This window comes from Mycobacterium sp. NS-7484, assembly GCF_001953975.1.
In the GTDB taxonomy this organism is placed as follows: domain Bacteria; phylum Actinomycetota; class Actinomycetes; order Mycobacteriales; family Mycobacteriaceae; genus Mycobacterium.
The window spans coordinates 1-54,095 of record NZ_MBEJ01000062.1 but is presented as its reverse complement, the minus strand read 5'-3'; the positions used below and the strand labels follow the sequence as shown (position 1 = coordinate 54,095).

Annotated in this window: 67 protein-coding genes (1 of these 67 running past the window's edge); 47 read left to right on the top strand and 20 right to left on the bottom strand. The window is 67.3% G+C overall.

Annotated features, from left to right (window positions below):
* The 3 genes in view from A5733_RS10960 to A5733_RS10950 are tightly spaced (at most 23 nt apart) and all read right to left on the bottom strand, a layout consistent with a single transcriptional unit that may run on beyond the window.
* Window positions 1–75, bottom strand: the 5' portion of a protein-coding gene (locus tag A5733_RS10960; protein WP_076240124.1) for a class I SAM-dependent methyltransferase. Its footprint begins 735 nt before the window's first position; the window shows 75 of its 810 coding nt (coding positions 1–75); the start codon lies at window positions 73–75; its stop codon lies beyond the left edge, outside the window.
* On the bottom strand, window positions 50–562 hold the full coding sequence (locus tag A5733_RS10955; protein WP_142253926.1) for a DUF2505 domain-containing protein: 513 nt from the start codon (window positions 560–562) through the stop codon (window positions 50–52). Before A5733_RS10955 ends, A5733_RS10960 begins: the two co-directional genes overlap by 26 nt.
* Before the next feature lie 23 nt (window positions 563–585).
* A complete protein-coding gene (locus A5733_RS10950) occupies window positions 586–1,092 on the bottom strand; it encodes a DUF2505 domain-containing protein (RefSeq protein ID WP_076240123.1) in 507 nt (168 codons plus the stop codon).
* A gap of 26 nt (window positions 1,093–1,118) precedes the next feature.
* On the opposite strand from A5733_RS10950, the gene A5733_RS10945 reads away from it, so the two are divergent.
* Window positions 1,119–2,213, top strand: coding sequence for a UDP-N-acetylmuramate dehydrogenase (locus A5733_RS10945; protein ID WP_076240122.1), 1,095 nt, complete (start codon window positions 1,119–1,121; stop codon window positions 2,211–2,213).
* Window positions 2,214–2,219: 6 nt separating this feature from the next.
* Window positions 2,220–3,548, top strand: coding sequence for an Ig-like domain-containing protein (locus A5733_RS10940; protein WP_076240121.1), 1,329 nt, complete (start codon window positions 2,220–2,222; stop codon window positions 3,546–3,548).
* A gap of 71 nt (window positions 3,549–3,619) precedes the next feature.
* On the opposite strand, the gene A5733_RS10935 is transcribed toward A5733_RS10940, so the two are convergent.
* Window positions 3,620–4,375, bottom strand: coding sequence for an SDR family oxidoreductase (locus A5733_RS10935; RefSeq protein ID WP_076240120.1), 756 nt, complete (start codon window positions 4,373–4,375; stop codon window positions 3,620–3,622).
* A gap of 275 nt (window positions 4,376–4,650) precedes the next feature.
* On the opposite strand from A5733_RS10935, the gene A5733_RS10930 reads away from it, so the two are divergent.
* From A5733_RS10930 to regX, 6 genes are all read left to right on the top strand, one after another.
* On the top strand, window positions 4,651–5,919 hold the full coding sequence (locus A5733_RS10930; RefSeq protein ID WP_231965840.1) for an ROK family protein: 1,269 nt from the start codon (window positions 4,651–4,653) through the stop codon (window positions 5,917–5,919).
* A 10-nt stretch (window positions 5,920–5,929) separates the two neighbouring features.
* Window positions 5,930–7,234 carry a D-inositol-3-phosphate glycosyltransferase gene (gene mshA, locus A5733_RS10925; RefSeq protein WP_067776081.1) on the top strand — a complete coding sequence of 435 codons (1,305 nt, stop codon included), beginning with the start codon at window positions 5,930–5,932 and terminating at the stop codon, window positions 7,232–7,234.
* The gene (locus A5733_RS10920; RefSeq protein ID WP_076240118.1) at window positions 7,231–7,731 is read left to right on the top strand and encodes a YbjN domain-containing protein; all 501 of its coding nucleotides are present in this window, start codon (window positions 7,231–7,233) and stop codon (window positions 7,729–7,731) included. The genes mshA and A5733_RS10920 overlap by 4 nt, the downstream gene beginning before the upstream one ends.
* A 14-nt stretch (window positions 7,732–7,745) precedes the next feature.
* Window positions 7,746–8,498, top strand: coding sequence for a phosphoglyceromutase (locus A5733_RS10915; RefSeq protein ID WP_076240117.1), 753 nt, complete (start codon window positions 7,746–7,748; stop codon window positions 8,496–8,498).
* Window positions 8,499–8,640: 142 nt separating this feature from the next.
* On the top strand, window positions 8,641–9,828 hold the full coding sequence (locus tag A5733_RS10910; RefSeq protein ID WP_067776075.1) for a cell wall metabolism sensor histidine kinase WalK: 1,188 nt from the start codon (window positions 8,641–8,643) through the stop codon (window positions 9,826–9,828).
* An 8-nt stretch (window positions 9,829–9,836) separates the two neighbouring features.
* The gene (regX, locus tag A5733_RS10905; protein WP_067776073.1) at window positions 9,837–10,523 is read left to right on the top strand and encodes a two-component sensory transduction protein RegX; all 687 of its coding nucleotides are present in this window, start codon (window positions 9,837–9,839) and stop codon (window positions 10,521–10,523) included.
* A gap of 8 nt (window positions 10,524–10,531) precedes the next feature.
* On the opposite strand, the gene A5733_RS10900 is transcribed toward regX, so the two are convergent.
* A complete protein-coding gene (locus A5733_RS10900) occupies window positions 10,532–11,308 on the bottom strand; it encodes a hypothetical protein (protein WP_076240116.1) in 777 nt (258 codons plus the stop codon).
* A gap of 152 nt (window positions 11,309–11,460) precedes the next feature.
* Here A5733_RS10900 and A5733_RS10895 point away from each other — a divergent pair, with 152 nt between their 5' ends.
* The 9 genes from A5733_RS10895 to A5733_RS10855 all read left to right on the top strand — a co-directional run bounded on the left by A5733_RS10895 (window position 11,461) and on the right by A5733_RS10855 (window position 19,049).
* Entirely contained in the window at window positions 11,461–12,459 is a 999-nt protein-coding gene (locus A5733_RS10895) for a Ppx/GppA phosphatase family protein (RefSeq protein ID WP_076240115.1), read from the top strand.
* Window positions 12,460–12,461: 2 nt separating this feature from the next.
* The gene (locus A5733_RS10890; protein ID WP_076240114.1) at window positions 12,462–13,556 is read left to right on the top strand and encodes an FUSC family protein; all 1,095 of its coding nucleotides are present in this window, start codon (window positions 12,462–12,464) and stop codon (window positions 13,554–13,556) included.
* Between the two features lie 34 nt (window positions 13,557–13,590).
* A complete protein-coding gene (locus A5733_RS10885) occupies window positions 13,591–14,436 on the top strand; it encodes a sugar phosphate isomerase/epimerase (protein ID WP_067776060.1) in 846 nt (281 codons plus the stop codon).
* 28 nt (window positions 14,437–14,464) lie between these two features.
* Complete coding sequence (locus A5733_RS10880) at window positions 14,465–15,283, top strand: thioesterase family protein (RefSeq protein WP_076240113.1); 819 nt, start codon at window positions 14,465–14,467, stop codon at window positions 15,281–15,283.
* 50 nt (window positions 15,284–15,333) lie between these two features.
* Window positions 15,334–16,194, top strand: coding sequence for a pyrroline-5-carboxylate reductase (proC, locus tag A5733_RS10875; RefSeq protein WP_142253924.1), 861 nt, complete (start codon window positions 15,334–15,336; stop codon window positions 16,192–16,194).
* 138 nt (window positions 16,195–16,332) lie between these two features.
* The gene (locus A5733_RS10870) at window positions 16,333–16,560 is read left to right on the top strand and encodes a cell division/environmental response transcriptional regulator (RefSeq protein WP_003882954.1); all 228 of its coding nucleotides are present in this window, start codon (window positions 16,333–16,335) and stop codon (window positions 16,558–16,560) included.
* A gap of 118 nt (window positions 16,561–16,678) precedes the next feature.
* Entirely contained in the window at window positions 16,679–16,780 is a 102-nt protein-coding gene (locus tag A5733_RS10865) for a 30S ribosomal protein bS22 (RefSeq protein WP_003402602.1), read from the top strand.
* Between the two features lie 29 nt (window positions 16,781–16,809).
* Window positions 16,810–17,946, top strand: coding sequence for an SDR family oxidoreductase (locus A5733_RS10860; protein WP_076240112.1), 1,137 nt, complete (start codon window positions 16,810–16,812; stop codon window positions 17,944–17,946).
* 35 nt (window positions 17,947–17,981) lie between these two features.
* Window positions 17,982–19,049 (top strand): lysophospholipid acyltransferase family protein, encoded by a 1,068-nt coding sequence (locus A5733_RS10855; RefSeq protein WP_076240111.1) that lies wholly within the window; start codon window positions 17,982–17,984, stop codon window positions 19,047–19,049.
* Window positions 19,050–19,127: 78 nt separating this feature from the next.
* On the opposite strand, the gene A5733_RS10850 is transcribed toward A5733_RS10855, so the two are convergent.
* Both A5733_RS10850 and A5733_RS10845 read right to left on the bottom strand, forming a co-directional pair.
* The gene (locus tag A5733_RS10850; protein ID WP_076240110.1) at window positions 19,128–19,658 is read right to left on the bottom strand and encodes a MaoC family dehydratase N-terminal domain-containing protein; all 531 of its coding nucleotides are present in this window, start codon (window positions 19,656–19,658) and stop codon (window positions 19,128–19,130) included.
* 100 nt (window positions 19,659–19,758) lie between these two features.
* On the bottom strand, window positions 19,759–20,652 hold the full coding sequence (locus tag A5733_RS10845; RefSeq protein ID WP_067776043.1) for an HAD family phosphatase: 894 nt from the start codon (window positions 20,650–20,652) through the stop codon (window positions 19,759–19,761).
* Between the two features lie 107 nt (window positions 20,653–20,759).
* On the opposite strand from A5733_RS10845, the gene A5733_RS10840 reads away from it, so the two are divergent.
* The 10 genes from A5733_RS10840 (at window position 20,760) to A5733_RS10795 (ending at window position 28,402) form a co-directional block, all read left to right on the top strand.
* Window positions 20,760–20,975, top strand: a complete 216-nt coding sequence (locus A5733_RS10840) for a glutaredoxin family protein (protein WP_233152671.1) — start codon at window positions 20,760–20,762, stop codon at window positions 20,973–20,975.
* Window positions 20,976–21,028: 53 nt separating this feature from the next.
* Window positions 21,029–22,381, top strand: coding sequence for a glutamyl-tRNA reductase (locus A5733_RS10835; RefSeq protein ID WP_067776040.1), 1,353 nt, complete (start codon window positions 21,029–21,031; stop codon window positions 22,379–22,381).
* Window positions 22,382–22,384: 3 nt separating this feature from the next.
* On the top strand, window positions 22,385–23,341 hold the full coding sequence (gene hemC, locus A5733_RS10830) for a hydroxymethylbilane synthase (RefSeq protein WP_067776038.1): 957 nt from the start codon (window positions 22,385–22,387) through the stop codon (window positions 23,339–23,341).
* Entirely contained in the window at window positions 23,338–25,014 is a 1,677-nt protein-coding gene (locus A5733_RS10825) for a bifunctional uroporphyrinogen-III C-methyltransferase/uroporphyrinogen-III synthase (RefSeq protein ID WP_076240108.1), read from the top strand. The genes hemC and A5733_RS10825 overlap by 4 nt, the downstream gene beginning before the upstream one ends.
* A 142-nt stretch (window positions 25,015–25,156) precedes the next feature.
* Window positions 25,157–26,089, top strand: coding sequence for a porphobilinogen synthase (hemB, locus tag A5733_RS10820; protein ID WP_067776032.1), 933 nt, complete (start codon window positions 25,157–25,159; stop codon window positions 26,087–26,089).
* Complete coding sequence (locus tag A5733_RS10815) at window positions 26,086–26,508, top strand: hypothetical protein (protein WP_076240106.1); 423 nt, start codon at window positions 26,086–26,088, stop codon at window positions 26,506–26,508. The genes hemB and A5733_RS10815 overlap by 4 nt, the downstream gene beginning before the upstream one ends.
* A 20-nt stretch (window positions 26,509–26,528) precedes the next feature.
* Window positions 26,529–26,936: a hypothetical protein gene (locus tag A5733_RS10810; RefSeq protein WP_076240105.1), complete on the top strand. Its 408-nt coding sequence runs from the start codon at window positions 26,529–26,531 to the stop codon at window positions 26,934–26,936.
* Entirely contained in the window at window positions 26,926–27,411 is a 486-nt protein-coding gene (locus tag A5733_RS10805; RefSeq protein WP_076240104.1) for a DUF3093 domain-containing protein, read from the top strand. Before A5733_RS10810 ends, A5733_RS10805 begins: the two co-directional genes overlap by 11 nt.
* The gene (locus tag A5733_RS10800; RefSeq protein ID WP_076240103.1) at window positions 27,408–27,635 is read left to right on the top strand and encodes a hypothetical protein; all 228 of its coding nucleotides are present in this window, start codon (window positions 27,408–27,410) and stop codon (window positions 27,633–27,635) included. The genes A5733_RS10805 and A5733_RS10800 overlap by 4 nt, the downstream gene beginning before the upstream one ends.
* On the top strand, window positions 27,632–28,402 hold the full coding sequence (locus tag A5733_RS10795) for an APH(3'') family aminoglycoside O-phosphotransferase (RefSeq protein WP_076240102.1): 771 nt from the start codon (window positions 27,632–27,634) through the stop codon (window positions 28,400–28,402). Before A5733_RS10800 ends, A5733_RS10795 begins: the two co-directional genes overlap by 4 nt.
* A 12-nt stretch (window positions 28,403–28,414) precedes the next feature.
* Here the strand turns inward: A5733_RS10795 and A5733_RS10790 are convergent, their stop codons facing one another.
* Window positions 28,415–28,855, bottom strand: coding sequence for a low affinity iron permease family protein (locus A5733_RS10790; protein WP_369830926.1), 441 nt, complete (start codon window positions 28,853–28,855; stop codon window positions 28,415–28,417).
* 135 nt (window positions 28,856–28,990) lie between these two features.
* Between A5733_RS10790 and A5733_RS10785 the strand changes: the two genes are divergently transcribed.
* From A5733_RS10785 to A5733_RS10770, 4 genes are all read left to right on the top strand, one after another.
* On the top strand, window positions 28,991–29,854 hold the full coding sequence (locus tag A5733_RS10785) for an oxygenase MpaB family protein (RefSeq protein ID WP_076240101.1): 864 nt from the start codon (window positions 28,991–28,993) through the stop codon (window positions 29,852–29,854).
* Complete coding sequence (locus tag A5733_RS10780; RefSeq protein ID WP_076240100.1) at window positions 29,841–30,455, top strand: TetR/AcrR family transcriptional regulator; 615 nt, start codon at window positions 29,841–29,843, stop codon at window positions 30,453–30,455. The genes A5733_RS10785 and A5733_RS10780 overlap by 14 nt, the downstream gene beginning before the upstream one ends.
* Window positions 30,456–30,498: 43 nt before the next feature.
* Complete coding sequence (locus A5733_RS10775) at window positions 30,499–30,693, top strand: hypothetical protein (protein WP_142253923.1); 195 nt, start codon at window positions 30,499–30,501, stop codon at window positions 30,691–30,693.
* Between the two features lie 74 nt (window positions 30,694–30,767).
* Complete coding sequence (locus A5733_RS10770; protein WP_369830925.1) at window positions 30,768–31,211, top strand: pyridoxamine 5'-phosphate oxidase family protein; 444 nt, start codon at window positions 30,768–30,770, stop codon at window positions 31,209–31,211.
* On the opposite strand, the gene A5733_RS10765 is transcribed toward A5733_RS10770, so the two are convergent.
* The 7 genes from A5733_RS10765 to A5733_RS10740 form a co-directional block, all read right to left on the bottom strand.
* Complete coding sequence (locus A5733_RS10765; protein WP_076240098.1) at window positions 31,168–31,809, bottom strand: hypothetical protein; 642 nt, start codon at window positions 31,807–31,809, stop codon at window positions 31,168–31,170. The two genes, A5733_RS10770 and A5733_RS10765, sit on opposite strands and share 44 nt — an antisense overlap.
* A gap of 239 nt (window positions 31,810–32,048) precedes the next feature.
* Window positions 32,049–32,183: a hypothetical protein gene (locus A5733_RS28090; RefSeq protein WP_255376482.1), complete on the bottom strand. Its 135-nt coding sequence runs from the start codon at window positions 32,181–32,183 to the stop codon at window positions 32,049–32,051.
* A gap of 153 nt (window positions 32,184–32,336) precedes the next feature.
* On the bottom strand, window positions 32,337–33,005 hold the full coding sequence (locus A5733_RS10760; protein WP_076240097.1) for a hypothetical protein: 669 nt from the start codon (window positions 33,003–33,005) through the stop codon (window positions 32,337–32,339).
* Window positions 33,002–33,574 carry a CsbD family protein gene (locus tag A5733_RS10755; protein ID WP_076240096.1) on the bottom strand — a complete coding sequence of 191 codons (573 nt, stop codon included), beginning with the start codon at window positions 33,572–33,574 and terminating at the stop codon, window positions 33,002–33,004. Before A5733_RS10755 ends, A5733_RS10760 begins: the two co-directional genes overlap by 4 nt.
* Window positions 33,575–33,722: 148 nt before the next feature.
* Window positions 33,723–34,106: a nitroreductase family deazaflavin-dependent oxidoreductase gene (locus A5733_RS10750; RefSeq protein ID WP_076240095.1), complete on the bottom strand. Its 384-nt coding sequence runs from the start codon at window positions 34,104–34,106 to the stop codon at window positions 33,723–33,725.
* 89 nt (window positions 34,107–34,195) lie between these two features.
* On the bottom strand, window positions 34,196–34,606 hold the full coding sequence (locus tag A5733_RS10745) for a type II toxin-antitoxin system VapC family toxin (protein WP_076240094.1): 411 nt from the start codon (window positions 34,604–34,606) through the stop codon (window positions 34,196–34,198).
* Complete coding sequence (locus A5733_RS10740) at window positions 34,603–34,827, bottom strand: type II toxin-antitoxin system CcdA family antitoxin (protein ID WP_076240170.1); 225 nt, start codon at window positions 34,825–34,827, stop codon at window positions 34,603–34,605. The genes A5733_RS10745 and A5733_RS10740 overlap by 4 nt, the downstream gene beginning before the upstream one ends.
* Window positions 34,828–34,844: 17 nt before the next feature.
* On the opposite strand from A5733_RS10740, the gene A5733_RS27900 reads away from it, so the two are divergent.
* From A5733_RS27900 to A5733_RS10700, 8 genes are all read left to right on the top strand, one after another.
* Window positions 34,845–35,036, top strand: a complete 192-nt coding sequence (locus A5733_RS27900; protein WP_233152669.1) for a hypothetical protein — start codon at window positions 34,845–34,847, stop codon at window positions 35,034–35,036.
* A gap of 83 nt (window positions 35,037–35,119) precedes the next feature.
* Entirely contained in the window at window positions 35,120–36,430 is a 1,311-nt protein-coding gene (gene hemL / locus A5733_RS10730) for a glutamate-1-semialdehyde 2,1-aminomutase (protein ID WP_076240093.1), read from the top strand.
* A gap of 20 nt (window positions 36,431–36,450) precedes the next feature.
* Window positions 36,451–37,038, top strand: coding sequence for a histidine phosphatase family protein (locus tag A5733_RS10725; RefSeq protein ID WP_083666107.1), 588 nt, complete (start codon window positions 36,451–36,453; stop codon window positions 37,036–37,038).
* On the top strand, window positions 37,039–37,662 hold the full coding sequence (locus A5733_RS10720; RefSeq protein WP_067775986.1) for a TlpA disulfide reductase family protein: 624 nt from the start codon (window positions 37,039–37,041) through the stop codon (window positions 37,660–37,662).
* The gene (locus A5733_RS10715; RefSeq protein ID WP_067775983.1) at window positions 37,659–38,438 is read left to right on the top strand and encodes a cytochrome c biogenesis CcdA family protein; all 780 of its coding nucleotides are present in this window, start codon (window positions 37,659–37,661) and stop codon (window positions 38,436–38,438) included. The genes A5733_RS10720 and A5733_RS10715 overlap by 4 nt, the downstream gene beginning before the upstream one ends.
* Before the next feature lie 122 nt (window positions 38,439–38,560).
* A complete protein-coding gene (locus A5733_RS10710) occupies window positions 38,561–40,081 on the top strand; it encodes a cytochrome c biogenesis protein ResB (RefSeq protein WP_233152668.1) in 1,521 nt (506 codons plus the stop codon).
* Window positions 40,078–41,058: a c-type cytochrome biogenesis protein CcsB gene (gene ccsB, locus A5733_RS10705; RefSeq protein WP_076240091.1), complete on the top strand. Its 981-nt coding sequence runs from the start codon at window positions 40,078–40,080 to the stop codon at window positions 41,056–41,058. The genes A5733_RS10710 and ccsB overlap by 4 nt, the downstream gene beginning before the upstream one ends.
* 91 nt (window positions 41,059–41,149) lie before the next feature.
* Entirely contained in the window at window positions 41,150–42,466 is a 1,317-nt protein-coding gene (locus tag A5733_RS10700) for an AAA family ATPase (RefSeq protein ID WP_369830924.1), read from the top strand.
* 6 nt (window positions 42,467–42,472) lie between these two features.
* On the opposite strand, the gene A5733_RS27090 is transcribed toward A5733_RS10700, so the two are convergent.
* Window positions 42,473–42,634, bottom strand: coding sequence for a hypothetical protein (locus A5733_RS27090; RefSeq protein WP_142253921.1), 162 nt, complete (start codon window positions 42,632–42,634; stop codon window positions 42,473–42,475).
* A gap of 75 nt (window positions 42,635–42,709) precedes the next feature.
* On the opposite strand from A5733_RS27090, the gene A5733_RS10695 reads away from it, so the two are divergent.
* Window positions 42,710–42,991, top strand: coding sequence for a DUF4229 domain-containing protein (locus A5733_RS10695; protein WP_067775974.1), 282 nt, complete (start codon window positions 42,710–42,712; stop codon window positions 42,989–42,991).
* On the opposite strand, the gene A5733_RS10690 is transcribed toward A5733_RS10695, so the two are convergent.
* Window positions 42,988–44,343: an MFS transporter gene (locus A5733_RS10690; RefSeq protein WP_067775972.1), complete on the bottom strand. Its 1,356-nt coding sequence runs from the start codon at window positions 44,341–44,343 to the stop codon at window positions 42,988–42,990. The genes A5733_RS10695 and A5733_RS10690 overlap by 4 nt on opposite strands.
* 139 nt (window positions 44,344–44,482) lie before the next feature.
* Between A5733_RS10690 and A5733_RS10685 the strand changes: the two genes are divergently transcribed.
* Together A5733_RS10685 and A5733_RS10680 are read left to right on the top strand one after the other, a co-directional pair.
* Window positions 44,483–44,698, top strand: a complete 216-nt coding sequence (locus tag A5733_RS10685) for a helix-turn-helix domain-containing protein (protein ID WP_067775969.1) — start codon at window positions 44,483–44,485, stop codon at window positions 44,696–44,698.
* Window position 44,699: 1 nt separating this feature from the next.
* The gene (locus A5733_RS10680) at window positions 44,700–45,266 is read left to right on the top strand and encodes a Clp protease N-terminal domain-containing protein (RefSeq protein ID WP_067775966.1); all 567 of its coding nucleotides are present in this window, start codon (window positions 44,700–44,702) and stop codon (window positions 45,264–45,266) included.
* An 80-nt stretch (window positions 45,267–45,346) separates the two neighbouring features.
* Here A5733_RS10680 and A5733_RS10675 read toward each other — a convergent pair whose 3' ends face one another.
* Window positions 45,347–46,219, bottom strand: a complete 873-nt coding sequence (locus A5733_RS10675; protein WP_067776181.1) for a 1,4-dihydroxy-2-naphthoate polyprenyltransferase — start codon at window positions 46,217–46,219, stop codon at window positions 45,347–45,349.
* A 59-nt stretch (window positions 46,220–46,278) separates the two neighbouring features.
* On the opposite strand from A5733_RS10675, the gene A5733_RS10670 reads away from it, so the two are divergent.
* Genes A5733_RS10670 through A5733_RS10660 form a run of 3 tightly spaced genes read left to right on the top strand, consistent with a single transcriptional unit; the run spans window position 46,279 to window position 48,513 of the window.
* Window positions 46,279–46,545 carry a hypothetical protein gene (locus tag A5733_RS10670; protein WP_067775963.1) on the top strand — a complete coding sequence of 89 codons (267 nt, stop codon included), beginning with the start codon at window positions 46,279–46,281 and terminating at the stop codon, window positions 46,543–46,545.
* 6 nt (window positions 46,546–46,551) lie between these two features.
* Entirely contained in the window at window positions 46,552–47,328 is a 777-nt protein-coding gene (locus tag A5733_RS10665; RefSeq protein ID WP_067775960.1) for an S-methyl-5'-thioadenosine phosphorylase, read from the top strand.
* A 57-nt stretch (window positions 47,329–47,385) separates the two neighbouring features.
* On the top strand, window positions 47,386–48,513 hold the full coding sequence (locus tag A5733_RS10660) for a nitronate monooxygenase family protein (RefSeq protein WP_067775957.1): 1,128 nt from the start codon (window positions 47,386–47,388) through the stop codon (window positions 48,511–48,513).
* Between the two features lie 27 nt (window positions 48,514–48,540).
* On the opposite strand, the gene A5733_RS10655 is transcribed toward A5733_RS10660, so the two are convergent.
* Together A5733_RS10655 and A5733_RS10650 are read right to left on the bottom strand one after the other, a co-directional pair.
* Window positions 48,541–51,459 carry an RND family transporter gene (locus A5733_RS10655; protein WP_067775954.1) on the bottom strand — a complete coding sequence of 973 codons (2,919 nt, stop codon included), beginning with the start codon at window positions 51,457–51,459 and terminating at the stop codon, window positions 48,541–48,543.
* On the bottom strand, window positions 51,456–51,881 hold the full coding sequence (locus tag A5733_RS10650) for an MmpS family transport accessory protein (RefSeq protein ID WP_067775951.1): 426 nt from the start codon (window positions 51,879–51,881) through the stop codon (window positions 51,456–51,458). Before A5733_RS10650 ends, A5733_RS10655 begins: the two co-directional genes overlap by 4 nt.
* A gap of 189 nt (window positions 51,882–52,070) precedes the next feature.
* On the opposite strand from A5733_RS10650, the gene A5733_RS10645 reads away from it, so the two are divergent.
* Both A5733_RS10645 and A5733_RS10640 read left to right on the top strand, forming a co-directional pair.
* Entirely contained in the window at window positions 52,071–52,733 is a 663-nt protein-coding gene (locus A5733_RS10645; RefSeq protein WP_067775948.1) for a TetR/AcrR family transcriptional regulator, read from the top strand.
* 64 nt (window positions 52,734–52,797) lie between these two features.
* Window positions 52,798–53,667, top strand: a complete 870-nt coding sequence (locus A5733_RS10640; RefSeq protein ID WP_231965832.1) for a GNAT family N-acetyltransferase — start codon at window positions 52,798–52,800, stop codon at window positions 53,665–53,667.
* Window positions 53,668–54,095 lie beyond the last annotated feature (428 nt).

Genomic DNA, 54,095 nt, shown 5'->3' with positions numbered 1-54,095 from the left:
GCGCAGCCGGTTGTATCCGGTGGTGCCGCGGGTGACTGCCCCGACGGGCCTAGAACTGCTCGGCGATCCAGCCAGCGGTGAACGCCCCCTCGATGGTCAACACGTCGTTGACCGACTGCAGGACCAGATCTTCGAGCTTGCCGCCGACCAGGGGCATCGGCACCTTGCACCGGCTGTCAACCTGCAGCCGGCTGCCCGCGGTCAGGTCGGTCAGCGCATACCGGCCGTCGAGCCGGCCCGGGGCGCGCGAAACCGACGCGGTGTAGCGGCCGTTCACGCCGCCCTGGTCGAACGGTCCGAACGACTGCCTGCGGGTGATGGCCAGGTCGAGCGGGATCACCGACCGCACGATCGGCGGCAACTCCGCGCGTGGCAGCACCTGGCGGAACTCGACCTCGATCCCACGTTCGTCGGAGCTGAACTCGGTGATGTCCGATTTCCCGGGCGTCAGTTCGTCGTAGCGGTCCATCAGGGCCTGCCAGTAGTCGTCGCTCGCGAAGGCCGCGTAGACCGTTTCGGCGGCTGCGTCAAACGCCATCGTGGACTGCCGGGAACGGCTCATGGCTATCGACCGTACCGCCGGGGTCAGCCGCGCTCGGCGATCCACACCGAGGTGAAGCGCTGCTCGGCGATCAACAGGTCGGTCAGCTGTGAGCCGATGAAACCCTCGATCTTGCCGCCGACCAACGGCACCTTGACCTCGACCGTGAGGTGCACCGACAGCCGCGATCCCGTGTCGGTCCCGGTCAGCGTCGCGGTGCCCGACAAGGACACCGGCGCGCCGGGGATCGAACCCTCGACCGTGCCGCGGGACACGCCGTCCCGGATCGGCTCCCAATGCTCCTCGCGCCGGATGTTCAGGTCGCCACGGTGAAACTGCGACACCACGCCGGGCAACCGGTCGGCGCGCAAGGTCTGGGTGGTCACCACGCCGATACCGCCGTCAGCGGCCGTGGTCAGGGCGTCCAGTGTGGCCTCGTCAGCCCCCGAATCGGCGAGGCGGGCCAGCCAATACCGTTCGTCACCGAATGCCCGATGGACCTGTTCGACGCTGCCTTCATAGTCGGTGGCCATGTCGAATGATCGCGGCATAGCTGGTCAGGCTACCGTTACGGGCCGTGGTCAGTTCGTATGTTGCCGGTGTCGCCGTGGACGAGGCGGTTGCGCTGGCCCCGCTGACCACGCTGCGGGTGGGGCCGGTGGCGCGCCGGGTGCTCACCTGCACCAGCACCGAGCAGCTGATCGACGTACTGCGCGCGGTGGCCGATCCGATCCTGGTGCTGGCCGGCGGCTCGAATGTGGTGCTGGCCGACGACCTGGCCGACACCATGCCCGAGTTGACCGTGGTGCGGGTGGCCAACACCGCGATCACCGTCGACGGCAATGTGCTGCGGGCCGAGGCCGGCGCGGTGTTCGACGACGTCGTCGTCGCCTCTCTGCAGCATGGCCTGGGCGGGTTGGAATGTCTGTCCGGCATCCCGGGCTCGGCCGGGGCCACCCCGGTGCAGAACGTGGGTGCCTACGGCGCCGAGGTGGCCGACACCATCAGCCGGGTCCGCCTGCTGGACCGGCGCACCGGCGAAGTCCGCTGGGCGCACCCGCAGGAACTTCAATTCGGTTACCGCACAAGTACTCTCAAACACTCCGATGCCGTCATCGTGCTCGAGGTCGAGTTCACCTTGAACGCCGACGGGCCCCTGGACACCAGAAGTGCCCCGCTGCGCTACCGCGAGCTGGCCGCCGCGCTCGGTGTCGAGCCGGGGCAGCGGGCCGACCCGATGCGGGTTCGCCACACCGTGCTCGGGTTGCGTGCGGGCAAAGGCATGGTGCTCGACGCGAGCGACCACGACACCTGGAGCGTCGGATCGTTCTTCACCAACCCGGTGGTGTCGCAGGCCGAGTTCGAACGGGTACAGGCCACCGCCGCGGAGTCCGGCGCCGGAGCCGTGCCGCACTACCCCGCGCCCGACGGTGTGAAGCTGGCCGCCGGCTGGCTCGTCGAGCAGGCCGGCTTCGGCAAGGGCTACCCCGGCGACGGCGCTGCCGCCCGCTTGTCCACCAAACATGCGCTGGCGTTGACCAACCGTGGCGAGGCGAACAGTGCGGACGTGATTGCGCTGGCCAGGACGGTACAAGCCGGGGTTTTGGACCGGTTCGGGATCGTGCTGCAGCCTGAACCGATTCTGATCGGGTGCGATCTATCGGTACCCTAGGTCCACGTGAGCCCTGCCGGTGATATAGAGGCCGACGCGCCGTTGTTCAGTCGGCGGCGTGCCCTGACGGTTCTGACCGTCGGAGTGGGGGCCGGATTACTGGCCGCCTGCTCGGGTGAATCGCCGATTTCCGCCCCTGAGGACAAGGAGCCGGCAGCGCCGACGGTGACGTACGAGCCCTCCGTCGACTCCGAGGATGTGTTGCCCACCGCGCCGGTTGGGGTCAAGGTCGCCGACGGTTGGTTCCAGCGCGTCAGCCTGACCAACGCGGCCGGCAAGGTGGTCGCCGGCAAATTCAACAGCGACCGCACCGCATTCACTGTCACCGAACCGCTCGGCTACGACGCCACCTACACCTGGGCCGGCTCGGTGGTCGGCGAGGACGGCAAGGCTCAGCAGGTGCAGGGCAAGTTCAGCACCGTCGCCCCGCAGAAACAGGTCAGCGGGCAGTTCCAGCTGGCCGACGGTCAGGTGGTCGGGGTGGCCGCGCCGATCATCCTGCAGTTCGACGCCGCGATCGACGACCAGTACCGCGCCACGGTGGAAAAAGCCCTCCAGGTCACCACCACCCCGCCCGTCGAGGGCAGCTGGGCGTGGTTGCCCGACGAGGCCGGCGGCTCGCGCGTGCACTGGCGCAGCCGGGAGTATTTCCCGGCCGGCACCAAAGTCAGCGTCAAGGCCCCGCTGTACGGCGTCAGCTTCGGTGAGGACGCCTACGGTGCGGCCGACTCCACGCTCGATTTCGAGATCGGGCGGCGCCAGGTGGTCAAGGCCGAGGCCTCCAGCCACCGCATCCAGGTTCTCGACGGCTCCGGCGCGGTGATCATGGACTTCCCGTGCAGCTACGGCGAAGGAGATCTGGACCGCAACGTCACCCGCAGCGGAATCCACGTGGTCACCGAGAAGTACGAGGACTTCTGGATGACCAACCCGGCCGCCGGATACAGCAATGTGCACGAGCGCTTCGCCGTGCGGATCTCCAACAACGGCGAGTTCATCCACTGCAATCCGAACAGCATCAATTCCCAAGGCAATACGAACGTCACCAACGGCTGCATCAACCTGAACCTGGAGAACTCGCAGCAGTACTTCAACAGCGCGATGTACGGCGACCCGGTCGAGGTCACCGGCACCCGCATCCAGTTGTCCTACGCCGACGGCGACATCTGGGACTGGGCGGTGGACTGGAACGAGTGGAAGTCGATGTCGGCGCTGTCCTCACGGGATGCCCCGTCGAACCTGCCGGCCTCCGCGCCGGCGACGCCGACGGATGCGCCCACCCTGTCCGGTACGCCCACCACCACGACGCCGCCGAAGCCCGCGCCGGGCGGTTAAACCCGCGCCGAAAATGACGCCAGGGTCGTTGTGCCGTCACGGCAACGACCCTGACGTCACGTTCGCGGTGGTCAGGACCGGTTGAAGCGCGACCCGGTGGCCCCGCTGACCTGATCCCGCGGACGCACCACGATCAGGTCCAGGTCGACGTGGGCCGGCCGGGAGGCCACGAATCCGATCACCTCGGCGATGTCCTCGGCGACCAACGGCGTGACGCCCTGGTAGACCTTCTCGGCCCGCTGCTCGTCGCCGTCGAAGCGGTTCAGCGAGAAGTCCGTCTGCACCATGCCGGGCGCAACTTCGGTGAGCCGCACTGGTTTTCCGAGCAACTCGCTGCGCAGGGTGCGGTGCAACACCCCCTGGGCGTGTTTCGCCGAGGTGTAGCCCGCCCCGTTGTCGTAGATCTCGACGGCGGCGATCGAGGTGACGGTGATGATCAGCCCGTCGCCGGAGTCGATCAGCTTGGGCAGCAGCGCACGCGTGACGCGCAGCGTGCCCAGGACGTTCGCCTCCCACATCCACCGCCAGTGGTCGATATCGGCGTCGGCCACCGACTCCAGCCCGCGGGCCCCGCCGGCGTTGTTCACCAGCACGTCCACCCGGTCCAGCTGGGCGGCCAAGGCGTCGACCGCGGCCTGATCTGTGACGTCGGCCACGATCGCGGTGCCGCCGATCTCGTCGGCCACGGCCTGGATCCGGTCTGCCCGGCGGGCCACGCAAACTACGTGAAAGCCCAGGGCGGCAAGGCTTTTGGCGGTGGCGGCACCGATACCGGCGCTGGCGCCGGTGACCACTGCCACTCGTTTGTCGGACTGTGGTGTCGTCATCTGGCCAACATTAGATGGCGTGCTAGATTCTTCGTGTGTCTCGGAGTCTGAAGTCCCGCTTCGCGCGGCGTGCGTGTTGTTGTTGCGCACTTCGCCGCGCCTGAGACGATCCCGGACACCGTTTTCCCGTCCTGCTGAGTCGCCAGGTGTGGTTTCCACCCACCAGCCGACACTCAGTAAGGACCACTCACGTGACCACCGCCATCGCCGCTTCCCGCCGTACCTCCGCCCGTCCCTCCACCGCGTCCGGCTCCCTGGCGCGCAAGGCCCGGCCCCTGGCCCCCGCCGCCTCGCGTTACCCGCAATCGCGGCTGCTACACATCGTCGCCCCGTCGCTCAAGGTGCCCGATGCCGCCGCGGCGTCGGTGTTCAGCGCGGCGCGCGCCCGCGGGCCGATCGCCCGTGACGCCATTGCCCAGCACACGCAGTTGAGCATCGCCACCGTCAACCGCCAGGTCACCGCGCTGCTGGAGGCCGGCGTCCTTCGGGAACGCGCCGATCTCGCGGTATCCGGCGCCATCGGACGGCCCCGCGTTCCCGTCGAGGTCAACCACGAGCCCTATCTGACCCTCGGTATCCACATCGGTGCGCGTGCCACCAGCATCGTCGCCACGGATCTGTTCGGCCGCACCCTCGACGCCGTCGAGACGCCGACGCCGTCGGGTCCCCAGTCCGCGGCGCTGGCCACGTTGGCCGCCAGTGCGCGGCGTTACCTGAGCCGCTGGCACCGCCGTCGCCCGTTGTGGGTCGGTATCGCCGCCGGTGGTGTCGTCGACAGCGCCACCGGCTACCTCGACCATCCGAGGCTGGGCTGGGTCGACGCCCCGGTGGGCCCGGTGCTCGGCGAAGCCCTCGGGCTGCCGGTGTCGGTGGCCTCGCACGTGGACGCGATGGCCGGTGCCGAACTCCTGCTGGGTGGACGGCGTGCCCCGGAGTCCGTCGGCACCCAGGCTCGGACCAGTCTCTATTTCTACGCCCGCGAAACCGTCGGCTATGCGCTGTCCATCGACGGCCGTGTGCACTCGCCGGCCAGCGGCCCCGGCACCATCGCAGGTCTGCCGGCCCAGTCCGAATTGCTCGGTGGCTCAGGACAATTGGAATCGACGGTGAGTGACGAAGCGGTGCTCACCGCGGCGCGCAAGCTGCGGATCATCCCGGCCGAGGGGCCGTCGTCGACATTGCCTGCGGTGCTGCGCGCCGCCCGCCAAGGCAACGAGAAGGCGGTCGAGTTGCTCGCCGATCGGGCTCGTGTGCTCGGCGAGGCCGTCGCTCTGCTGCGGGATCTGCTCAACCCCGACGATCTGGTGCTCGGCGGCCAGGCCTTCACCGAATACCCCGAGGGCATGCCCGTCGTCGAGGAGGCCGTGGCACGGCGTTCGGTGCTGGGGCCCCGCGATATTCGGGTCACGGCCTTCGGCAACCGCGTCCAGGAAGCCAGCGCCGGCATCGTTTCGCTGGGCGGGCTGTACGCCGATCCGATCGGCGCCATGCGGCGCGCCGAGACCCGGCGATCGGCCAGCGGGGTCGGTACGGCGGCAGTGTAGACATAGAGGTGTGCGTCTAGCTGCAGACCTCGAGACTCCCCGCCGCGTCGCGGTGTTGTCCGTGCATACCTCGCCGCTGGCGCAACCGGGGACGGGTGATGCCGGCGGGATGAACGTCTACGTGTTGCAGACGGCGTTGCAACTGGCCCGTCGCGGCGTCGAGGTGGAGGTGTTCACCCGGGCCACCTCGTCGTCGGACGCCCCGGTGGTGTCCGTGGCCCCCGGCGTGGTGGTGCGCAACGTGGTGGCCGGACCGTTCGAGGGGCTGGACAAATACGACCTGCCCACCCAGCTGTGCGCTTTCACCGCCGGGGTGCTGCGCGCCGAAGCGACCCATGAGCCCGGCTACTACGACGTCGTGCATTCGCACTACTGGTTGTCCGGTCAGGTCGGTTGGCTGGCCCGCGACCGCTGGGCGGTGCCGTTGGTGCACACCGCGCACACGCTGGCCGCGGTGAAGAACGCCGCCCTGGCCGCCGGTGACTCACCGGAGCCGCCGCTGCGTGCGGTGGGCGAGCAACAGGTGGTCGACGAGGCCGACCGGCTGATCGTCAACACCGAACACGAAGCGCAGCAACTTGTTTCGTTACATCACGCCGACCGGGGGCGCATCGATGTGGTGCATCCGGGTGTCGATCTCGACGCCTTCACCCCCGGAGATCGCGCCGCCGCGCGGGCGGGGCTGGGCATCGCGCCCGACGAGAAGGTGGTCGCCTTCGTGGGGCGGATTCAGCCGCTGAAAGCGCCGGACATCCTGTTGCGGGCTGCCGCCAAGTTGCCCGGCGTCCGGGTATTGGTGGCCGGCGGGCCGTCCGGTTCCGGTTTGGCCGAGCCCGACACCCTGATTCGTCTGGCCGACGAACTGGGTATCACCGATCGCGTGACATTCCTGCCCCCGCAGTCCCGCGAACAAGTGGTCAACGTGTACCGCGCCGCCGATCTGGTCGCGGTGCCCAGCTATTCGGAGTCTTTCGGCCTGGTCGCCGTCGAGGCCCAAGCCTGCGGCACGCCGGTGGTGGCGGCCGCGGTCGGCGGGCTGCCCGTTGCGGTGGCCGACGGGGTCAGCGGCGCTTTGGTCGACGGCCACGATCTCGACGACTGGGCCGCCACGATCGACGGGGTCCTGCAACGTGATCCGGGGCCGCTGCGGGCGGCCGCGGCGGCCCACGCCGCGCAGTTCTCCTGGGCGCACACCGTCGATGCCCTGCTGGGCAGCTACGCCCACGCGATGTCCGACTACCGGTCCAAGCACCGCAGGCCGGCCGCCCGCCGGACCGCGCGGCGGTTCGGGTTGCGCCGGGGGGTGCGGGCATGAGCGAAGACGTCGCGAAGATCATCACCGACACCCTCGATGAACACGAACTCGTCTACCACCACCACAAAGGTGCCCGCGGCGGGCTGCCCGGCATCGTCGTGGAGCTGCCGGGGGAGCGCAAGCTCAAGACCAACACCATCCTGAGCATCGGTGAGCATTCGGTACGGGTCGAGGCGTTCGTGTGCCGCAAGCCCGACGAGAACTTCGAAGGCGTCTACCGCTTCCTGCTCAAGCGCAACCGCAGGCTTTACGGCGTCGCCTACACGCTGGACAACGTCGGCGACATCTATCTCGTCGGCCGGATGGCCCTGCACGCGGTCACTGCCGAGGAGATCGACCGGGTGCTCGGCCAGGTGCTCGAGGCCGTCGACTCCGATTTCAACACCTTGCTGGAGTTGGGTTTCCGCTCGTCGATCCAGAAAGAGTGGGAGTGGCGGGTCTCACGCGGTGAGTCGCTGAAGAACCTCGAAGCGTTCGAGCACCTGATCGACGACTGACCAGCTATGACAGGATGAGCGTCATGCCGACGCTGATCCTGCTCCGCCACGGTGAGAGCGACTGGAACCAGAAGAACCTGTTCACCGGATGGGTCGACGTCGACCTCACCGACAAGGGCCGAGCCGAAGCGATCCGCGGCGGCCAGCTGCTGGTCGAGCAGGGCGTGCTGCCCGACGTCGTCTACACCTCGCTGCTGCGCCGCGCGATCACCACCGCGAACCTGGCGCTCGATGCCGCCGACCGGCACTGGATCCCGGTACACCGCGACTGGCGGCTCAACGAGCGGCACTACGGCGCGCTGCAGGGCCTGGACAAGGCCGCCACCAAGGAAAAGTACGGCGAAGAGCAGTTCATGGCGTGGCGACGCAGCTACGACACCCCGCCGCCGCCGATCGAGAAGGGCAGCGAGTTCAGCCAGGACTCCGACCCGCGCTACGCCGACATCAGCGGCGGCCCGCTGACCGAATGCCTCAAGGACGTGGTGGAGCGGTTCGTGCCGTACTACGAGAGCACGATCGTGCCCGATTTGAAGGCCGGCAAGACCGTGCTGATCGCCGCGCATGGGAACTCGCTGCGTGCGCTGGTCAAGTACCTCGATCAGATGTCCGACGAGGAGGTTGTCGGCCTGAACATCCCGACCGGCATCCCGCTGCGCTACGACCTCGACGACAACCTCAAGCCGCTGGTGGCCGGTGGGGCCTACCTCGATCCGGAGGCCGCCGCCGCCGGGGCTGCCGCGGTCGCCGCCCAGGGCGCCAAGAAGTAGTTCGCTGACACGCGGGCCGGCGGGCGAACAGCAGGTGACCGCGGGTTAACGACAGCCGAACACCTGTATTTGTCGGTGTGACTTGTCCCGTTTTGGCCGCACGCTGCTGGGATGACGTTCACCGGATGCGTACGATTTTCGCGTGAGCTTGGTGTCGGCGTTACTGCTGACGGCGGTCGTGTCGTTGCTCGCGCTGATCGTCGGTGCGGGTGTGGCCGCCGTAGTCGCACCCCGCATCGTGGCCCGTCGCAAACGTCGCGAGGCCGACGCGGCCGGTCTGACGGTGTCGCAGATGTTGCAGCACATCGTCTCGGTGTCGCCCAACGGCATCGTCGTCGTCGACACCTTCAATGACGTGGTGTACGCCAACGACCGGGCCGCCGAACTCGGCGTCGTGCGCGATCGTCTGCTCGACGACCGGGCCTGGCGTGCCGCCGAGCAGGTGTTCGCCACCGGCCAGGCCGTCGAGGTCGACCTCTCGCCCCGCAAGCTGACCCATCCGGGACGCTCGGGGATATCGGTGCGTGGCTGGGTGCGACCGTTGACCGCAGACGACCACCGGTTCGCCGTCGTCTACGCCGACGACCAGTCCGAGCACGCGCGGATGGAAGCCACCCGACGGGACTTCGTCGCCAACGTCAGCCATGAACTCAAGACCCCGGTGGGCGCGATGCGGGTGCTGGCCGAGGCGCTGCAGGCCTCCGCCGACGACCCGGACATGGTGCGCCGGTTCTCCGACAAGATGGTGGCCGAATCGCAGCGGCTGGCCGACATGGTCGGCGAGCTGATCGAGCTGTCCCGGTTGCAGGGCGCCGAACGGCTGCCCGATCTGACCGCTGTCGACGTCGACACGGTGGTGTTCGAAGCGCTGTCGCGCCACAAGGTGGCCGCCGACAAGGCCGACATCTCGATCACCACCGACGCGCCGACCGGCTTCCGGGTGCTCGGGGACGAGACCCTGTTGGTGACGGCCTTGGCGAATCTCGTCTCCAACGCAATCGCCTACTCGCCCAACGGTTCTGGCATATCCATCAGCCGGCGTCGGCGCGGTGGCAGCGTCGAGATCGCGGTCACCGACCGCGGCATCGGGATCGCCAAGGCCGATCAGGAGCGGGTCTTCGAGCGGTTCTTCCGGGTCGACAAGGCCCGATCGCGCGCCACCGGTGGCACCGGATTGGGCCTGGCGATCGTCAAACACGTGGCCGCCAACCACAACGGAACCATCCGGCTGTGGAGTCAGCCGGGCACCGGGTCGACGTTCACCTTGTCGATCCCGGCCTATCCCGAAACCGATGAGTCCGTAGGTGGCTCAGCCGACCGAGAGGATTAGCGAGACCGATGACCAGCGTGTTGATCGTGGAGGACGAGGAGTCGCTGGCCGATCCTTTGGCATTCCTGCTCCGCAAGGAGGGCTTCGAGGCCACCGTGGTGTCCGACGGTCCCTCTGCCCTGGCCGAATTCGAGCGCTCCGGCGCCGATATCGTCCTGCTGGATCTGATGTTGCCCGGGATGAGCGGTACCGATGTGTGCAAGCAACTGCGGGCCCGGTCCAGCGTGCCGGTGATCATGGTGACCGCGCGAGACAGTGAGATCGACAAGGTCGTCGGCCTCGAGCTGGGCGCCGATGACTATGTCACCAAACCGTATTCGGCCCGTGAGCTGATCGCGCGGATCCGTGCGGTGCTGCGCCGCGGCGCCGACACCGACGACACCGGCATCGGCGACGGGGTGTTGGAGGCCGGCCCGGTGCGGATGGATGTGGAACGGCACGTGGTCAGCGTCAACGGAGAGCAGATCACGTTGCCGCTCAAGGAATTCGACCTACTCGAGTACCTGATGCGCAACAGCGGCCGGGTGCTCACCCGCGGTCAGCTGATCGACCGGGTCTGGGGCGCCGACTATGTCGGGGACACCAAGACCCTCGACGTGCACGTCAAGCGGCTGCGCTCCAAGATCGAATCCGACCCGGCCAACCCGGTGCACCTGGTCACCGTGCGCGGCCTGGGGTACAAGCTGGAGGGTTGAGCCGCCGGTTACTCGGCGGCGCGGGTCGCGGGATGCACGGCGACCAACCCCAACGCGCCGCGGCGCCGGCACATCGCGGCCAGCTCGGCGTAGGCCTTCTCGCCGAGCACCGCGGTGAGTTCGGGTGCGTAGGACTCGAACACCGGGCGGGCGCCGACGTGGGCGGCAGGGTCGCCGGTGCAGTACCAGTGCAGGTCCGCACCGCCCTCGCCCCAGCCGCGCCGGTCGTATTCGGTGATGACGGTCCGCAGGATCTGGGTCTCGTCGGGCCGGGTGACCCACTCCTGGCTGCGCCGGATCGGCAACTGCCAGCACACGTCGGGCTTCATGGTCAGCGGCTCGACGCCGAGTTTGAGGGCCTTGCTGTGCAGCGCACATCCGATCCCGCCGGGGAAACCTGGACGGTTCAGGAAGATGCAGGCGCCCTTGTACTTTCGGGTGCGCAGGTTGGGTTTCCCGTCGTACTCGTCGTCTTCGAGGTAACCCTTGCGGCCCAGGCCTTTCTCCCGGAACTGCCAGTCTTCGTCGGTCAGCTGTGCGACCGCGTCGTCGAGGCGCGCGCGGTCGTCGTCATCAGAGAGGAACGCGCCATGCGAACAACATCCGTCGTCCGGGCGGCCCTCGACGGTGCCCTTGCACGCCGGCGTACCGAAGACGCACGTCCAGCGGGACAGCAGCCAGGTCATATCGGCCGCGATCAGATGCGTCGGGTCCTCGGGGTCGTAGAACTCCACCCACTCGCGGGCAAAGTCGAGTTCCACCTCACCTGGATGCACTTCTGTCACGGCGCAAACGCTACTCCCATATGCCTGAACGCATTTCCCAACCGCGCCACGATCGCCGAGAGTGTGTTGCGCCACACCGGCGGATCCGCCGCCATGACAGCAGCGGGTGGTCCGGCCACGATGCGCCGCCCGGCTGCCGTTAGGTTGGTGCAGTGCGGTTAGGCGTGCTCGATGTCGGGAGTAACACGGTGCATCTCCTCGTGGTGGATGCCCGCCGTGGCGGACATCCGACCCCGATGAGCTCCACCAAGGCCGCGCTGCGGCTCGCCGAGGCCATCGACGATTCGGGCAAGCTCACCCGCAAGGGCGCCGACAGTCTGGTCGCCACGGTCGACGAGTTCGCCAAGATCGCGACGAGCTCGGGCTGCGCCGAGCTGATGGCGTTTGCCACCTCGGCGGTGCGTGATGCCACCAACTCGGAGGAGGTGCTGGCCAGGGTCCGAGCCGAGACCGGGGTGTCGCTGGGGGTGCTCAGCGGGGTCGACGAATCCCGCCTGACGTTTCTGGCGGTGCGCCGCTGGTACGGCTGGAGTGCGGGGCGCATCGTCAACATCGACATCGGCGGGGGCTCACTGGAGTTGTCCAGCGGAGTCGACGAAGAGCCCGAGGTGGCGCTCTCGCTGCCGCTGGGGGCGGGCCGGTTGACCAGGGAGTGGCTGACCGAAGACCCGCCTGGGCGGCGCCGCGTCGCGATGCTCCGAGATTGGCTGGCCACCGAACTGGCCGACGCCGGTGCCACCCTGCGCCGGGCCGGGACTCCGGATCTGGCGGTCGCGAGCTCGAAGACTTTCCGCTCACTGGCCCGGCTCACCGGCGCGGCCCCGTCCGGAGCCGGCCCTCGGGTCAAGCGAACCCTCACGGCGGCCGGATTAAGACAGCTCATAGCTTTCATCTCTAGGATGACTGCGGCTGACCGTGCCGAACTGGAAGGGGTGAGCGCCGAGCGCGCACCACAGATCGTGGCCGGTGCTTTGGTAGCTGAAGCTAGCATGCGAGCACTGGAGATCGATTCCGTCGACATTTGCCCCTGGGCGTTGCGAGAGGGGTTGATTCTGCGGAAACTCGACAGCGAGGCCGACGGCACAGCCTTGGTAGAGACGTCGGCGCGGGATGCTGGACGTAAGGAAAAGCTAGCCCCAAAGGCAACATAGGTATGACAGGACCAGAGAACAGCCCATCCGGCACCCGACCGATCTCGGTAGCGGAGTTGCTGGCAAAGAACGGGACGATCGGCGCGCCGCCGGTCGGCGGACGTCGTCGGCGTCGTCGCGGTAACAGCGACGCCGTGACCGTCGCCGAGCTCACCGGCGAGATTCCCGTCATCACCGACGACATCGAGCTCGACCAGGACCGCGACGAGCCCGTGCCCCAGCCGGACCCGCTGGTGGACACCACCGTGGTGGCACCCATCCGGGACGAGCCTCGCGATGAACCACGGCCCGCGCCCGGACGTAACGGCGGGCCGCGTCCGCAGCCGGTCCGCGGTAAGCCATTCGCGCGGCCGGTGGAGCCGGAGGCGCGGACCGACGCCGAAGACGACTACGACGCGCATCTGGCGGCGCGCGAGGCCGATCCCGAGCCCGTCGAGTTCCGCCCGCGGCCGCGCCGTGCCCCGGCCAAGCGGCCGGCCCGCGACTACGAGTCTTCCGGCACCGGCGCCGAGCGGATGAGCCCCGACCCGCTCTACGACTTCACCGAGGATGCGGCCCAGGCGGACGCCGACGGGCTGGTCGAATCCGGCCTCGACGACCTCGATGACGTCACCGCCGTCGACGACGCCGGCGACATCGACGATGTCGACGCGACCGACGACTCCGTCTACCGCGACTACGACGACTATGGCGACTACGGCGACGGCTCGTACTCGTCGCTGCGTCCCCTGTTCGGCGAGGAGTCCGGTGCCGAGGACCCGGCCGAGAGCGAGGCCGACACCGAGTTCGACGACCGCGACGAGCACGACGACTTCGGTGACGAAGAGACTGCCAGCTCGCCGCTGGTCCGCGGGTTGTGGATCGTCGGTCAGTGCATCATCGCGGTGGCCTTCGGCGCCGGCCTGTTCGTCGCCTTCGATCAGCTGTGGAAGTGGAACACCATCGTCGCGCTGGTGCTCGGCGTGCTGGTGATCCTCGGCCTGGCTGGTGGTGTGCGCGTGGTCCGCAAGACCGAGGACATCGGCAGCACGCTGACCGCGGTGGCGGTGGGGGCGCTGGTGACCTTCGGACCGCTGGCGCTGCTGCAGGCGAGCTGAGTCGGCGGCACGGCCTCAGTACACAATTACCTCTGTGCGCCCAGCCATCAAGGTCGGTCTGTCCACTGCCTCGGTCTATCCGCTGAGGACGGAGGCTGCTTTCGAGTACGCGGCCCGGCTCGGGTACGACGGTGTCGAACTCATGGTCTGGGCCGAATCGGTCAGCCAGGACATCTCCGCGGTACAGAAGCTGTCGGCCGATTACGGCGTGCCGGTGTTGTCCGTCCACGCGCCGTGCCTGCTGATCTCGCAGCGGGTCTGGGGAGCCAACCCCATCCCGAAGTTGGAGCGCAGCGTGCGCGCCGCCGAGGAACTGGGCGCGCAGACGGTCGTCGTGCATCCGCCGTTCCGCTGGCAGCGGCGCTACGCCGACGGGTTCAGCGATCAGGTGGCCCAACTCGAAGCCGACAGCGACGTGTTGGTGGCCGTGGAAAACATGTTCCCGTTCCGGGCCGACCGGTTCTTCGGTTCGGGCGGCACCTCCATCGAACGGATGCGCAAGCGCGGCGGTGGTCCCGGCCCGGGCATCTCGGCGTTCGCTCCGTCCTACGATCCGCTGGACGGCAACCACGCGCACTACACCCTCGACCTGAGCCATACCGCGACGGCAGGTACCGATGCGATGGAGATGGCACAGCGCATGGGCGACGGCCTGGTGCACCTGCACCTGTGTGACGGCAAGGGATCCTCCACCGACGAGCATCTGGTGCCCGGACGCGGCACTCAACCCGTCGCCGAGGTGTGCCAGATGCTGGCCACGGGCAACTTCTCCGGCCACGTCGTGCTGGAGGTGACCACCTCGGCAGCCAAGACGGCGTCCGAACGCGAGGCGCTGCTCGCCGAGTCGTTGCAGTTCGCCCGCGCGCACCTGTTGCGTTGACCGCCATTTCAGCCCCTAAGGACCACTCATGACCGGCTCCACCCTGTTCACCGACGCCATGGCGCTGACCGCCGCCGGTGACGGCGTCTACCACGGCGAGCTCAACGAGCACTGGACGATCGGCCCCAAGGTGCACGGCGGGGCGATGCTCGCGTTGTGCGCCAATGCCGCGCGTACCGAGTTGGGTACGTCCGCGCAGCCGATCGCGATGTCGGCGAACTACCTGTGGGCTCCGGATCCGGGCGCCATGGAGATCGTGACGACGGTGCGCAAGCGAGGCCGGCGGATCGGCCTGATCGATGTGGAGCTGCGGCAGGGCGACCGAGTCGCGGTGACGGCGTCGGTGACCCTGGGCGAGCCTGAACACCACGTGCCGCCGCTGCTGTCGTTCAACCCGGTGGTGCCGTTGATGACGCCCGAGCCGCCGCCCGGGCTGGAGCCGATCGGCCCCGGACACCCGATGGCCGACGTCGTGCATCTGGCGCACGGCTGCGACATCCGGCCTGCGCTGCACACGATGGGGCCGCGTAGCGACGGGGGCCCACCCGTGTTCGAGTACTGGGTGCGTCCCAAGGGGGTGGCTCCCGACGTCCTGTTCGCGCTCCTGTGCGGCGATGTGTCGGCTCCGGTCACCTTCGCCGTGGAACGCACCGGTTGGGCGCCCACGGTCCAGCTGACGACGTATCTGCGGGCGCTGCCGGCCGACGGCTGGCTGCGGGTGATGTGCACGTCGGTGCAGATCGGCCAGGACTGGTTCGACGAAGACCACATCGTGGTCGACTGCGAGGGCCGGATCATCGTGCAGTCGCGACAGTTGGCGATGGTGCCCACGTCTGCGTCTGGCTGACTCCGGAGGCGTCGATATGGCGGGGCGCCTGTCGTGGAATGCTGTGGCCCATGTCGAGGATCGCGATTATCGGCGGCGGAAGCATGGGCGAGGCGCTGCTGTCAGGACTGTTACGGGCTGGTCGTCAGGTCAAGGACCTGGTGGTGGCGGAGAAGTTCGGTGACCGGGCCAAGTACCTGTCGGAGAAGTATTCGGTGTTGGTGACCTCCGTGGCCGACGCTGCCGACAACGCCACCTACGTGGTCATCGCGGTCAAGCCGGCCGATGTCGAGCATGTGATCGACGAGATCGCCGACGCCGCCGCCCGGGCCGACACCGACACCGCCGAGCAGGTGTTCGTGAGCATCGCGGCCGGGGTCAGCACGGCCTACTACGAAGCGAAGTTGCCGGCCGGATCTCCGGTGGTCCGGGTGATGCCCAACGCGCCGATCGTGGTCGGCGGCGGGGTGAGCGCACTGGCACCGGGCCGGTTCGCCACCGCCGATCAGCTCAAGGAGGTCTCGTCGATCTTCGACGCGGTCGGCGGGGTGATCACCGTCGTCGAGTCGCAGCTGGACGCGGTGACCGCGGTGTCCGGCTCGGGGCCGGCTTACTTCTTCCTGATGGTCGAGGCCCTCGTGGACGCGGGGGTGGAATCGGGTCTGTCGCGCGCGGTGGCCACCGATCTGGCGGTGCAGACCATGGCCGGCTCGGCCGCGATGCTGCTGGAGACTCTCGACGAGGTCAATGCGGCCGGAGGCGGCGCGCTGGACACCACGCCGAGCCGGTTGCGGGCGATGGTGACCTCCCCGGCCGGGACGACGGCCGCTGGGCTGCGGGAACTGGAGCGTGGGGGGCTGCGGTCGGCGGTCTCCAACGCCGTTCAGGCCGCGAAAACGCGCTCTGAGCAGCTCGGAATTACATCTGAGTAATTAGATTAATTCGGATGGATTAGCCCACACCCGTCGCAGTAACCCCACCCGCCACGCTATTCTCCCTTTGTATGCGCGGGTCGGTGCCAGCGGTGGGGAAGCCGCTGGAACTGCCCGTGCCTGATTGATTGGGTTGCGATGACGTCTATGAACGGGCCATCGGCGCGGGATGCTGGCGACGGTCAGCCTCGAGCTCAATTTCTGACGGTCGCCGAGGTGGCGAGCTTGATGAGGGTCTCGAAGATGACGGTGTACCGGCTGGTGCACAACGGTGAACTGCCTGCGGTGCGAGTGGGCCGATCGTTCCGGGTCCACGCCAAGGCTGTCCACGATCTGCTGGAGTCTTCGTACTTCGACGCCGGCTGACACCCGGCCGCGGCGGGCTGAGCGCGTTGGGCGTACCGGCCGTTTTCCGTTTAGGTGGCTGGCCCGGGTAAAGTGACCGGGTCAATCATCAGCGTCAGTAGCGGAGACACCGGGGTTTATGGGCTCAGTCATCAAGAAGCGGCGTAAGCGTATGTCGAAGAAGAAGCACCGCAAGCTGCTTCGGCGTACCCGAGTGCAGCGTAGAAAACTCGGCAAGTAGCCAACCGCTGCAGCCGCTAGGCTGAGCCGATGGATTCTGATGGTCGTTCGGGGGGACGCCCGACGGGAGTCCCCGGTCCGTCTGGTACGGGCTCATCCGGCGGGGCACAGTCCGCAGGCGCGGCGCCCCCGCCGAAAGTGGTTCTGGTCACGGGTGCGTGCCGGTTCCTCGGTGGATTTCTGATCTCGAGGCTGGCGCAGAATCCGTCCATCGAGCATGTCATCGCCGTGGATGCGGTGGTGCCGAGCAAGGATCTGATGCGCCGGATGGGGCGCGCCGAGTTTGTGCGCGCCGACATCCGCAACCCGTTCATCGCCAAGGTGATCCGGAACGGCAACGTGGACACCGTCGTGCATGCTGCGGCGGCGTCCTACGCGCCGCGCTCCGGGGGACGGGCCGCGTTGAAGGAACTCAACGTGATGGGCGCGATCCAGTTGTTCGCGGCGTGTCAGAAAGCTCCGTCGGTCCGCCGGGTCGTGCTCAAGTCCACCTCCGAGGTGTACGGCGCCTCCCCGCGCGATCCGGTGATGTTCAGCGAGGAGAGCAGCGCTCGGCGTCCGCCGGGTGACGGGTTCGCCCGCGACAGCATCGACATCGAGGGCTACGCCCGGGGTCTGGCCCGGCGCCGTCCGGACATCGATCTGACCATCCTGCGGTTGGCCAACATGATCGGGCCGGCGATGGACACCGCGCTGTCGCGCTATCTGGCCGGGCCGGTGGTGCCGTCGGTCATCGGGCACGACGCGCGATTGCAACTGCTGCACGAGCAGGACGCCCTGGGTGCGCTGGAGCATGCCACCACCGCCGGGGTGGCGGGCACGTTCAACGTCGGTGCTGCGGGCATCATCATGATGAGTCAGGCGATCCGGCGGTCGGGGCGCGTGCGATTGCCGGTGCCGCGCCCAGCGTTGTCGATGATGAATTCGCTCAGTCGCGCAACGAGTTACACCGAGCTCGACCGTGAGCAGATGAATTATCTGAGCTACGGCCGGGTCATGGACACTACGCGAATGCACAGGGATCTGGGTTACAGTCCCAAGTGGACGACCGCCGAGGCGTTCGACGATTACGTCCGAGGTCGTGGATTGACGCCGATACTCGATCCGCGATGGGTACGCTCAATGGAGAGTCGCGCCGTGGGGGTGGCGCAGCGTTTGGGACAGTAGGACTGGCTCTGACCGGGGTGGGAGAAGGTATCGACGTGTCGAGTGAACCTAAGGCGAAAGTCATTCCGCTGCATGGGAACTCGAATCGCTCCTCGGCCGCGCGCCGGGCTGCGGCTCGGTCTGAGAGTGCGCGCAGGCATCCGTCGGTACTGGCCGACCCGGGCGGCCGGGCCTCGGCTGAACAGATCGCCGCGGTGGTGCGCGAAATCGATCAGCGCCGTAGCAGCGCGTCAGCCCAGTTTCCGGCGGACGAGGGTCCCTCCGACCTCGTCAAGGGCATCGCGGCGGTGTCGGAATTCATCCGCACCCGGATGTCGGGCGCCTACTCGGTGGACGAGTTCGGCTTCGATCCGCACATCACCAACGCAATCTTCATGCCTTTGCTGAGAACGTTTTTCCGGTCCTGGTTCCGGGTCGAGGTGTCCGGTATCGAGAACCTGCCCGAGACCGGGGCGGCGCTCGTGGTGGCCAACCATGCCGGGGTGTTGCCGTTCGACGGGTTGATGGCTCAGGTGGCCGTGCACGATCACCATCCGGCCCACCGGGACCTGCGGATGCTGGCCGCCGATCTGGTCTTCGACCTGCCGATGGTCGGGCAGGCCGCCCGCAAGGCCGGCCACACCGTGGCCTGCACCACCGACGCGCACGGGCTGCTGGCCAACGGTGAGCTCACCGCGGTGTTCCCGGAGGGCTTCAAGGGGCTGGGCAAGAACTTCAAAGACCGCTACAAGCTGCAGCGGTTCGGCCGTGGCGGCTTCGTTTCCGCAGCTCTGCGGGCCCAGGCGCCGATCGTGCCGTGCTCGATCGTCGGGTCCGAGGAGATCTACCCGATGATGGCCGACGTCAAGCTGCTGGCCCGGCTGCTGGGCCTGCCGTACTTCCCGGTGACCCCGCTGTTCCCGTTGGCCGGCCCGCTCGGGTTGGTGCCGTTGCCGTCGAAGTGGCACATCCAGTTCGGCGAGCCGATCGAGACGTCGGGCTACGACGAGACCGCGGCCGACGATCCGATGATCACCTTCGAGCTGACCGATCAGGTCCGCGAGACCATCCAGCACACGCTGTACAAGCTGCTGGCCGGCCGCCGGAACATGTTCTTCGGCTGACTTTTTCCCCGCGAACAGACACAAACCCGCACATTTTTCGGTGAAAATGTGCGGGTTTGTGTCTGCTCGCGGCAGAAGCTAGCTCTTTTGCCCAGCAATCATCTTGGCGATCGCGGCATCGCGCTTGGCGGCGATCGCCGAGCTGATCTCGTCGGCCTCGTCGGGGTGGGCGGCCTCACCGAGCATGGTGACCACGCTGGTGGCCACCGGGTTGCCGTCACCGTCGGTGACCTCGGCGCGCACCTCGCAGATCACGGTGCCGTGCGACTCGATCACCGAGTCCAGGTAAGAGTCGAACCACAACTTGTCGCCGACCATGATCGGCCGGTGGAAGATCAGCTTCTGGTCGCGGTGCAGCACCCGCTCGAGGTTGATCGGGATGTCGAACTTGTCGAACAGCTCCAGCTGCACCCGTCGACCGGCCACGGCCAGGAAGGTCAGCGAGGCGACCACCGAGTCGTGGCCGTACTCCTTGGCCCCCTCGGCGGTGTAGTGGGCGGGGTGGTCGTCTTTGACCGCGGAGGCGAACTCCCGGACCTTTTCCCGGCCCACCTCGAAATAGTCGGGGTACCGGTAGTGGGTTCCGATGATGTTTGCGGCGATGCTCATATTCCCTGCGCTGTTCGGTGTGCTGGGCGCACAAAAGTGCCTGGCGGCGGAGCCCCCTGGCGCGGCCCGCCGCGGCAGTTTATCAGCGCAGCGCCTCGGCTCAGCGAATGTCGTGGCGCCGTGAGGCGACTGCCGCCAGCGCGCCGCCCAAGGCGCCGAGCGCCAAGGCCGAGGGCACCCCGATGCGCGCGGCCTTGCGGGCGGTGCGGAAGTCGCGGATCTCCCAGCCCCGCTCCCGGGCCACGTCGCGCAGGGCGGCGTCGGGGTTGATCGCCACCGCGGTGCCGACCAGCGACAGCATCGGCACGTCGTTGAAGCTGTCCGAGTACGCGGTGCAGCGGCGCAGGTTGAGCCCTTCCCGGATGGCCAGCGAGCGCACCGCGTGGGCCTTGCCGGTGCCGTGCAGGATGTCGCCGACGAGCCGGCCGGTGAACACTCCGTCGACCGATTCGGCGACCGTCCCGAGCGCGCCGGTCAGCCCCAGCCGCTTGGCGATGGTGGCGGCCAGCTCATAGGGCGTGGCGGTGACCAGCCACACCTGCTGCCCGGCATCCAGGTGCATCTGGGCCAGTGCGCGGGTGCCCGGCCAGATCTTGTCGGCGATGATCTCGTCATAGATTTCCTCGCCCAGCTCGACGAGCTCGGCGGTGGTGCGGCCCTCGATGAACGCCAGCGCCTTGCGCCGGCCGGCGGCCACGTCGTCGCTGTTCTCCTTGCCGGTGAACTGGAACTTGGCCTGGGCATAGGCGATGCCGACGATGTCGCGGTAGGTGAAGTACTTGCGGGCGGCCAGTCCGCGGGCGAAGTGCACCAGCGACGATCCGTGCACCAGGGTGTTGTCGACGTCGAAGAACGCCGCGGCCGTCAGATCGGGCGGCGGCGCCGGAGTGCCGACGGGATCAGGGTCGGACTCAAGCTCGGTGACGGCGAGTGCGGCGCTGGCCTCACCGCCAAGCTCCTGTTCGAGCGCATCGGAACTACCGGGTTCGGGCACGTTTTCACCCTAAGTCACCGTGCCGGGATACTGGCGGTGTGGAGCGTGAGCAGAGGGGTCACGGCGGCCGGAGCACTGTGACGTTGCTGACCAGAGCCGGTTGCGGCATGTGCGCGGCCGCGGCGCAGAAGCTGGCCGTGCTGCGCGAGGAACTGGACTTCGAGCTGGTGAACACGGACGTGGATGCCGCGGCCGCCGCCGGTGACGGCTCGCTGCGGGCCCGGTTCGGTGACCTGTTGCCGGTGATTTTGCTGGACGGAACCGAGCACAGCTATTGGGAAGTCGACGAGCAGCAGCTTCGGGCGGACCTCACCGCCAGGTGAAATTTGGTGGGCGAGGGAGAAAACGATTACCTTGGTGACGTGGTGATGAAGCCGTGAGTGTGCTGCTATTCGGGGTTTCGCACCGCAGCGCGCCGGTGTCTGTTCTCGAGCAGTTGAGCACTGACGAGTCGGATCAGGCCAAGATCATCGACGAGGTGCTGCGGTCCTCGTTGGTCACCGAGGCCATGGTGCTCTCGACCTGCAACCGCGTCGAGGTGTACGCCGTGGTCGAGGCGTTCCACGGTGGGCTGTCGGTGATCGGGCAGGTGCTCTCCGAGCATTCCGGCATGTCGCTCAACGATCTGACCAAATACGCCTACGTGCGGTACGCCGAGGCGGCCGTCGAGCATCTGTTCGCGGTGACCAGCGGCCTGGATTCGGCGGTCATCGGTGAAGCCCAGGTGCTGGGCCAGGTGCGCCGCGCCTACGCCACGGCCGAGGAGCATCAGACCGTCGGGCGCACCCTCCATGAGCTGGCCCAACGGGCGCTCAACGTGGGCAAGCGTGTGCACTCGGAGACGGGCATCGACGCCGCCGGCGCCTCGGTGGTCTCCGTCGCCCTCGGCATGGCCGAAACCAAACTTGCCGGCGGGCTGGCCGGACGTACGGCCGCAGTCGTCGGCGCGGGTTCGATGGGTGCGCTGGCCGCGGCCCATCTGGTGCGCGCCGGGATCGACCGGGTCAACGTGGTCAACCGCTCGCTGCCGCGGGCCCGGCGGCTGGCCCACAACCTCACCGAACAGGGCGTCGCAGCGCGGGCGATGGGCCTCGACCAGCTGGCCGAGGCCCTGGTCGACGCCGACGTCGTCGTCAGCAGCACCGGGGCGGTACGGCCCGTGGTCTCCCTGGCCGATGTGCACCATGCCCTAGCTCAGCGCAACGACGACGGGACGCGGCAGCTGATCGTCTGCGACCTCGGTATGCCACGTGACGTGGACCCGGCCGTGGCCGGGCTGCCCGGGGTCTGGGTGGTCGACATGGACCGCATCCAGCGGGAGCCCTCGGCGCGGGCCGCGGCCACCGATGCCGACGCCGCCCGCACGATCGTCGCCACCGAGGTTGCCAACTACCTGGCCGGGCAGCGGATGGCCGAGGTCACCCCGACCGTCACCGCCCTGCGGCAACGCGCCGCCGACGTGGTGGAGGCCGAGCTGCTGCGCCTGGACAACCGGCTGCCCGAGCTGGAGGCAGCACACCGCGACGAGGTGGCCAAGACGGTCCGCCGCGTCGTCGACAAGCTTTTGCACGCACCCACGGTGCGGGTGAAACAACTCGCCAGCGCGCCTGGCGGGGACAGCTACGCAGAAGCCTTGCGTGAGCTGTTCGAACTCGATCCGCAGGCCGTCGAAGCTGTGGCGGCTAGCGAATTGCCCTTCATGACAACAGATCTCGATAAGTCTGAGTAGAGCTTGGAAAAAACGCGCGATACGGTCATCCGGATCGGCACCCGGGGTAGCCTGCTGGCGACCACGCAGGCCGGCACCATCAGGGACGCTTTGCGAGCCGCGGGCCACGCCTGCGAGCTGGTGATCATCTCCACCGAGGGCGACCGCAACCAGGGCCCCATCGCCGACATCGGCGTCGGGGTCTTCACCGCGGCGCTGCGGGAGGCGATCCACGACGGCCGGGTGGACATGGCCGTGCACTCCTACAAAGATTTGCCCACCGCTCGTGACGATCGGTTTGTCATCGCCGCTGTGCCGTCCCGCGAGGACCCGCGTGACGCGCTGGTGGCCCGTGACGGACTGGTGCTCGGCGAGTTGCCGGCGGGCTCGGTGATCGGCACGTCGAGTGCGCGACGGGCCGCGCAGCTTAGAGCACTGGGTCTCGGTTTGGAAATCCGCCCCCTACGAGGCAACCTAGATACCAGGTTGAACAGGGTTACGAGCGGCGATCTCGACGCCATCGTGGTTGCCCGAGCGGGTCTGGCCCGGATCGGACGCCTCGATGTGGTCACCGAGTCGCTCGAGCCGGTGCAGATGTTGCCAGCGCCGGCTCAGGGTGCGCTCGCGGTGGAATGCCGCGCCGGCGACACCGAACTGATTTCGGTGGTGTCGGAGCTGGACGACGCCGACACGCGCGCCGCGGTCACCGCAGAACGGATCCTGCTCGCCGAACTGGAGGCGGGTTGTTCCGCACCGGTGGGCGCGATCGCCGAGGTGGTCGAGTCCATCGATGAGGACGGCAATGTCTTCGAAGAGCTGTCGTTGCGCGGCTGCGTGGCGACGCTGGACGGATCCGACGTGATCCGTGCGTCCGGCATCGGGACCCCCGGCCGGGCCACCGACCTGGGTTTGTCGGTGGCCGCGGAGCTTTTCGATCTGGGCGCACGCGAGCTGTTGGTAGAGCGCGGGAGTGAAGAATGACCATGCGAGGTCGCAAGGCGAAGCCCGGCCGCATCACATTTGTCGGCTCGGGCCCGGGAGATCCCGGGTTGCTGACGGCACGGGCACAGGCCGTGCTGGCGCATGCCGAGTTGGTGTTCACCGATCCCGACGTGCCCCAAGCGGTCCTGGAGCTCGTCGGCACCGAGCTGCCGCCGGCGTCGGGCCCGGCCCCGGCCGAGCCGGCCAAGGCTGACGGGACCGACGCCGACTCCGGTGCGACGTCAGAGGCCGCGCAGGCCGCCGTCATCCCCGGTGGCCCCGAGATCCGTCCCGCCCTCGGCGATCCCGCCGAGGTGGCCAAGACCCTGGCCGCCGAGGCCCGCCACGGCTACGACGTGGTGCGCCTGGTCGCCGGTGACCCGCTGTCGGTCGATGCGGTGATCACCGAGATCGGTGCCCTGGCCAAGAGCCACGTGAACTTCGAGATCGTCCCCGGGCTGCCCGCCACCAGCGCGGTGCCTACCTATGCGGGTCTGCCGCTGGGCTCTGCGCACACCGTGGCCGATGTCCGCGGTGACGTGGACTGGGCCGCGCTGGCCGCCGCACCCGGGCCGCTGATCCTGCACGCCACCGCCTCGCATCTGCCGGATGCGGCGCGCACCCTGATCGAGCACGGGCTCGTCGACACCACCCCGGTGGTGGTGACCGCGAGCGGCACCACCTGCCAGCAGCGCTCGGTGGAGACCACGCTCGGTGGACTGACCGACAAGGCCGTGCTGGAAAAGCCGGCCGGCAGTGAGCTGGCCGGCCCGCTCACCGGTCCACTGGTCGTCACCATCGGCAAGACCGTCGCGAACCGGGCCAAGCTGAACTGGTGGGAGAGCCGCGCCCTGTACGGCTGGACCGTGCTGGTGCCGCGCACCAAGGACCAGGCCGGTGAGATGAGCGACAAGCTGGTCGGCCACGGCGCTCTGCCGGTCGAGGTGCCCACCATCGCCGTCGAGCCGCCGCGGAGCCCGGCGCAGATGGAGCGTGCGGTCAAGGGTCTGGTCGACGGCCGGTTCCAGTGGGTGGTGTTCACCTCCACCAACGCCGTGCGGGCGGTGTGGGAGAAGTTCAACGAGTTCGGTCTGGACGCGCGGGCGTTCTCCGGCGTGAAGATCGCCTGCGTCGGGCAGGCCACCGCCGACAAGGTGCGCGCGTTCGGTATCAACCCCGAACTGGTGCCGTCGGGCGAGCAGTCCTCCTTGGGCCTGCTCGACGAGTTCCCGCCGTTCGATGAGGTTTTCGACCCGGTGAACCGGGTGCTGCTGCCGCGCGCCGACATCGCCACCGAGACGCTGGCCGAGGGGCTGCGGGAACGCGGCTGGGAGATCGAGGATGTCACCGCCTACCGCACCGTGCGGGCCGCTCCGCCGCCGGCGCAAACGCGCGAGATGATCAAGACCGGTGGTTTCGACGCGGTCTGCTTCACCTCGAGCTCGACGGTGCGCAACCTGGTCGGTATCGCCGGCAAGCCGCATGCTCGCACCATCGTGGCCTGCATCGGCCCGAAAACCGCTGAAACCGCAGCCGAATTCGGCCTGCGCGTGGATGTCCAGCCGGAGACGGCTGCGGTCGGGCCACTGGTCGACGCGCTCGCCGAGCACGCCGCCCGACTGCGGGCCGAAGGGGCGCTGCCCCCGCCGCGCAAGAAGAGCCGCCGCCGGTAACCACCCGCCGTTACGGCATTCCAGCAGGCAGGTATCTGCGCTTTTCCGGCCGGATGGTATTTCGGCGAAGGAGCGGAAGTAAGGAGACCAGCTAGTGGCTTTCCCGAGGCATCGTCCCCGTCGTCTGCGCTCGACCCCGGCGATGCGTCGTCTGGTCGCCCAATCTTCGTTGGAGCCACGGCATCTGGTGTTGCCGATGTTCGTCGCCGACGGCATCACGGAGCCGCGGCCGATCTCCTCGATGCCCGGCGTGGTGCAACACACCAGGGATTCGTTGCGCCGGGCGGCCGCCGACGCGGTAGCCGCGGGAGTGGGCGGGCTGATGCTGTTCGGCGTACCCCGCGACGAGGACAAGGATCCGACCGGAGCCGTCGGCGTGCACCCGGACGGCATCCTCAACGTGGCGTTGCGGGATCTGGCCAAGGACCTCGGCGATGCCACCGTGCTGATGGCCGATACCTGCCTGGACGAGTTCACCGATCACGGCCACTGCGGCGTCCTGGATGCCACCGGCCGGGTGGACAACGACACCACCAACGCCCGTTACGTGGAACTCGCTGTGGCACAAGCGCAATCGGGCGCACACGTGGTGGGCCCCAGCGGCATGATGGACGGCCAGGTGGCCGCGATCCGCGACGGCTTGGACGCGGCCGGGTACACCGACGTGGCCATCCTGGCCTATGCGGCCAAGTTCGCCTCGGCGTTCTACGGCCCGTTCCGGGAAGCGGTGTCCTCCAGCCTGACCGGAGACCGGCGCACCTATCAGCAGGATCCCGGCAACATCCGAGAGGCCGTGCACGAGATCGAGCTCGACCTGGACGAGGGCGCCGACATCGTGATGGTCAAGCCCGCGATGAGTTACCTCGACGTGGTGCGCGCCGCCGCCGACATCTCACCGGTACCCGTTGCCGCATACCAGATTTCAGGTGAGTACTCGATGATCTGTGCGGCCGCGGCCAACGGTTGGATCGACTTGCAGGCCGCCGCGCTGGAATCGTTGATCGGGATCCGGCGGGCCGGCGCCGACATCGTGTTGACCTATTGGGCGGCCGAGGTCGCCGGCTGGCTCGCGTGACCGAACCGCACCCTGACCCCACCGGGCGTCCCGCCGACGTCGACACCGGGTTCTGGTTGTGGACGGCGGCGCTGGTGCTGATGGTGCTCGGGTATCTCGTCGACGCGCTGACCGGATCCGGCTCGGGCGCCCAACGCTCGATGACCGTCGTCTTCTCGATCATGTTCCTGGCGGTCCTGGCCTCCATCGTGGGTGCCTTCCTGGTGCTCCTGCGCCAGGGCTATCGCTGGGCACGCACGGTGTTGACCAGCGGGGGACTGGTGGCGATCCTGCATTCGGTCACCAGCTTGCTGACCGGTGAGCGCCAGGACGCCGCTGCGGTCGGTTATGCGGTCACCGCGATCGTCGGTTCGGTACTGATCGCCGGCGGGCTGTACCTGCTCTACCGCAAGGACGCCGACGCCTTCTTCACCCGCTGATTCGCTACGCTTTGCCGACAATGCCTGCAACGCCCGCGTCGTCAGAGTCCCACCCAGCCCCGAACCGGCCGCTCGTGGCGACCGTCGGCTTCTCCTTTTGGCTGGTGGCCTCGGTTCTGCTGATCGTCGGCGGAATGATCGCGGCATCGGTGAGCCTGCCGGGGCTGGACACCTGGCTATTCCGCGGCGGCGGGGTGCTGACGGCTCTCGCCGGGCTCGGCATGGCCTTCCTGGCCGGCCGCAGCCGTACCGGTGACCGCCGTTATCTGCGGGCGGCGATCGCCTTGTCGTTGGCGATCACGGTCATCGTGGCGTTGACTGCGCGGTTCGGCGTGGTCCACATTCTCACGGTGTTCGGTGTGGTGTTGCTGATCGTGGGGACCGGCCTGAGCGCGCTGTCGCTGCGGAGGGGAGTCGATGGTGAGTGAGCCGGTGAGCAAGGCTGCCCCGAAGGTGCTGTTCTACGAGCAGGGCGCGAGCTGGGCGTGGCTGCTGCTGGGGCCGTTCGCCGGGATCGGGATGGCGATCCTGCAGAAGACCGGCGGATACGGCCACGATCTGTGGATCCCGCTGGTGTTCCTGGTGTTGGTGTCGGGGTTCGTGGCGATCCAGATCAAGGCCGCGCGGATCCACACCTCGGTCGAGCTCACCGCCGACACCTTGCGTCAGGGCGCCGAGTCGACACGGGTCGACGAAATCGTGGAAATCTATCCCGAAGCGTCGGGTTCCGAGGTGCCGAAATGGCAGTCCGCGCGGGCACTCGGTGAGCTCACCGGCGTGCCGCGAGGACGCACCGGTATCGGGCTCAAGCTCACCGGTAAGCGCAATGCGCAGGCGTGGGCGCGAAAGCACCGCAAGCTGCGTGTAGCGCTGGAGGCACTGGTCGAGGAGCGCATCCAGTGAAACGCCGGGCTGTCGTCGAGTTCCTGGTGGCCGCGGTCGCCGCGGTGGGCTGCGTGCTGAGCTGGCACGCGGCCGCCCGCACGGTCGACGTGGCGCCGGTGCTGGATGGCGAGCCTGCCACGACCGCGGTGACGTACTCGTCGCCACTGCTCGTGTTGTCACTGATCCTGGCCGGGCTGGCCGGTGTGCTGATCGTGGTGGGCATCGCGCGACTGCGGCGCTGACCGTGACGGATTGGCATGGCGTGTCCGGCGGGGAGTCCGGCGCAGCGGTGTTCCGCAGCGCCGACGGTGCGCGGTATGCAAAGACGGTCGGGCCCGCCGGTGTGGCCGATCTGGCCGACGAACGGGACCGGCTTTCGTGGGCGCGTAGCCAGGATGTGCCGTGTCCGACGGTGATCGACTGGGGTATCGACGACGACGGCGGCGCGTTCCTGATCACCGGTGCCCTCGGCGGTGTCACGGCGGATCGGCTGCCGGAGGCGATCGTGCGGGCATCCTGGCCGGCGATCGTGGCTGCCGTCGTGGACCTGCACGCCATCGCGGTCGAGGGTTGTCCGTATCGCCGCGACGTGGACGACATGATGGCCCGGGCCCGGGCAACCGTTGCTGCCGCCGCGGTCGACCGCGAGTTCTTACGCGACGAAGCCCGGGATGTCCCGGCCGCCCAACTGCTGGCGCGTGTCGAACGTGAGGTCCAGTTGCGGCGCCGGCAAGAATCCGGCGACCTCGTGGTGTGCCATGGCGATCTGTGTCTGCCCAACATCGTGATCGACCCAGACCGGTTGGCGGTCGAGGGGTTCGTGGACCTGGGACGACTCGGCCTCGCCGATCGGCATGCCGATCTGGCGTTGCTGTCGGCCAATACCGCTGACACCTTTCCCGGCTTCGACGCGGCCGCCGTGGCAGGTCTGGCCGCAGGCTATCCGGGGCCGATCGACGAGGAACGTCTGCGGTTCTACCTCGCGCTGGACCCCCTGACCTGGGGGTGACGTCGCGCCGCGTCAGTCGGTGCTCTCGTGGTCTTCCAGACCCACCGCGGCGTGCAGCTCCTTACGGTCTTTGTCGAGGCGGTGATCGTCACCGCCCACTTCGCGCATCAGGTCCGACAGCGCGTCGGCGATGGCGTTCAGCTTGTGCTGCAGCGCGTTGTCGTTACGGGTCTGGGTGTTCTGCAGCAGCGCCACCAGCAGGAACGTGATGATCGTGGTCAGGGTGTTGATGATCAACTGCCACGTGTCGAGATCCAGCACCACGAACGTGGGCGCCCAGATCACCACGATCAACACACAGGCCACGAAGAACCAGGCCTTGGACACCCGATCGGCGACGCTGGTGGCGAAGCGGTCAAAGAGGGGCACCTCGTCGTCGACCTGGCTCGGCAGCGACGGCTTACCAGATTGGCCAGATTTGCCGGGTTTGTCGGAATTGGCGGGTTCACTCACCGCTGAAGAAGTGGTCACCGACGTTGAATACCCCGAATTGCTTTTCAACCGCAGGTCAGCCGCGTGTACGGCGGCTCCGGTGAGCGTCGTCACACACCTCTTGGTACAAAGTGCAAAATCTGTAACACTGTGTCCATGACTGAATTGGTCGAGCAGCCTCAGCAGCCTCAGGAAGCCGACGCCTTGCCTCTTGGCCCCGAATCGCTGGTCTGGAAGTACTTCGGCGACAACCGGATGTACCTGATCGGACCACGACCCGCCGTCCTGCAGAACATGCTGGCCGAACTCGGCCAGGGCGTGTTGGACCATTCGACGTTCTTCGCCGACACCGCCGAGCGGCTCAAGCGCACCATCCCGCCGATCTTTCGCACCGTCTACGGCTCCGAGGAGAACAACGCGGGCCTGCAGGTGCGCGACTTCCACCACCACGTCAAGGGCGATATGCCGGACGGGTCGCGGTACCACGCACTCGATCCTGACACCTACTTCTGGGCCCACGCGACGTTCGTCGAGCAGATCTTCTATTTCGCCGACACCTTCGTGAAACGCCTCAGCGACGCGGAGAAGGAACAGATCTATCTGGAGTCCAAGACCTGGTACCGCCGCTACGGGGTCAGCGACCGGCCGATGCCGGCCACCTACGCCGAGTTCGAACAGTACTGGGACCGGATGCTCAACGAGGTTGCCGTCCCACACAAGTCGGCCCGCTACGGCGTCGGCTATGTCACCAAGGGATTCCCGTGCCCCAAGGCCGTACACCCGGCGGTGTGGCGGATCGTCGCCACGGTGTTCAACCCCGTCGCGGCGTTCCTGACCGCCGGTGGCCTGCCGCCGCGCGCCCGTGATCTGCTCGACCTGCCGTGGAGCGAGCGTCAGGAACGCAACTACCAGCGGTTCGCCGCATTCTGGCGGAGCCGTCCGGTGAACTGGCTGTGGGATCATCTACCGATGAGCGTCCGCTACAACAAATTTGCCCAAAAAGGCTATGCCCGGGGTTGATTCGACGCGGTCTGATTCGTCGCCCGCGACGGCGGCAATCCTGGACGCGGCCCTCATCGAGTTCGAACGGCACGGCCTGCGCCGCGTCGCGCTCGACGATGTGGCGCGTCGGGCCGGGGTCAGCCGCACGACGATCTACCGCAGATTCGCCAACCGTGACGAGTTGGTGGGGGCGGTGATCGAACGCGAGAATGTCGCGTTGTTCGCCGATATCGCCAACGAGCTGAAAAGTGCCGGGCCCCAAGCGAATTACTACGTCGAGGCGTTCACTCTGTCGATCCTGCGGTTCCGGCGTCACCATGTGCTCAACCGGCTGATCGCCGACGAACCGGCTTTGGTCATGGAGATGCTGCACACCCATTACGGCGCCGCGATCGAACGGATGGCCGCGGCGCTGAAGGTGATCTTTCCGGCCGGCTTCGCCGAGCGGATCGGGGAACAGGCGGTCAACGATCTGGCCGACACCATCCTGCGGTACGCGGCGATGGTCCTGTTGCTTCCCAGCGTCGAACCTCTGGACACCGCCGAGGACATCCGGGCCTTTGCCACCAGGCATTTCCTGCCCAGCCTGCCGGCCTCGCTGCGTACCGTCCCGGCCTGAGCCGCGCTGTTTGGTGGATCACATTTTGGGGCAGCCGTTAGCCATGACTACTCAGGAACCCCCGGAAGTCACCGAGGAACACCACAAAGAAGCTGAACGCATCATGCAGTCGTATGACGATTCGCGCCCGACGGCCGTCTTGCCCGGAAGCGACGGCACCGTCTCGGGTACCGCCGTCAACGACTGGGTCGACGATGAAGGCAAGCCCGTGTACGGCCAGGACGACAACGATCAATAACCGTCGGGGATGCCGCGTTGCCTAAGGTGACGTATGTGACCCCGCTGGAGCGCATTGCCCCCGCCTTCGTGACGATGGCTCATCAGATCGTCTGGGCCTCGGTGGCCACCGTCGACGCCGACGGTCATCCGCGCACCCGCATCCTGCACCCGATCTGGGATTGGGATGGGACCGATCTGTTTGGCTGGGTCGCGACGGTGCCGAGCCCGGTCAAGCGCGCTCACCTGTCGGTACACCCGTATGTCTCGGTCAGTTACTGGAGTCCCACCCATGACACATGTGCGGCCGACTGCCTGGTCGAGTGGTACACCGACGACGAAACCTGTACCCAGGTCTGGGACCGGTTCGTAAACGGACCCGCGCCGGTGGGCTACGACCCGCACATCATCCCGCAGTGGAGCGCTGGACCGACGTCCGACGAGTTCGCCGCCCTGCGGCTCACCCCCTACCGGCTGCGGGTGATGCCCGGCACTGTCATGACGGCCGGTGCTGGCGAGGTGCTGAACTGGCGGACGTGACCGTGCCCTCCCGTGCTGGGCGCAACGGCCACCCCGGTCCTGCGCTGTCATGCCATCCCACGACGACGTCGGCGATCTCGGTGACCTCGGCGTCAGATTCGATCACCGCGTACGACGCGTTGTCAGGTAGGCCGTTGACCGAACATTCGTACCCGATCCGGTGGGCCAGATCGCGGGTCCAGCTCGCTGCGTGCGCGCGTCGGCGTGCCGGCAGCCGCCGTGCGTCGCAGATCAGCAGAACCCGCCGTGCGCCCACGGTGAGCGCGGCCGCGGTCGTGGAATCGCACGCCTCGTTCGCGCTCGTGCGCAGCCGGCGCCGTGAGGCGCAGTTCTGACGCCCGCCGAACCGGGCCCGCACGGTGTGTCCGTCGAAAATGGCGATCACCGATTCGATCGAGTCGATCTCGGCTGCGCTCAACGGCGGCGCTGCCGATTCCGTTGTACGCCACCGTTGCCGGAACGTTTTGTGGGTCACCGGCGGGTGGGCGTGTTTGACGGCGATGTGGCTTCGGCCCAGCGCGGCGGTGATCGCCCCGGAGACATCCGTCAGCCAACCGAGCACCAGCACCTGCGGGCCGGCGGAATCTCGATCCGCCACTGTAGTTCCACCCGCCGTTCTCCACGTCAATAAAGAATTGTCATAGGGTCGTCCCATCGATTTTTTCGCAAAATCATCCAGCCCGGCTAATACATCGGGGCGGGCCGACGGAATTTCGACGGAATTTCGAATTTCCGATGCGGCAGTTTCATGCGAAGAAAATCCGGCCCAGCCGTGCGAGGCGCGGTGAAGCCGGTGCGCTGACGGCTGGTGGCCGGAAAAACTGCAGTCCAGAGGTGTTAGGCCCGGTCCGGGCGCTTGCGCCTCGGAATGGTCTCGCCGGCCTCTGCGGCCTTGTCGCGCTTTGCCGCCCGGCGTTCCTTGATGGTCATCGCCGGTTTTTTGGGCGCGCGACCTTGAGATTTATCAGCCATCGTTGCTCCTTACTCGCAAACAATCACTGAGGCCGACCATACATCAGAAAAAAATAAAAGCCAGTCGGTCGTTTTGCCTCCGGCTTTCACCGCGCCCAGATGCCACTCGACCCCCGGGGCGGATGGCCCCAGGGGTCGAGGATGGTTGTCGGGTCAGGCGTTCTCGCGCCGCCGGTTCTCCGCTTCCGTGTCGGCCAAGTCATCGAGCTTGTCGGCCTTGACGCGCTTGTCGGCCGCGGATTGCCGGGCCGCTGTGGCGTCGTCCAACTTGTCCTCGGCGTCGGCCTTCGCGCTCTGCTCGTCCGCCCGGATCTCGGCCAGCTCCGCCGCCCCGGCGGCCTCTGCAGAATTCTTCCGGCGGGCGGCCACCTCGTCGACGCGTCGCTTTGCTTCGGCGGTTTGCTTCTGAACCCGTTGCGCGGCAGTGCTTTTACGTTGGGTGGCGGTCTGGCGGGCTTGGGTGGTCCGGCGTTTGCGGTCGTCGTGCGCCTCTGAGACATCCTCGGCGGCCTGGTCGCGGACCGCCGCCAGTTCGGCGTCTGCCTCCTTCAACTCGCCCTCGGCGACGGCATCGAGGGTGGCGGCCCGGGCCAGCGCGTCGCTGCGCTCACGCAGCGCGGTGCCGCGCTGCTCGAGCTCGGTATCGCCCAACGCGCCACCGATCCCGGCGTCCAGCGAGCCGAGCGAACGTTGGTACAACAGGCGCGCCGGCGATTCCGGGTCCAACTTCGAGATCAGCCGGTCGTCGACCACCTGAAGCGGGAACCGCGCGATCCGGTACTGCAGGCGCAGCGCGGCGAACGGGATTTCCATGACATTCATCGCTTCTCCTCGGGGTTCTCGGGGAGGTCGGCGGATATCTGATCCGCCGCCTCGCGCCAGCGCTCGGCTTCTACCTTTGTCTCGGCGGCCTCGGCGACGGCTTCACGGTGCTCTTCGACCGCGTCGGCCACATCGGCCACCGCGGCGCCGACTTCGGCGTTCTCCTCGGTTCTGGCCCGTTCGATCTCGGCTTGTGCGTCGAGCTCAGCCCGGGTGGTCGCCTGTTGGACGGCGTGGCGGCCGGCCTGCTCGGCCGAACGCTTCTGGGCCGCCCGGGAAAGGTCCACGGAATTCTCGACTGCCTCCGTACGGGCCTGGACCTCACTACGGGATTGCGCCGCGTCACGTTGCGCCTCGCCGGCCTCTGCCCGGGCCTCCTTGGCTTCGGCGTCGGCAATGGCCTCGGCGTTGTTGGCCGCTCGCCGCTCCTTGGCGGCGCTCTGCTCCAACTGGCCCTCGGCGGTCAACGAGTCGTTGTCGGTCAACGCGCCGACGATCTCTTTGGCTTTTCCCTTCACCGAGTCGATCAAGCCCTCGCGCGCCTCGGTTGCCCTGCTGTGTTTGGCCATGTCAGCCCCTTCTCCGGTTCCTGGCCGGTCGGCCACAGTGGAGTGCTTTCGTGACAGGCCGCGTACCCGCCGGTTCACCGAAGTCAAACCCGACAGTGTCCGGGGACACAGTCGCGCCACTTCGCCGCGCGCCCGGCGTCGTACCCGGTCAGGCGACCCGGCGAAGCAATACCGCCTGTTCGACCGGCACACGTTCGAAGACCCGGCGCACCCGGCCCCGCACCCGGGCGGCCGCCTCGGCTTTCGTCACCACCCGGGGATCGGTGAGGTGGATGGTCTTGCCGTGGCGGCGCATCTGGGCGTGTCCGGCGGCTGTGATGTTCTTGAGCCAGTCCCGGTTCGGGCCGTAGGTGAGCAGGATCGCGACGCCTTCATCGGTGGGAAACACCGACAGGGGAGTGCGGTAGCGGGTGCCGGACGTGCGCCCGACGTGTTCGAGGATGCCGTACAGCGGCGCCCAGCCGGCCCAGAGTTTTTGAATGGGATTGGTGACATACCGGTTGACACGGGCCAGCCATTGCGGCAACTGCATACCCGATTCAATCGCAGCCGCGACAGGCGTCACAACCTACTACGGTCGGATTTCGATCGGTTTCTCCGAGGTATTTCATCCGGCCGAGATCAGGCCGTGAGGTCCTCAGCTATGCCACACATGCGGGCAAGCTTGCGATCGACGGTGAGCAGCGGCATTCGGAGCTGACTGGCCAACTCGACATAAAGCGCGTCGAGCAGCCGGATGTCTGCCCGACGCGCCCATGCGCCGAGGATGAGCGAGTCGAGGTCGTGACGTTGCACCGGGAGGTGCGCCAGTCGGTTGAGTCCGGCTTCGACGTCGATAGCATCGATCGTCCCTGCGCGGTTGAGTCGCCCCAACGCCGACAAGACTTCTGCGTCAAGATGCGCTGGCGCATGCATGCGGGTGTCGCGTAGACGCTGTTGCACCGTCGCGCTGTACGTGAAGTCGCCCAACAACTCGACAAGGGCGGAGGCATCGATCACCACATGCTCGGCTGGGGATTGCCCAGCGCTCATTGCGGCCCACCGAACTCGTCGCGAGCTTCGTCCAAGGCGGTTATGGCCGCCTCGTGTGATCGACGGCCGCGCAGCGGCGCAAGCGCGTCGAGCCAAGTGTTCGTCGCTCTGCGATCGAGCTCCTCGGTGAGGGCCTTCTGCACTATTGCGGACACGTTGACCTCGGCTGAGCGCGCCCGATCGGCCAGCTCATCTGGGACATAGACATTCAGCCGTGCCATACACACACTATACACACGTGTCCGCTTCCATCGGGGATCTCGCTGTCCACCGGATCGATCCCTTGGCGCGACCGACGGCGAGCACCGAGACTGAACACATGGCCTATCTCAAACCGCCGTGGTTCGTCCGCAAGGTGGTGGAGGGTTACTTTCGCGATCTGCCCGATGACGCCGACCATCCGGTGTTCGCGTTGACACCGGTCGGGTGACGCGGGCGGGTGACACGAATGGGTGACCCTGCCCACTACACCCTGTAGTTGACGCATTTGCACCGGCTGGGACACTGGTGGCCATGCGTGTTGACCAAGCGCACACACCGCGATCGGCCCAGCTGTTCTCCGACGCGTGCGCAGTTATCCCCGGTGGGGTGAACTCCCCGGTGCGTGCCTTCAACTCCGTCGGGGGCACCCCGAGGTTCATCACCTCCGCCCAGGGCTACTGGCTCACCGATGCCGACGGCAATCGTTACGTCGACCTCGTCTGCTCGTGGGGGCCGATGCTGCTCGGCCACGCGCACCCGGCGGTCGTGGAGGCGGTCCAGAAGGTGGCCGCCGACGGTCTGAGCTTCGGTGCCCCGACCCCGTCGGAGACCGAGTTGGCCGCCGAGATCATCGCTCGGGTGTCCCCGGTCGAGCGGTTGCGTCTGGTCAACTCGGGCACCGAGGCGACCATGAGCGCGATCCGGCTGGCCCGCGGCTACACCGGGCGCGCCAAGATCATCAAGTTCTCGGGCTGCTATCACGGGCACAGCGACGCGCTGCTGGCCGACGCCGGCTCCGGCGTCGCCACCCTGGGACTGCCGTCCTCGCCGGGAGTCACCGGCGCGGCTGCGGCCGACACCATCGTGTTGCCGTACAACAACGTCGAGGCCGTCGAGGAGATCTTCGGTCGATTCGGCGACGAAATCGCTTGTGTCATCACCGAAGCCAGCCCGGGCAACATGGGCACGGTGCCGCCGCTGCCCGGATTCAACGCCGCGTTGCGCCGGATCACCGCGGCCCACGGCGCGCTGCTGATCCTCGACGAGGTGATGACCGGCTTCCGGGTGAGCCGTTCGGGTTGGTACGGACTGGAGCCCGTCGACGCCGACATCTTCACGTTCGGCAAGGTGATGAGTGGTGGCCTGCCGGCCGCGGCGTTCGGCGGCAGCGCCGAGGTGATGGGTCGGCTGGCCCCGCTCGGGCCGGTCTATCAGGCCGGCACCCTGTCGGGTAACCCGGTGGCGATGGCGGCCGGGCTGGCCACGTTGCGTCACGCCGACGACGCCGCCTACGCCCGGGTGGACGCCAACGCCGACCGGTTGGCCGGTCTGCTCACCGGTGCGTTGACCGATGCCGGTGTGGCGCACCGGGTTCAGCGCGCCGGCAACATGCTCAGCGTGTTCTTCACCGAGGGGCCGGTCACCGACTTCGCCACCGCCAAGGACACCGAAACCTGGCGCTTCCCACCGTTCTTCCATGCGTTGCTGGAGGCCGGGGTCTATCCGCCGTGTAGCGCCTTCGAAACCTGGTTTGTGTCAAGCGTTTTGGACGACGAGGCGTTCTCGCGGATCGCCGACGCGCTGCCCGGCGCAGCCCGTGCCGCCGCGGAGGCCACAGCGTGACAAGAACGACAGTGCACGTGATGCGCCACGGCGAGGTCCACAACCCCGAGAAGGTGCTCTACGGGCGGTTGCCGGACTATCACCTCTCCGAGCGTGGCCGGGCGCAGGCGCAGGCTGCCGCGGACTGGTTGGCCGACCAGGACATCGTCTACGTGGTGGCCTCGCCGCTGGAGCGGGCGCAGGAGACGGCCGCGCCGATCGCCGAGAAGCACAGTCTGCCGATCGCCACCGACGACGATCTCATCGAGTCGTGGAACATGTTCGAGGGCAAGCGGGTGTCCCCGGGGGACGGCGCCCTGCGCGACCCACGTAACTGGCCGTTGCTGCGCAATCCCGCCAAACCGTCGTGGGGTGAGCCCTACGAGGAGATCGCGCCCCGGATGATGGCGGCGATGCACCGGGCCCGGGAGAAGGCGGCCGGCCACGAAGCCGTATGCGTGAGCCATCAGCTTCCGGTCGAGACGCTGCGCCGGGCGATGATCGGACGCAAGCTGGCCCATCTGCCGTTGCCGCACAGCCGGTTGTGCAACCTGTCCTCGATCACGTCGTTCACCTTCGATGACGACAAGCTGATCCGGTGGGGTTACACGGAGCCCTGGGGCATCTGAATGAGGTCGTTGTTCGCCCGGGTGAGCGTGGCGGTGCTGGCGGGGCTGGTGCTGCTCACCGGATGCTCCACGGGTGACGACGCGGTGGCCCAGGGCGGCACCTTCGAGTTCGTCGCCCCCGGCGGGAAGACCGACATCTTCTACGACCCACCCGAAAGCCGCGGCCGCCCAGGAAAATTGACGGGGCCTTCGTTGACCGACCCGGCCAAGACCATCTCCCTCGACGATTTCGCCGGCCAGGTCGTGGTGATCAATGTCTGGGGCCAGTGGTGTGGGCCGTGCCGGGCCGAGATCGGTCAGCTGGAGAAGGTCTACACCGAGACGCACGATCAGGGCGTGGCGTTTCTGGGCATCAACGTGCGCGACAACAACCGCCAGGCCGCAGTCGATTTCGTCACCGACCGCAAGGTCACCTTTCCGTCGATCTACGACCCGGCGATGCGCACCATGATCGCCTTCGGGGGCAAGTACCCGACCACGGTGATCCCCTCGACCGTGGTGCTCGACCGGCAACACCGGGTCGCCGCGGTGTTCCTGCGTGAACTGCTGGCCGAGGATCTCGAGCCGCTCTTGGCCAGATTGACCAAGGAACCCGGACCGGCGCCGGAAGGCGCACAGAAGTGACCGGTTTCGCCGAGATCGCCGCGGCCGGGCCGGTGCTGCTGGCGCTGGGCATCAGTGTGCTGGCCGGGTTGGTGTCCTTCGCCTCGCCGTGCGTGGTGCCGCTGGTGCCCGGGTACCTGTCGTATCTGGCGGCGGTCGTCGGGGTCGACGAGTCCGATGCGGTGTCGGGTGCCGTCGGTGTCAAGACCGCGCGGTGGCGGGTGGCCGGGGCGGCGGCGTTGTTCGTGGCGGGCTTCACCGTGGTGTTCCTGCTCGGCGCGGTGGCGGTGCTCGGGATGACCACCACGCTGATCGTCAATCAGGTTCTGCTGCAACGCATCGGCGGTGTGGTGACGATCGTGATGGGGCTGGTGTTCGTGGGCTTCATCCCGGCGTTGCAGCGTCAGGCCCGGTTCGCGCCGCGGCAATGGTCCACCATGGCGGGGGCGCCGCTGCTGGGCGCGGTGTTCGCCCTGGGCTGGACGCCGTGCCTGGGGCCGACGCTGACCGGGGTGATCGCGGTGGCCTCGGCCACCGACGGGGCCACGGTGGCGCGCGGGGTGGTGCTGGTGTTGGCCTACTGCTTCGGTCTGGGTATCCCGTTCGTGGTGCTGGCCCTGGGCTCGGCGCGGGCGGTCACCGGCCTGGGCTGGTTGCGTCGGCACACCCGCACCATCCAGATCTTCGGCGGGGTGTTGTTGATCTTGGTGGGCGCCGCCCTGGTGACCGGATTGTGGAACGAGTTCGTGTCGTGGGTGCGCGACGCATTCGTCAGTGACGTGAGGCTGCCGATATGACCCAAGTGTCTCCGCGAGCAGACACAAACCAGCACAAAAATCAGCGTTTTGGTACGGGTTTGCGTCTGCTCGCGCAAAGAGGTTTCGCGCTGATCCGCAACACCTGGCGGACCCTGACGTCGATGGGCACCGCGCTGGTGCTGCTGTTCCTGCTGGCGCTGGCGGCGATCCCCGGTGCGCTGTTGCCCCAACGCAGCCTCAACGAGTCCAAGGTCGACGAATACCTGGCCGCCCATCCCACCATCGGGCCGTGGCTGGACCGCGTGCAGGCCTTCGACGTGTTCTCCAGCTTCTGGTTCACCGCGATCTACGTGCTGCTGTTCATCTCGCTGGTGGGATGCCTGACCCCGCGCATGATCGAGCACTTCCGCAGCCTGCGCGCAGTGCCGGTGCCGGCACCGCGCAACCTGGGCCGGTTGCCCAAGCATTACGACGACCAGGTGAGCGCCGAGCCCGCCGAGCTCGCCGAAACGGTGACGAAGCGGCTCAAGGGCTGGCGCACGGTCACCCGGCAGCAAGACGACGGGATCACCGAAATCTCAGCGGAGAAGGGGTATCTGCGCGAGTTCGGCAACATCGTCTTCCACTTCTCGCTGCTGGGCCTGTTGGCTGCCGTGGCGGTCGGCAAACTGTTCGGCTACGAGGGCAATGTCATCGTGATCGCCGACGGCGGCCCGGGGTTCTGCACCGCCTCGCCGGCCGCGTTCGACTCCTTCCGGGCCGGCAACACCGTCGACGGCACCGCACTGAACCCGATGTGCCTGCGGGTCAACGACTTCGACGCGCATTATCTGCCCACCGGTCAGGCGTTGTCGTTCGCTGCCGACATCGACTACCAGGCCGGTGACGATCTGGCCGCCAACACCTGGCAGCCGTACCGCCTGGAGGTCAACCACCCGCTGCGGATCGGCGGGGATCGGGTGTACCTGCAGGGCCACGGATATGCCCCGACGTTCACCGTGACCTTCCCCGACGGGCAGCAGCGCACCCAGACCATCCAGTGGCGGCCCGAGGAGCAGCTGACCCTGCTGTCGTCGGGCGTCATGCGCATCGACCCGCCGGCGGGCACGTATCCCAACCCCGACGAGCGCCGTAAGCACCAGATCGCGATCCAGGGCCTGTTCGCGCCCACCAAGGAACTCGAGGGCACGCTGCTGTCGTCGAAGTTCCCGGCGCTCGACGATCCCGCCGTCGCGGTGGACATCTACCGCGGTGACACCGGGCTGGACACCGGCCGGCCGCAGTCGCTGTTCACCCTCGATCCCCGGCTGATCGGTCAGAACCGGCTGACGAAGGTGGCCCGGGTGAACCTGGTCGAAGGTCAGGACACCACGCTCGACGACGGCACCAAGGTCCGGTTCGACGGTGCCGTCCCGTTCGTGAACCTGCAGGTCTCCCACGACCCGGCCCAGGTGTGGGTGCTGGTGTTCGCGATGTCGATGATGGCCGGGTTGCTGGTGTCGTTGGTGGTGCGCCGGCGTCGGATCTGGGTTCGGATTCAGCCCGCTTCTGCAGGTACGGTGAACGTCGAGCTGGGCGGGCTGGCCCGTACCGATAACTCCGGTTGGGGCGACGAGTTCGAGAAGCTGACCGGGCGGTTGTTGGAGGGCTACATCGCGCCGGCGGGAGAGAAGGACGCATGAACACCGAGCACATCGACATCGGGCTGGCCAGATACTCCGACTGGGCGTTCACGTCGTCGGTGCTGATCCTGGTCGGCGGGCTGATCCTGCTCGCCATCGAACTCGCCTACAGCCGCGGCCGCAAAGTCGAATCCAGGGAACTGGTCGGGGCCACCGCGGGCTCGCGCGTGGGCGCCGACAGCACAACGCCCGGCGTCGTCGTCGAGGAACCGCGGCGGTCGTTCGACGAGCGCGTCGGCAAGACCGGTCTGGCCCTGACCTATGTCGGCATCGGCATGTTGTTCATTTGCATCGTGCTGCGTGGCCTGGCCACCTCGCGGGTGCCGTGGGGCAATATGTACGAGTTCATCAACCTGACCAGCTTCTGCGGCCTGGTCGCGGCGGCGGTCGTGCTGCGCAAGCCGCAGTACCGCGCGCTGTGGGTGTTCGTTCTGGTGCCGGTGCTGATCCTGCTGACGGTGTCGGGACGCTGGCTGTACTCCAACGCCGCCCCGGTGATGCCTGCGCTGCAGTCTTATTGGCTGCCCATTCACGTGTCGGTGGTCAGCCTCGGCTCCGGGGTGTTCCTGGTCGCCGGTGTGGCCAGCATCCTGTTTCTGCTCAAGATGTCGCCGCTGGCCGATCGGGACAACGGCCTGGGCCGCGTCATCTCACGGCTGCCCGATGCCCAGACGCTGGATCGGATCGCCTACCGCACCACGATTTTCGCGTTCCCGATCTTCGGCTTCGGCGTGATCTTCGGCGCCATCTGGGCCGAGGAGGCCTGGGGCCGCTACTGGGGCTGGGACCCCAAGGAGACGGTGTCGTTCATCGCGTGGGTGGTCTATGCGGCGTACCTGCATGCCCGCTCGACCGCGGGTTGGCGTGATCGAAAGGCCGCCTGGATCAACGTGGTGGGCTTCGTCGCGATGGTCTTCAACCTGTTCTTCATCAACCTGGTGACGGTGGGTCTGCATTCTTACGCCGGCGTCGGTTAGCCCTCAGCGCGATTCACACCGCGTGGGTATCCGCTTCGAGGACCGCGCTAAGGTCGGGCGACGGCAAGTTGTCCGAACGGAGGGAAGATCGGTGTCCGAGTCCGAACACCCAGAGTCCGAGACGGCGGATACCCCGCCCCTGCCGCCGGCCGACGAGCCGACCGTCGTCGACCAGGCCGGCCCGCCGGTCATCGAGGCGCCCGCCGAGTCATCCGCCCCTGACCCGCTCCCGCCACGTCCGGCCGTCGAACCTCCGCTTGTCCCTTCGGTGTTCGCTCCGGTGCCGGCGTTCCGTAATCAGCAACGCTTCAGCAATCCGGCCGAGCCCGGGGTGTCCACCCCGTTGCCGGCGGAGTGGACGGCGCCGACTCCGCCGCATGGCGTCCCGGTGCTCGCCGCACCGCCGGCGCCCGCCCGGTTCGAGGGCCCCGCTGCCGAGCCTCCGATCGCCGCGGACTTCGCCACGCCCTACCGAGATCTGTCCACCACGGCCCTGCTCGGCCAGCGCAAGAATCCGCCCACCTCGGGCTGGCGTAAGGCGCTGTACGTGGCGTCGTTCAAACAGGTCAACGTGGGCGAAAGCCCCAAGACCACTCACCGCAACAACTTGATCGCCGAGGTCAGCCAGCCGTTGCAGGGCTGCTACCGGATCGCGTTGATGTCGCTGAAAGGTGGGGTGGGCAAGACGACGATCACCGCGACGTTGGGCGCGACGTTTGCCTCGATCCGCGGTGATCGCGTGGTCGCGGTCGACGCCAACCCCGACCGGGGCACGTTGAGCCAGAAGGTGCCGTTGGAGACGGCCGCCACGGTGCGACACCTGCTGCGCGACGCCGAAGGTATCGAGCGTTACAGCGACGTGCGCGCCTACACCTCACAGGGCCCGAGCCGGCTGGAAGTGCTGGCGTCCGAGAGTGATCCGGCGGTGTCGGAGGCCTTCAGCTCCGACGATTATCTGCGTGCGCTTGAGGTGCTGGAGCGCTTCTACAGCCTGGTGCTCACCGATTGCGGCACGGGGTTGATGCATTCGGCGATGTCGGCGGTGCTGTCCAAGGCCGACGTGCTGGTGGTGATCAGTTCGGGTTCGGTCGACGGGGCGCGCAGTGCCTCGGCGACGTTGGACTGGCTCGACGCGCACGGACATCAGGATCTGGTGCGCAATTCCATCGCGGTGATCAACGCGGTGCGGCCCCGCTCGGGCAAGGTCGATCTGTCGAAGGTGGTCGATCACTTTTCCCGGCGCTGCCGCGCGGTGCGCCTGGTGCCGTTCGATCCGCATCTGGAGGAGGGCGCCGAGATCAGCTTGGATCGGCTCAAGCCTGCCACCCGCGAGGCGCTCATCGAATTGGCGGCCGTGGTGGCCTCGGACTTTGCCGGAGCGCGCCGGTCGATGGACAAGCGCGCCTGACGCAGGTCAGGAACGCGGGTTGTCGCCGTGCCCGAGTCGACGCAGGAAATCCGGGTCGTCGTCTGGCCCGATCACCCGCGTCCTGGGTTGACTGGAAGAGACCCGCGCCAGCCGCCAGCCCACGTACACCAGGCTCGCTGCGGCTATGAGCAGGAGTAGATACGCCACTCGAAACCTCCTTGATCCGAATATACGCGTCGTCGGTAGGCTCGGAGCGTGTCAGGAAGTGGTTCGACCTCGCGCATGGTCACCGATGTCGCGGTATATCTGGTTGCCCGGTTGGTGCTGGTGGCCGTGCTGACCGCGGCGATCTACGGCGTGGGGCATCTGATCGCCGGGGATTTCCCGGTCGTGGTGGCGTTGTTGTTCGCGATCGTGATCGCGCTGCCGGTCGGGATCTGGCTGTTCCGCCCGCTGCGCGAGCGTGCGACGGCGTCCATCGCGCTGGTCGACGAGCGTCGACGCAAGGATCGTGAGCAGCTGCAGGCGCGGTTGCGGGGCGACGAGCCGCCGAAAGCGGGCTAGCGCAGGAACGCCGATCCTTTCTCGCGGTCCAGGTAGGTGTCAGACTTGTTCTTGAGGCAGAAGACGTACACCGCCAGTGAGATCGCGATGCACACCGTGACGTAGGCGATGAACCACGGAACGTGGTCACGGTCCTTGAGCGCCTGGTAGATCACCGGCGCGGTACCGCCGAACATCGAATTGGCCAGGGCGTAGCCGACGCCCACCCCGAGGGCACGGACATGGGACGGGAAGAGTTCGGATTTCACCAGGGCGTTGATCGACGTGTAGCCGGTCAGGATCACGTACCCGATGATGACCAGAAGGAACGACAGCAGCGGTGAATGTGTCTGGGGCAGATAGGTGAACAGGACGTAGGTGTAGAGCACCCCGCCGATACCGAACCAGATCAGCAGCGGTTTGCGGCCCACCTTGTCGCTGATCATGCCGCCGACCGGCTGGATGGCCATCAGGAAGATCAGCCCGATCAGGTTCACCCAGGTCGCCGTCATGGCCTGGTCTTTGTAGGTGGTCTTGACGATCGCCGGGGCGTTGACGCTGTAGGCGTAGAAGGCCAGCGTGCCACCCATGGTGATCATGAAGCACAGCAGAAGCGGTCTCCAGTACCGGGTGACCAGCTCGCGTAGTGACCCCGAGCTGGTGTCCTTGCCCTCCCGGATCGCCTCGAGTTGTTCGGCCGACAGGGATTCGTCCATGCTCCGCCGCAGCCAGAACACCACCACGGCGGCCACCCCGCCGATGGCAAAGCCGATGCGCCAACCGAATTCGTGAACCTGCTCGGGGGTGAACGCGGTCAGGATGAGCAGCAGGGTGAACTGCGCCAGCACGTGACCGCCGACCAGGGTGACGTACTGGAACGAGGAGAAGAAGCCGCGACGTTCGCGGGTGGCGGCCTCGGACATGTAGGTGGCCGAGGTGCCGTACTCGCCGCCGGTGGCGAAACCCTGCACCAGCCGGCACAGGATCAGGATGATCGGCGCTGCGAGGCCGATGGTTTCGCGCGAAGGCACCAACGCGATGACCATCGAGCACGCGGCCATCAGCGAGACGCTGACGGTCAGCGCCGCGCGGCGGCCGCGTCGGTCGGCGAAGCGGCCGAAGAACCACGAGCCCAGCGGGCGGGTGAGGAACGTGATCGCGAAGATCGCGTAGACGTAGACCGTGGCGTTCTTGTCGGCCGGGTCGAAGAACTGCGCCTCGAAGTACGTGGCGAACACGGTGTAGACGTAGACGTCATACCACTCGACGAGGTTGCCCGACGAACCCTTGATGGTGTTCCAGATGGCCCGTCGCGTTTCGGCGCGGCTCGAGGGCGCGGGCTGGTGCGCCTCGGTCGAAGTGGTCACGCGCATCCTCCAGATGGTCGGCGTTGCAGGCCGACGGCCACGTTAGTGCACTCCCAGTGGTGCCGGGGCGACCTTTGGACGCGCCACGAAGCGCGTAATGTCAACTTTCCTTGACAGCTCTCGAATGTCAACTTACCTTGACAGCATGAGTGATCTCAACGAGTTGATCGCCGACGGCGTCAGCAGCTCGGACCCTGCCGTCGGGCTGCGGGCGGTGCGGGCCTTGCAGCGCCTTCAGGAGCGCCTGGAGGCGATTCACGTGGCCAATGCCCGTGAGCAGGGCTGGAGCTGGCAGGCGATCGCAGATGCCCTCGAGGTCAGTCGTCAGGCCGTGCACCAGAAGCACAATCGAAAGGGATGACATGTTCGAAAGGTTCAGTCGTCACGCGCGCGTCGCGGTGGTCCTGGCCCAGGAGGAGGCTCGCGAACTGGAGGCCAACGACATCCGGCCCGAACACATCTTGGTCGGGGTGTTGCAGAGTTCCGGCCGCGAATTGTCCGCCCTGCTGGCCGGTTTCGGCCTGACCTCTGATGTGGTTCGGGCTGAGTTGGTGTCTGCTGACGCACCCGCTGACGAAGCGTTCGACGGCGATGCGGAGGCGTTGCGGTCGATCGGGATCGACCTGGGGGCGGTGCGGGCCAACGTCGACCACACCTTCGGCGCCGGCGCGTTCGACAATGCGCTGCGCAGCACCGGCCGCCGTCGGCGGCGCCGCGGGCACCTGCCTTTCACCAAACCCGCCAAGAAGGTGTTGGAGCTGGCGTTGCGGGAGTCCTTGGCGCACAAGGACGGTTACATCGGATGCGAGCACATCCTGCTCGCGATCCTGCGCGGGGGAGACGACCGGGCGGTTGCCTTGATCACCGAGCACGTCGGTGCCGGCGAGTTGCGCGACGGGGTCGTCGGGCTCCTCGACAACGCGGCGTAGGCGCACGCCCGGCCTGCCGGTTTCCACGTGAGGGTCGTGGGCGCCGACGAATCACAGCCCCCAGGTGGAAATCGGCTTGTCTACCCGGCCAGCAACAGCGCCACCGACACCGCGAGCGACCACACGAGCATGGTCAGCCCGGTGTCGCGCAGCACCGGGATCAGTTTGGCGCCGGTGCTGCCGTCGCGCACCGGCCGCAAGGCACGTAGTGCGGGGGCAACCGCCAACAGCCCGAACGCACACCACGGCGTCGCCGCCATCAGAACCAACGGCAACACCAGGGCCACCGCCACCAGCACCTGATACAGCAGGCGGGTCCGGGCCTCGCCGAGCCGCACGGCCAGCGTGATCTTGCCGGACTGGCTGTCGGTGGGGATGTCGCGCAGGTTGTTGGCCACCAGCACGGCCGACGACAGCGAACCCATCGCCACCGCCGCGACCAGACCTACCCAGTCGATGCGCAGGGCCTGGGTGTACTGCGTGCCCAGTACCGCGACCAGGCCGAAGAAGATGAACACCGCCACCTCGCCGAGCCCGAGGTAGCCGTAGGGCTTCTTGCCGCCGGTGTAGAGCCAGGCCCCGGCGATGCACACCGCGCCGACCGCGATCAGCCACGGCGCGCTGACCGCCGCCAGCACCAGTCCTGCCACCGCACCGACCGCCAGGCTCGTCACCGCCGCGGTCACCACCGCCCGCGGTGAGGCCAGCTTGGAACCCACCAGCCGCAACGGTCCCGAGCGCACGTCGTCGGTGCCGCGGATGCCGTCGGAGTAGTCGTTGGCGTAGTTCACCCCGATGATGAGCGCGAGAGATACGGCCAATGCCAGCAACGCTTTCCACCACACCGCCGACCCGGCCCAGGCGGCCGCGCCGGTCCCGGCGAGCACGGGCGCGACGGCATTGGGCAGGGTGCGAGGACGAGCGCCTTCGATCCATTGCGCGAAACTGGCCACGACGGTCATCGTATGAGCTGACCCGGTGCACCACCGCGCGGACTCTTACACTGGGCCACATGAAGGAGCAGCTCAGCAAGACCGAGATCGGCAAGGACGTGCTGCAGGAATCCGTCGAGGCGGTGGCCACGACGGTTGGGCAGGTCACCTCGATCATCACCACGGCGGTCAAGGACGTCGCCTCGGCGATCGGCGGTCTGGCCACCGATGTGTTCGAGATCGCCGACGGCGCCCGCAAGGCCAACGAGGATTTCGACGGGGACTTCGAGGATGCCACCGATGTTGCCGACGGCCCGGCCGACGTGACCCCGGACAAGGCTGAATAGCACTGCATGCTGGGCGTCATCGGCGGTAGTGGTTTCTATTCGTTCTTCGGGCCCGAGTCCCGCACGGTCAGTGTGGACACGCCCTACGGCGCCCCGAGCGCGCCGATCACCATCGGCGCGGTCGGTGGGCAGGAGGTGGCGTTCCTGCCGCGCCACGGCGTGGACCACGAGTTCTCGCCGCACACGGTCCCGTACCGGGCCAACATGTGGGCGCTGCGCACGCTGGGGGTGCGACGGATCTTCGCGCCGTGCGCGGTGGGCAGCCTGACCGCCGAGTGGGGTCCGGGTTCGATCGTGGTGCCCGATCAGTTGGTGGACCGCACGCGCGGCCGCGCCGACACGTACTTCGATTCCGGCGGCATCCACGTGAGTTTCGCCGACCCGTACTGCCCGACGCTGCGGTCGGCGGCGGCCGGGCTGCCCGGCGTCGTCGACGGCGCCACCATGGTGGTGATCCAGGGCCCGCGGTTTTCCACCCGGGCCGAGAGCCGGTGGTTCGCCGATCAGGGTTTCAGCCTGGTCAACATGACCGGCTACCCCGAGGCGGTCTTGGCGCGTGAGCTTGAGATGTGTTATGCGGCAATCGCTTTGGTGACGGATCTGGACGCCGGTATCGAGGCCGGCTCCGGGGTGACGACGGTGGACGTGTTCGCCGAGTTTCAACGCAACATCGTGCCGTTCAAGAAATTGGTCCATCAGGCCCTCGAGAGCGTCGACGCCGAGCGCGCGTGCACTCGCTGCCTGGCCCACGACGGCGTGAAGTTGCCGTTCGACCTGCCCTGACGGCCCGAACCGGCAGCCACTTGACACCCGTCAAGTTGAAGGGTTGATACTGGCGGGGTGAAACCCGCGATCTGTGAGCAGTTCGGTATCGACTTTCCGCTCTTCGCCTTCAGCCACTGCCGTGACGTGGTGGCCGCGGTGACCAACGCCGGAGGTTTCGGCGTGCTCGGTGCCACCGCGTACACCCCCGAGCAGTTGGACCAGGAGTTGTCCTGGATCGACGAGCAGGTCGGCGGCAAACCCTACGGCGCCGACATCATCGTGCCGGCGAAATTCGAGGGCAAGGGCGAGAACCTGTCCCGCGGGCAGTTGACCGACCGCATCCCGGCCGAATACCGCGAATTCGTCGCACAACTGCTGGCCGATCACGACATCGAACCCGAGGCCAAGCAGCGCTTCGGTGGATCCTCACTGTCCGGTGACACCGGTCGCGAGTTGCTCGACGTGGCGATGAGCCACCCGATCAAGCTGATCGCCAACGCCCTCGGGGTGCCGCCGGATTACATGATCGAGGCCGGGCGTGAGCGCGGGGTTCCGGTGGCGGCACTCGTCGGCGCCCGCGAACACGCCCTTAAGCAGGTGCAGGCCGGGGTGGATCTGATCATCGCGCAGGGCACCGAGGCCGGTGGGCACTGTGGTGAGGTGTCGACTCTGGTGCTCGTCCCGGAGGTGCTGGAGACGCTGGAGCAAGCGGGCAGCGACATCCCGGTGCTCGCCGCCGGCGGCATCGTGACGGGCCGGCAGATGGCCGCGGCGGTCGCGATGGGTGCGGCCGGGGCGTGGACCGGCTCGGTGTGGTTGACGACGGAGGAGGCCGAGACCGCACCGCACACCGTGCAGAAGATGCTCGCGGCGACCTCGCGGGACACCGTGCGCTCGACCGGCCGCACCGGAAAGCCGGCCCGCCAGCTGCGCTCGGATTGGACCGACGCCTGGCAGCCGAACCCCGGCGGCCATCAGACCCTCGGGCTGCCGCTACAGAACATGCTGGCCGAGCCGGTCATCCGCCGAGTGGATGCCCTTGCCGCCCAAGGGCACCCGGGTGCCCAAGCGCTGGCCACCTACTTCGTCGGGCAGGGCGTGGGCTTGATGAACAAGGTCAAGCCGGCCCGCGAGGTGGTCCGCGAGTTCATCGAGGACTACCTCGCTGCCACCGAGCGGTTGAGCAACTCACTTCCGGACTGAGCCGGCCGGTCTGAGGGGCCCGACCCCTCAGACCACCGCTTCCTCGGGGCTGCGCTGGATCGGCTTGGGCCACGGTTGCGGTACCGGACGCTGCCGGACATGTTGCGGCCACCAGAACCAGCGGCCGAGCAGTGTCGCGATGGACGGTGTCATCAGCGAGCGGACCACCAGCGTGTCGAACAGCAGGCCGAGGCCGATCGTCGTGCCGACCTGACCGATCACGATCAGACTGCTCACCGCCATCGACATCATGGTGAACGCGAACACCAGGCCTGCAGCGGTCACCACGGCGCCGGTGCCGACCATGGCCCGGATGATGCCGGTCTTCAGGCCGGCATGGATCTCTTCCTTGATCCGGGATACCAGCAGCAGGTTGTAATCCGCGCCCACGGCCAGCAGGACGATGACCGACATCGGCATCACCATCCAGTGCAACGGAATTCCCACGATGTGCTGCCACAGCAGCACCGACAGCCCGAACGCCGAGGCGAGACTCAGCACCACCGTGCCGACGATCACCGCCGAGGCCACCACGGCCCGGGTGAGCACCAACATGATGATGAAGATCAGGATCAGGGCCGCGGCCGCGACGATGATCAGGTCGTAGTCGGCGCCCAGCTGCATGTCGTGGTACGTCGCCGAGCTGCCACCGAGGTAGATCTTGGCGCCCTCCAGCGGAGTTCCCTTGATCGCGTCGGCCGCGGCGACCTTCAGCGGCGCGATGCGGGCGGTGCCCTCCGGCGTCAGCGGATCACCCTGGTGAATGATGGTGAACCGCACTGCATGTCCATCGGGGGACATGAACAGCTTGAGTCCGCGCTGGAAGTCGTCGGTCTCGAAAGCCTCCGGCGGCAGGTAGAACGAGTCGTCGTTCTTGGCCGTGTCGAACGCCTCGCTCATGGCGGTGGCGGTGTTCTGCATCGCCACCGTCTGATCCTGCTGCGCCTTCTGCACCTGATACTGGTTGAGCAGCAGCTCTTTCTGGTGCTTCATCGACTGGATCTGCCGCGGCATGGTGGCGACCATCTTCGGCATCAGATCGGCCATGCGCTGCATCTCGGGGACCAGCTCCTGGAAGTCGTCGGACATCGTGTTGATGCCGTCGAGGGCGTCGAAGATCGAGCGCAGCGACCAGCACATGGGGATGTCGAAGCAGTGCGGCTCCCAGTACAGGTAGTTGCGCAGGGGGCGGAACTGGTCGTCGAAGTCGGCCAGATGGTCACGTACATCGGACATGTCGTTCGACGTCGTCTTCATCTTGTCGGCCATGCGCTGTGACACCGCTGCGAGATCCGTTTGGATGCTCATCATTTCGGTCATCGCGTCGATGCTGGTCTGCAGATCGTCGGCCTGGTCGAGCAGATTCTGCAGATTCGCCTGCGCGTAGTCGTTGTTCATCAGCTGGGTGGTGCCGCTCTGGCCCAGCGTGTACGGAATCGTCGAGTGCTTGATCGGATCGCCGTCGGGACGGGTGATGGTCTGTACCTGGGCGATGCCATGCACGTTCTTGAGGGCCTTGGCGATCTTGTCGATCACCAGGAAATCGGCCGGGTTTCGCAGATCGCGGTCGGACTCGATCATCATCAGGTCCGGGTTCATCTTGGCCTGCGAGAAGTGCCGGAACGCCGCGTCGTATCCGACGTTCGTCCCGACGTCGGAGGGCAGGAAGATGCGGTCGTTATAGGTGGTGTGGTAGCCGGGCAGGGCCAGCAAGCCGACCAACGCGGCCACGATGGCGCACACCAGGATGGCCCCCGGCCAACGGACCGTGGCGGTGCCGACGCGATGCCACCCGCGCGACTTCGAATACCGCTTGGGCTCAAGGATCTTGCCGAATCGGGTGAACACCGAGATGGCTGCCGGCCCCAGGGTCAGCGCCATGGCGACCACCATCGTCATTCCGATTGCCAGGGGGATGCCCATGGTCTGGAAGTACGGCAGGCGGGTGAAGTGCAGGCAGAACGTCGCACCGGCGATGGTCAGGCCCGACGCGAGCACGACATGGGCCGTGCCGTGGAACATGTCGTAGTAGGCCGCTTCTTTGTCCTCGCCGGCTCTTCGTGCTTCCTGATATCGGCCGATCAGGAAGATGGCGTAGTCGGTGGCCGCGGCGATGGCCAACGTCACCAGCATGTTGGTCGCGAATGTCGTGAGGCCGAAGAAGTCGTTGTAGCCCAGCAACGCGACAAGTCCACGGGCGCCGGACAATTCGAGGACGACCATGCCCAGCACGATCAGCGTGGTGATGACCGATCGGTAGACGCCCAGCAGCATCACCGCGATGACGCCGAAGGTGACGAGCTCGATCAGCTTCATGCTCTCGTCGCCGACGATGTTCTGGTCGGTGCTGGAGGCCGCGGATCCGGTGACATACGCCTTGACGCCATCGGGTGCAGGGGTTTCGGTGGCGATGCGCCGCACCGCCTCGACCGACTCGTTGGCCAGCGTCTCACCCTGGTCACCGGCGATGTAGACCTGCACGTAGGCGGCCTTGCCGTCGCGGCTCTGGGCGCCCTTGGCGGTCAGGGTGTCTCCCCAGAAGTCCTGCACATGCTGCACGTGGGTGGTGTCCGCGCGCAGTTCACGCACCATCTGGTCGTAGAAGACGTGCGCCTCGATGCCCAGCGGCTCGTCGCCTTCGAGGACGACCATCACCGAGCTGCTGGTGTCGTACTCCTGGAACTTCTTGCCGACCTCTTTGATGGCGATCATCGACGGCGCGTCGTTGGGGCTCATCGACACCGCGCGCATCTTTCCGACGACCTCGAGTTGCGGGACGACGGTGTTGAGCAATGCGACGATCACGATCCACGCCAGGATGATCGGCAGGGCGAACGCCCGGATGAATCGCGGGATCAGCGGGCGCGGGGGTGCCGCGTGGCGCCCCGTTGCGATGGCGTCGGTCGGGGTCTCGTCGGTCTGGGTTTCTTCCCTGGGGCTGCTCATGCTGCCTTCACAAAGCAGAAGGTTTGTGCGTTCAATCCAGTAGCCGTTCTTTCTTCTTTGACCTCGTCATCGACGGTGACTCGGCAACTGATGCTGTCTCCGTCGCCCTGGGCCATGATGTTCGGCTGTACCGAGGGCAGGGTGGTCTGCAACGTCAAAGTCCATGGCAGCGGCACAGTTCCGGTGCGCTGCGGTTTGCCCTCGAGATCCATGTAGTTGATGACGGCGGTGCTGCCGGTGCCGTAGATCTCGTATTTCACGAATTTGGGGTTGAAATCCTCGGCGTTGTCCGACGTGACCTCAGTGATGATCACCGGATGAGCGCCGAACACCTTGCGAACGTTCATCACGATCAGCACGCCGGCCCCCATCGCGATGATGATCAGGACGGGAAGCCATATTCGTCGGATTGCCTTGGTCACTGCGGTCGCCCCGGGGAGAGGGCCGCGGCGGGCATATCGATGACAGCTGTCATTGGTGGCCTCCCGACGTTTCGATGCGTTCGCGCCGACCCTCGCTATTAGGCGGCCTACACAGTTCGAAGCGTAAAGTTATCGGATTAAGTGGATAGATACAATCCACTTATGACGACGGTCACTTAGACTGGCGTCATGTCCGAGGAACCCCGTCGTGCCCTGCGTAAGGACGCAGAGCGCAATCGACAGCGGGTGCTCGAGGCTGCGCGGGAACTGTTCGCCGAGAAAGGGCTGGAGGCCACGCTCAACGACGTGGCGCACCACGCCGGCGTTGGGGTGGGCACGGTCTACCGCCGGTTCGCCACCAAGGAAGAGTTGCTCGACGCGGTCTTCGAAGACGGCATCGATCAAGTGGTCGGCCTGGCTGAAGCCGCTCTGCAGCAAGAGGATTCATGGGAAGGCTTCGTGTGGTTCGTGGAGCATCTCTGCGAGTTGACGGCCACCGATCGAGGCCTGCGCGAGATGGTCTACAGCCGGGCCTACGGGGGCTACGGCGTGGAGTGTTCACGTAAGCGGCTGTCCCCGCCGGTGACCAGACTCGTCGAGCGTGCGCGTGACGACGGTCACCTGCGGCCCGACGTGCAATCCACGGATGTACCGATCCTGAGCCTGTTGGCCGGCACGGTCAGCGAGTGGGCCGGCCACGTCCAGCCGGAGCTGTGGCGCCGCTACGTGACGATCCTGCTCGACGGCATGCGCCACCGTGAGGGGCAGCAGCCCGTGCCCGTGGCCGCACTCGGCGACGAGGCGCTCGACACCGCGATGCAGACGTGGGAGCCCGCCGGCCCGCCGTGCTGACGCGCGGCATCCGGGGGTGCCGGTGCTCAGGTTTCGGAATCGCTTGTGTGGGCACAATATCGGCGTGGTGATCAATGGTGACATCGGCAGCGGCTCAGACACGTTCGTCGATCAACTCTTCTGTGGACCCGAACTGGCCCGGCGTATCGAGCGGGCCGAGGCCGACCTGGTCGTGGCCGCCACACGCGCTGCCGCAGACCGCGGCGCCGACGGCCTCGTGCTGCCGCTCGCGGGCGGCTTCGCCTGTTTTGCCGAGGCCGGGTCCCCGATGAACAAGGTGGTCGGGCTCGGCTTCGACGGGGTGCCCGACGAGGCGGTGCTCGGCGAGATCGAGCGGGCATTCGCGGCCCGTGGCAGTGATACCCGCGTGGAGTTGTCCAACCTCGCCGATCCCGAGATCATCGGTCTGTTGTCGGGCCGTGGCTACCGGCTGGTCGAGTTCGAGAACGTGCTGGGCCGGCCGATCCGCGACGAGAGCCGGCCGGAGACCGACGTGCAGGTGCGCCGGGCCGACGATCTGACCGCATGGGTGCAGGTTGTGGTGGAGGGCTTCGCCCATCCCGACGGTGAGGGTCCGGTCAGCCATGAGCAGTTTCCCGTCGACATCATCGAGCGCGCTGAACGGGACATGGAAAAGGCAGGGGCCACCGCATATGTCGCGCTGTGTGACGGAGTCATCGCCGGGGGCGCGGCGATGCGGCTGAACGGCTCGATCGCCCAGTTGGCCGGAGCTGCGACGGCACCTGCCTACCGCCGCCGCGGCGTGCAGGCGGCACTGCTGGCGGCGCGGCTGGCCGACGCGGCCGACGCCGGGTGCGAGATCGCCGTGGTGACAACGGCACCCGGCTCGGCGTCCCAGCACAACGTGCAGCGCAGCGGTTTTCAGCTGCTCTACACGCGGGCGATTCTCGTAAAAGCAGTTGAGCCGGCCTAGCTCGAAACCGATGTTGTCACAACGAGACTGCCGTCGCCCCTCGACCGACTTTCCGCCTTTCTTGGCCGTTCGATTGTCCAGGGCAGATGCGGTCGCGGCGCTTGGGCCCGTCGCGTTGGCGATGGGGTGTCGAACTGCCCGCCTATGAGCGACAATTCAGCGACAATCGCCGCGTGGGCACCATGGGCACCGTTTGTCACACGGTCATTCAGCACTTTTGCCACTCAAATACCAAAAGCCCCATACGACACGGATTTTGGGCTGTCCAGCTATCAGCGACAGAGTCGCTGGCATGCGGGCACTGGGCAGATGATGCCCATGGGGTAGGGGATACGTGAGTGGCATAATCGTTGAGCGACAATGGGTTTGCTGAGGCCTGTGTTGTGCTATGTGGCGATTGTCGCTGAATTGTCGCTCATAGGCGGGCA

What these genes read in the sequence shown, in the direction of transcription:
- A5733_RS10915 (WP_076240117.1), top strand. Translation starts at nt 7,746, where the DNA reads ATGAGCGTCATGCCGACGCTGATCCTGCTCCGCCACGGTGAGAGCGAC.
- A5733_RS10935 (WP_076240120.1), bottom strand. Translation starts at nt 4,375, where the DNA reads ATGACGACACCACAGTCCGACAAACGAGTGGCAGTGGTCACCGGCGCC.
- A5733_RS10860 (WP_076240112.1), top strand. Translation starts at nt 16,810, where the DNA reads ATGGATTCTGATGGTCGTTCGGGGGGACGCCCGACGGGAGTCCCCGGT.
- A5733_RS28090 (WP_255376482.1), bottom strand. Translation starts at nt 32,183, where the DNA reads ATGGCTGATAAATCTCAAGGTCGCGCGCCCAAAAAACCGGCGATGACC.
- A5733_RS10670 (WP_067775963.1), top strand. Translation starts at nt 46,279, where the DNA reads ATGAAGGAGCAGCTCAGCAAGACCGAGATCGGCAAGGACGTGCTGCAG.
- A5733_RS10750 (WP_076240095.1), bottom strand. Translation starts at nt 34,106, where the DNA reads ATGCAGTTGCCGCAATGGCTGGCCCGTGTCAACCGGTATGTCACCAAT.
- A5733_RS10655 (WP_067775954.1), bottom strand. Translation starts at nt 51,459, where the DNA reads ATGAGCAGCCCCAGGGAAGAAACCCAGACCGACGAGACCCCGACCGAC.
- A5733_RS10740 (WP_076240170.1), bottom strand. Translation starts at nt 34,827, where the DNA reads ATGGCACGGCTGAATGTCTATGTCCCAGATGAGCTGGCCGATCGGGCG.
- A5733_RS10775 (WP_142253923.1), top strand. Translation starts at nt 30,499, where the DNA reads ATGACTACTCAGGAACCCCCGGAAGTCACCGAGGAACACCACAAAGAA.
- A5733_RS10870 (WP_003882954.1), top strand. Translation starts at nt 16,333, where the DNA reads ATGACGTCTATGAACGGGCCATCGGCGCGGGATGCTGGCGACGGTCAG.
- A5733_RS10850 (WP_076240110.1), bottom strand. Translation starts at nt 19,658, where the DNA reads ATGAGCATCGCCGCAAACATCATCGGAACCCACTACCGGTACCCCGAC.
- A5733_RS10695 (WP_067775974.1), top strand. Translation starts at nt 42,710, where the DNA reads ATGGTCACCGATGTCGCGGTATATCTGGTTGCCCGGTTGGTGCTGGTG.
- A5733_RS10745 (WP_076240094.1), bottom strand. Translation starts at nt 34,606, where the DNA reads ATGAGCGCTGGGCAATCCCCAGCCGAGCATGTGGTGATCGATGCCTCC.
- A5733_RS10780 (WP_076240100.1), top strand. Translation starts at nt 29,841, where the DNA reads ATGCCCGGGGTTGATTCGACGCGGTCTGATTCGTCGCCCGCGACGGCG.
- A5733_RS10920 (WP_076240118.1), top strand. Translation starts at nt 7,231, where the DNA reads ATGAGCGAAGACGTCGCGAAGATCATCACCGACACCCTCGATGAACAC.
- A5733_RS10805 (WP_076240104.1), top strand. Translation starts at nt 26,926, where the DNA reads ATGGTGAGTGAGCCGGTGAGCAAGGCTGCCCCGAAGGTGCTGTTCTAC.
- A5733_RS10865 (WP_003402602.1), top strand. Translation starts at nt 16,679, where the DNA reads ATGGGCTCAGTCATCAAGAAGCGGCGTAAGCGTATGTCGAAGAAGAAG.
- ccsB (WP_076240091.1), top strand. Translation starts at nt 40,078, where the DNA reads ATGAACACCGAGCACATCGACATCGGGCTGGCCAGATACTCCGACTGG.
- A5733_RS10950 (WP_076240123.1), bottom strand. Translation starts at nt 1,092, where the DNA reads ATGCCGCGATCATTCGACATGGCCACCGACTATGAAGGCAGCGTCGAA.
- A5733_RS10645 (WP_067775948.1), top strand. Translation starts at nt 52,071, where the DNA reads ATGTCCGAGGAACCCCGTCGTGCCCTGCGTAAGGACGCAGAGCGCAAT.
- A5733_RS10785 (WP_076240101.1), top strand. Translation starts at nt 28,991, where the DNA reads ATGACTGAATTGGTCGAGCAGCCTCAGCAGCCTCAGGAAGCCGACGCC.
- A5733_RS10825 (WP_076240108.1), top strand. Translation starts at nt 23,338, where the DNA reads ATGACCATGCGAGGTCGCAAGGCGAAGCCCGGCCGCATCACATTTGTC.
- proC (WP_142253924.1), top strand. Translation starts at nt 15,334, where the DNA reads ATGTCGAGGATCGCGATTATCGGCGGCGGAAGCATGGGCGAGGCGCTG.
- A5733_RS10720 (WP_067775986.1), top strand. Translation starts at nt 37,039, where the DNA reads ATGAGGTCGTTGTTCGCCCGGGTGAGCGTGGCGGTGCTGGCGGGGCTG.
- A5733_RS10955 (WP_142253926.1), bottom strand. Translation starts at nt 562, where the DNA reads ATGAGCCGTTCCCGGCAGTCCACGATGGCGTTTGACGCAGCCGCCGAA.
- hemB (WP_067776032.1), top strand. Translation starts at nt 25,157, where the DNA reads ATGCGTCGTCTGGTCGCCCAATCTTCGTTGGAGCCACGGCATCTGGTG.
- A5733_RS10770 (WP_369830925.1), top strand. Translation starts at nt 30,768, where the DNA reads ATGGCTCATCAGATCGTCTGGGCCTCGGTGGCCACCGTCGACGCCGAC.
- A5733_RS10890 (WP_076240114.1), top strand. Translation starts at nt 12,462, where the DNA reads ATGACAGGACCAGAGAACAGCCCATCCGGCACCCGACCGATCTCGGTA.
- A5733_RS10840 (WP_233152671.1), top strand. Translation starts at nt 20,760, where the DNA reads ATGTGCGCGGCCGCGGCGCAGAAGCTGGCCGTGCTGCGCGAGGAACTG.
- A5733_RS10685 (WP_067775969.1), top strand. Translation starts at nt 44,483, where the DNA reads ATGAGTGATCTCAACGAGTTGATCGCCGACGGCGTCAGCAGCTCGGAC.
- A5733_RS10880 (WP_076240113.1), top strand. Translation starts at nt 14,465, where the DNA reads ATGACCGGCTCCACCCTGTTCACCGACGCCATGGCGCTGACCGCCGCC.
- A5733_RS10690 (WP_067775972.1), bottom strand. Translation starts at nt 44,343, where the DNA reads ATGCGCGTGACCACTTCGACCGAGGCGCACCAGCCCGCGCCCTCGAGC.
- A5733_RS10810 (WP_076240105.1), top strand. Translation starts at nt 26,529, where the DNA reads ATGCCTGCAACGCCCGCGTCGTCAGAGTCCCACCCAGCCCCGAACCGG.
- A5733_RS10710 (WP_233152668.1), top strand. Translation starts at nt 38,561, where the DNA reads ATGGGCACCGCGCTGGTGCTGCTGTTCCTGCTGGCGCTGGCGGCGATC.
- A5733_RS10665 (WP_067775960.1), top strand. Translation starts at nt 46,552, where the DNA reads ATGCTGGGCGTCATCGGCGGTAGTGGTTTCTATTCGTTCTTCGGGCCC.
- hemL (WP_076240093.1), top strand. Translation starts at nt 35,120, where the DNA reads ATGCGTGTTGACCAAGCGCACACACCGCGATCGGCCCAGCTGTTCTCC.
- A5733_RS10760 (WP_076240097.1), bottom strand. Translation starts at nt 33,005, where the DNA reads ATGAATGTCATGGAAATCCCGTTCGCCGCGCTGCGCCTGCAGTACCGG.
- A5733_RS10755 (WP_076240096.1), bottom strand. Translation starts at nt 33,574, where the DNA reads ATGGCCAAACACAGCAGGGCAACCGAGGCGCGCGAGGGCTTGATCGAC.
- A5733_RS10680 (WP_067775966.1), top strand. Translation starts at nt 44,700, where the DNA reads ATGTTCGAAAGGTTCAGTCGTCACGCGCGCGTCGCGGTGGTCCTGGCC.
- A5733_RS10725 (WP_083666107.1), top strand. Translation starts at nt 36,451, where the DNA reads ATGCGCCACGGCGAGGTCCACAACCCCGAGAAGGTGCTCTACGGGCGG.
- regX (WP_067776073.1), top strand. Translation starts at nt 9,837, where the DNA reads ATGACCAGCGTGTTGATCGTGGAGGACGAGGAGTCGCTGGCCGATCCT.